50 protein-coding genes (2 of these 50 only partly in view) are annotated in these 56,552 nt (G+C 70.8%); 25 read left to right on the top strand and 25 right to left on the bottom strand.

The window, feature by feature from the left end; all coding sequences use genetic code 11:
* The 3 genes from ACFYNL_RS17355 to ACFYNL_RS17365 all read left to right on the top strand — a co-directional run.
* On the top strand, positions 1-128 hold the end of the coding sequence (locus ACFYNL_RS17355) for a 3-hydroxyacyl-CoA dehydrogenase (protein ID WP_388803545.1). The gene continues 1,399 nt to the left of window position 1, outside the view; 128 of the gene's 1,527 nt are visible here — the last part of the coding sequence; its start codon lies off the left edge, out of view; the stop codon is at positions 126-128.
* Positions 129-147: 19 nt separating this feature from the next.
* Positions 148-738, top strand: coding sequence for a TetR/AcrR family transcriptional regulator (locus ACFYNL_RS17360; protein WP_388803548.1), 591 nt, complete (start codon positions 148-150; stop codon positions 736-738).
* Between the two features lie 102 nt (positions 739-840).
* Positions 841-1,146: a hypothetical protein gene (locus ACFYNL_RS17365; RefSeq protein ID WP_388803551.1), complete on the top strand. Its 306-nt coding sequence runs from the start codon at positions 841-843 to the stop codon at positions 1,144-1,146.
* Between the two features lie 16 nt (positions 1,147-1,162).
* On the opposite strand, the gene ACFYNL_RS17370 is transcribed toward ACFYNL_RS17365, so the two are convergent.
* Entirely contained in the window at positions 1,163-1,648 is a 486-nt protein-coding gene (locus ACFYNL_RS17370) for an Lrp/AsnC family transcriptional regulator (protein ID WP_388804575.1), read from the bottom strand.
* Positions 1,649-1,838: 190 nt separating this feature from the next.
* Here ACFYNL_RS17370 and pdhA (ACFYNL_RS17375) point away from each other — a divergent pair, with 190 nt between their 5' ends.
* The 6 genes from pdhA (ACFYNL_RS17375) (at position 1,839) to ACFYNL_RS17400 (ending at position 8,896) form a co-directional block, all read left to right on the top strand.
* Positions 1,839-2,975 (top strand): pyruvate dehydrogenase (acetyl-transferring) E1 component subunit alpha, encoded by a 1,137-nt coding sequence (pdhA, locus tag ACFYNL_RS17375; RefSeq protein ID WP_388803554.1) that lies wholly within the window; start codon positions 1,839-1,841, stop codon positions 2,973-2,975.
* The gene (locus tag ACFYNL_RS17380; protein WP_388803557.1) at positions 2,972-3,976 is read left to right on the top strand and encodes an alpha-ketoacid dehydrogenase subunit beta; all 1,005 of its coding nucleotides are present in this window, start codon (positions 2,972-2,974) and stop codon (positions 3,974-3,976) included. Before pdhA (ACFYNL_RS17375) ends, ACFYNL_RS17380 begins: the two co-directional genes overlap by 4 nt.
* Positions 3,976-5,373, top strand: coding sequence for a dihydrolipoamide acetyltransferase family protein (locus tag ACFYNL_RS17385; RefSeq protein ID WP_388803561.1), 1,398 nt, complete (start codon positions 3,976-3,978; stop codon positions 5,371-5,373). Before ACFYNL_RS17380 ends, ACFYNL_RS17385 begins: the two co-directional genes overlap by 1 nt.
* A 114-nt stretch (positions 5,374-5,487) precedes the next feature.
* Positions 5,488-6,423 carry an NTP transferase domain-containing protein gene (locus ACFYNL_RS17390; RefSeq protein WP_388803564.1) on the top strand — a complete coding sequence of 312 codons (936 nt, stop codon included), beginning with the start codon at positions 5,488-5,490 and terminating at the stop codon, positions 6,421-6,423.
* The gene (locus ACFYNL_RS17395; RefSeq protein ID WP_388803567.1) at positions 6,420-7,790 is read left to right on the top strand and encodes a molybdopterin molybdotransferase MoeA; all 1,371 of its coding nucleotides are present in this window, start codon (positions 6,420-6,422) and stop codon (positions 7,788-7,790) included. Before ACFYNL_RS17390 ends, ACFYNL_RS17395 begins: the two co-directional genes overlap by 4 nt.
* Positions 7,787-8,896, top strand: a complete 1,110-nt coding sequence (locus tag ACFYNL_RS17400) for a potassium channel family protein (RefSeq protein WP_388803570.1) — start codon at positions 7,787-7,789, stop codon at positions 8,894-8,896. The genes ACFYNL_RS17395 and ACFYNL_RS17400 overlap by 4 nt, the downstream gene beginning before the upstream one ends.
* Positions 8,897-8,928: 32 nt before the next feature.
* Here the strand turns inward: ACFYNL_RS17400 and ACFYNL_RS17405 are convergent, their stop codons facing one another.
* Both ACFYNL_RS17405 and ACFYNL_RS17410 read right to left on the bottom strand, forming a co-directional pair.
* The gene (locus tag ACFYNL_RS17405; protein ID WP_388803573.1) at positions 8,929-9,777 is read right to left on the bottom strand and encodes an ABC transporter permease; all 849 of its coding nucleotides are present in this window, start codon (positions 9,775-9,777) and stop codon (positions 8,929-8,931) included.
* Positions 9,774-10,787, bottom strand: coding sequence for an ATP-binding cassette domain-containing protein (locus ACFYNL_RS17410; RefSeq protein ID WP_388803576.1), 1,014 nt, complete (start codon positions 10,785-10,787; stop codon positions 9,774-9,776). The genes ACFYNL_RS17405 and ACFYNL_RS17410 overlap by 4 nt, the downstream gene beginning before the upstream one ends.
* A 240-nt stretch (positions 10,788-11,027) precedes the next feature.
* Between ACFYNL_RS17410 and ACFYNL_RS17415 the strand changes: the two genes are divergently transcribed.
* A complete protein-coding gene (locus ACFYNL_RS17415) occupies positions 11,028-12,014 on the top strand; it encodes an NAD(P)H-quinone oxidoreductase (RefSeq protein ID WP_388803579.1) in 987 nt (328 codons plus the stop codon).
* A 28-nt stretch (positions 12,015-12,042) separates the two neighbouring features.
* Here the strand turns inward: ACFYNL_RS17415 and ACFYNL_RS17420 are convergent, their stop codons facing one another.
* On the bottom strand, positions 12,043-12,645 hold the full coding sequence (locus tag ACFYNL_RS17420) for a hypothetical protein (RefSeq protein ID WP_388803582.1): 603 nt from the start codon (positions 12,643-12,645) through the stop codon (positions 12,043-12,045).
* A gap of 656 nt (positions 12,646-13,301) precedes the next feature.
* Between ACFYNL_RS17420 and ACFYNL_RS17425 the strand changes: the two genes are divergently transcribed.
* Positions 13,302-13,844: a bacterial proteasome activator family protein gene (locus ACFYNL_RS17425; protein ID WP_388803585.1), complete on the top strand. Its 543-nt coding sequence runs from the start codon at positions 13,302-13,304 to the stop codon at positions 13,842-13,844.
* A 66-nt stretch (positions 13,845-13,910) separates the two neighbouring features.
* Here the strand turns inward: ACFYNL_RS17425 and ACFYNL_RS17430 are convergent, their stop codons facing one another.
* Positions 13,911-15,557, bottom strand: coding sequence for a protein kinase (locus tag ACFYNL_RS17430; protein ID WP_388803588.1), 1,647 nt, complete (start codon positions 15,555-15,557; stop codon positions 13,911-13,913).
* Between the two features lie 352 nt (positions 15,558-15,909).
* On the opposite strand from ACFYNL_RS17430, the gene ACFYNL_RS17435 reads away from it, so the two are divergent.
* The 4 genes from ACFYNL_RS17435 to ACFYNL_RS17450 all read left to right on the top strand — a co-directional run bounded on the left by ACFYNL_RS17435 (position 15,910) and on the right by ACFYNL_RS17450 (position 21,556).
* Entirely contained in the window at positions 15,910-17,472 is a 1,563-nt protein-coding gene (locus ACFYNL_RS17435) for a protein kinase (protein ID WP_388803591.1), read from the top strand.
* A 473-nt stretch (positions 17,473-17,945) separates the two neighbouring features.
* A complete protein-coding gene (gene pdhA / locus ACFYNL_RS17440) occupies positions 17,946-19,148 on the top strand; it encodes a pyruvate dehydrogenase (acetyl-transferring) E1 component subunit alpha (RefSeq protein ID WP_388803594.1) in 1,203 nt (400 codons plus the stop codon).
* 1 nt (position 19,149) lies between these two features.
* Positions 19,150-20,130: an alpha-ketoacid dehydrogenase subunit beta gene (locus tag ACFYNL_RS17445; RefSeq protein ID WP_388803596.1), complete on the top strand. Its 981-nt coding sequence runs from the start codon at positions 19,150-19,152 to the stop codon at positions 20,128-20,130.
* Between the two features lie 10 nt (positions 20,131-20,140).
* Positions 20,141-21,556 (top strand): dihydrolipoamide acetyltransferase family protein, encoded by a 1,416-nt coding sequence (locus ACFYNL_RS17450; protein WP_388803599.1) that lies wholly within the window; start codon positions 20,141-20,143, stop codon positions 21,554-21,556.
* A 55-nt stretch (positions 21,557-21,611) separates the two neighbouring features.
* On the opposite strand, the gene ACFYNL_RS17455 is transcribed toward ACFYNL_RS17450, so the two are convergent.
* A complete protein-coding gene (locus tag ACFYNL_RS17455; RefSeq protein ID WP_388803602.1) occupies positions 21,612-22,550 on the bottom strand; it encodes a D-alanyl-D-alanine carboxypeptidase family protein in 939 nt (312 codons plus the stop codon).
* Positions 22,551-22,722: 172 nt separating this feature from the next.
* The gene (locus ACFYNL_RS17460; RefSeq protein WP_388803605.1) at positions 22,723-23,628 is read right to left on the bottom strand and encodes a D-alanyl-D-alanine carboxypeptidase family protein; all 906 of its coding nucleotides are present in this window, start codon (positions 23,626-23,628) and stop codon (positions 22,723-22,725) included.
* A gap of 222 nt (positions 23,629-23,850) precedes the next feature.
* Between ACFYNL_RS17460 and ACFYNL_RS17465 the strand changes: the two genes are divergently transcribed.
* Positions 23,851-24,513, top strand: a complete 663-nt coding sequence (locus ACFYNL_RS17465) for a GntR family transcriptional regulator (protein WP_388803608.1) — start codon at positions 23,851-23,853, stop codon at positions 24,511-24,513.
* Positions 24,510-25,823, top strand: a complete 1,314-nt coding sequence (locus ACFYNL_RS17470; protein WP_388803611.1) for a nitrate/nitrite transporter — start codon at positions 24,510-24,512, stop codon at positions 25,821-25,823. Before ACFYNL_RS17465 ends, ACFYNL_RS17470 begins: the two co-directional genes overlap by 4 nt.
* Before the next feature lie 27 nt (positions 25,824-25,850).
* Here ACFYNL_RS17470 and ACFYNL_RS17475 read toward each other — a convergent pair whose 3' ends face one another.
* Complete coding sequence (locus ACFYNL_RS17475; protein ID WP_388803614.1) at positions 25,851-26,648, bottom strand: SAM-dependent methyltransferase; 798 nt, start codon at positions 26,646-26,648, stop codon at positions 25,851-25,853.
* 83 nt (positions 26,649-26,731) lie between these two features.
* Positions 26,732-27,556, bottom strand: coding sequence for a maleylpyruvate isomerase family mycothiol-dependent enzyme (locus ACFYNL_RS17480; protein WP_388803617.1), 825 nt, complete (start codon positions 27,554-27,556; stop codon positions 26,732-26,734).
* Positions 27,557-27,758: 202 nt separating this feature from the next.
* Between ACFYNL_RS17480 and ACFYNL_RS17485 the strand changes: the two genes are divergently transcribed.
* The gene (locus ACFYNL_RS17485) at positions 27,759-28,562 is read left to right on the top strand and encodes a carbon-nitrogen family hydrolase (RefSeq protein WP_388803620.1); all 804 of its coding nucleotides are present in this window, start codon (positions 27,759-27,761) and stop codon (positions 28,560-28,562) included.
* A 32-nt stretch (positions 28,563-28,594) separates the two neighbouring features.
* Here the strand turns inward: ACFYNL_RS17485 and ACFYNL_RS17490 are convergent, their stop codons facing one another.
* Positions 28,595-29,092: an LURP-one-related/scramblase family protein gene (locus tag ACFYNL_RS17490; RefSeq protein WP_388803623.1), complete on the bottom strand. Its 498-nt coding sequence runs from the start codon at positions 29,090-29,092 to the stop codon at positions 28,595-28,597.
* Between the two features lie 99 nt (positions 29,093-29,191).
* On the opposite strand from ACFYNL_RS17490, the gene ACFYNL_RS17495 reads away from it, so the two are divergent.
* Positions 29,192-31,030 carry an NHL domain-containing thioredoxin family protein gene (locus tag ACFYNL_RS17495; protein WP_388803626.1) on the top strand — a complete coding sequence of 613 codons (1,839 nt, stop codon included), beginning with the start codon at positions 29,192-29,194 and terminating at the stop codon, positions 31,028-31,030.
* Here ACFYNL_RS17495 and ACFYNL_RS17500 read toward each other — a convergent pair.
* The 4 genes from ACFYNL_RS17500 to ACFYNL_RS17515 form a co-directional block, all read right to left on the bottom strand.
* Entirely contained in the window at positions 31,018-31,269 is a 252-nt protein-coding gene (locus tag ACFYNL_RS17500; RefSeq protein WP_388803630.1) for a DUF6458 family protein, read from the bottom strand. The two genes, ACFYNL_RS17495 and ACFYNL_RS17500, sit on opposite strands and share 13 nt — an antisense overlap.
* A gap of 88 nt (positions 31,270-31,357) precedes the next feature.
* Entirely contained in the window at positions 31,358-32,677 is a 1,320-nt protein-coding gene (locus tag ACFYNL_RS17505; protein WP_388803633.1) for a M18 family aminopeptidase, read from the bottom strand.
* Between the two features lie 113 nt (positions 32,678-32,790).
* Positions 32,791-34,617, bottom strand: coding sequence for an acyl-CoA dehydrogenase (locus ACFYNL_RS17510; RefSeq protein WP_388803636.1), 1,827 nt, complete (start codon positions 34,615-34,617; stop codon positions 32,791-32,793).
* Between the two features lie 128 nt (positions 34,618-34,745).
* Complete coding sequence (locus ACFYNL_RS17515; RefSeq protein ID WP_388803639.1) at positions 34,746-35,591, bottom strand: intradiol ring-cleavage dioxygenase; 846 nt, start codon at positions 35,589-35,591, stop codon at positions 34,746-34,748.
* Positions 35,592-35,760: 169 nt separating this feature from the next.
* On the opposite strand from ACFYNL_RS17515, the gene ACFYNL_RS17520 reads away from it, so the two are divergent.
* Positions 35,761-36,237, top strand: a complete 477-nt coding sequence (locus tag ACFYNL_RS17520; RefSeq protein ID WP_003999609.1) for an SseB family protein — start codon at positions 35,761-35,763, stop codon at positions 36,235-36,237.
* A gap of 2 nt (positions 36,238-36,239) precedes the next feature.
* On the opposite strand, the gene ACFYNL_RS17525 is transcribed toward ACFYNL_RS17520, so the two are convergent.
* Positions 36,240-36,977, bottom strand: coding sequence for a TetR/AcrR family transcriptional regulator C-terminal domain-containing protein (locus ACFYNL_RS17525; protein ID WP_388803642.1), 738 nt, complete (start codon positions 36,975-36,977; stop codon positions 36,240-36,242).
* 135 nt (positions 36,978-37,112) lie between these two features.
* Between ACFYNL_RS17525 and ACFYNL_RS17530 the strand changes: the two genes are divergently transcribed.
* From ACFYNL_RS17530 to ACFYNL_RS17540, 3 genes are all read left to right on the top strand, one after another.
* Entirely contained in the window at positions 37,113-38,642 is a 1,530-nt protein-coding gene (locus ACFYNL_RS17530) for an MFS transporter (protein WP_388803645.1), read from the top strand.
* A gap of 189 nt (positions 38,643-38,831) precedes the next feature.
* Positions 38,832-39,812 carry a pirin family protein gene (locus ACFYNL_RS17535; protein WP_388803648.1) on the top strand — a complete coding sequence of 327 codons (981 nt, stop codon included), beginning with the start codon at positions 38,832-38,834 and terminating at the stop codon, positions 39,810-39,812.
* 159 nt (positions 39,813-39,971) lie between these two features.
* Positions 39,972-41,066, top strand: a complete 1,095-nt coding sequence (locus ACFYNL_RS17540; RefSeq protein WP_388803651.1) for an AI-2E family transporter — start codon at positions 39,972-39,974, stop codon at positions 41,064-41,066.
* Here ACFYNL_RS17540 and ACFYNL_RS17545 read toward each other — a convergent pair.
* On the bottom strand, positions 41,000-43,168 hold the full coding sequence (locus tag ACFYNL_RS17545) for a SpoIIE family protein phosphatase (protein ID WP_388803654.1): 2,169 nt from the start codon (positions 43,166-43,168) through the stop codon (positions 41,000-41,002). The two genes, ACFYNL_RS17540 and ACFYNL_RS17545, sit on opposite strands and share 67 nt — an antisense overlap.
* Positions 43,169-43,360: 192 nt before the next feature.
* Between ACFYNL_RS17545 and aspS the strand changes: the two genes are divergently transcribed.
* The gene (gene aspS / locus ACFYNL_RS17550) at positions 43,361-45,124 is read left to right on the top strand and encodes an aspartate--tRNA ligase (RefSeq protein WP_388803657.1); all 1,764 of its coding nucleotides are present in this window, start codon (positions 43,361-43,363) and stop codon (positions 45,122-45,124) included.
* A gap of 79 nt (positions 45,125-45,203) precedes the next feature.
* Here aspS and ACFYNL_RS17555 read toward each other — a convergent pair whose 3' ends face one another.
* The 6 genes from ACFYNL_RS17555 to ACFYNL_RS17580 all read right to left on the bottom strand — a co-directional run bounded on the left by ACFYNL_RS17555 (position 45,204) and on the right by ACFYNL_RS17580 (position 52,083).
* Entirely contained in the window at positions 45,204-48,392 is a 3,189-nt protein-coding gene (locus ACFYNL_RS17555; protein WP_388803660.1) for an FG-GAP-like repeat-containing protein, read from the bottom strand.
* A 109-nt stretch (positions 48,393-48,501) separates the two neighbouring features.
* Positions 48,502-49,290, bottom strand: coding sequence for a nucleotidyl transferase AbiEii/AbiGii toxin family protein (locus ACFYNL_RS17560; protein ID WP_388803663.1), 789 nt, complete (start codon positions 49,288-49,290; stop codon positions 48,502-48,504).
* A gap of 98 nt (positions 49,291-49,388) precedes the next feature.
* The gene (locus ACFYNL_RS17565; RefSeq protein ID WP_019753506.1) at positions 49,389-49,754 is read right to left on the bottom strand and encodes a PH domain-containing protein; all 366 of its coding nucleotides are present in this window, start codon (positions 49,752-49,754) and stop codon (positions 49,389-49,391) included.
* A gap of 130 nt (positions 49,755-49,884) precedes the next feature.
* Positions 49,885-50,361 (bottom strand): hypothetical protein, encoded by a 477-nt coding sequence (locus ACFYNL_RS17570; protein WP_388803667.1) that lies wholly within the window; start codon positions 50,359-50,361, stop codon positions 49,885-49,887.
* 178 nt (positions 50,362-50,539) lie between these two features.
* On the bottom strand, positions 50,540-51,151 hold the full coding sequence (locus tag ACFYNL_RS17575) for a Uma2 family endonuclease (protein WP_388803670.1): 612 nt from the start codon (positions 51,149-51,151) through the stop codon (positions 50,540-50,542).
* Positions 51,152-51,198: 47 nt separating this feature from the next.
* Positions 51,199-52,083: a helix-turn-helix domain-containing protein gene (locus ACFYNL_RS17580; RefSeq protein ID WP_388803673.1), complete on the bottom strand. Its 885-nt coding sequence runs from the start codon at positions 52,081-52,083 to the stop codon at positions 51,199-51,201.
* A 511-nt stretch (positions 52,084-52,594) separates the two neighbouring features.
* Between ACFYNL_RS17580 and ACFYNL_RS17585 the strand changes: the two genes are divergently transcribed.
* Positions 52,595-52,690 (top strand): DUF397 domain-containing protein, encoded by a 96-nt coding sequence (locus ACFYNL_RS17585; protein WP_388804578.1) that lies wholly within the window; start codon positions 52,595-52,597, stop codon positions 52,688-52,690.
* A 33-nt stretch (positions 52,691-52,723) separates the two neighbouring features.
* Here the strand turns inward: ACFYNL_RS17585 and ACFYNL_RS17590 are convergent, their stop codons facing one another.
* From ACFYNL_RS17590 to ACFYNL_RS17600, 3 genes are all read right to left on the bottom strand, one after another.
* Complete coding sequence (locus tag ACFYNL_RS17590; RefSeq protein ID WP_388803676.1) at positions 52,724-53,305, bottom strand: hypothetical protein; 582 nt, start codon at positions 53,303-53,305, stop codon at positions 52,724-52,726.
* A 205-nt stretch (positions 53,306-53,510) separates the two neighbouring features.
* Complete coding sequence (metG, locus tag ACFYNL_RS17595) at positions 53,511-55,226, bottom strand: methionine--tRNA ligase (RefSeq protein WP_388803679.1); 1,716 nt, start codon at positions 55,224-55,226, stop codon at positions 53,511-53,513.
* 169 nt (positions 55,227-55,395) lie between these two features.
* Positions 55,396-56,552 carry the 3' portion of a VWA domain-containing protein gene (locus ACFYNL_RS17600; RefSeq protein ID WP_388803682.1) on the bottom strand. 448 nt of this gene lie beyond the right edge of the window, so only the last 1,157 of its 1,605 coding nucleotides appear in the window; its start codon lies off the right edge, out of view; it ends in the stop codon at positions 55,396-55,398.

The following is a 56,552-nucleotide window of genomic DNA, read 5'->3' on the forward strand; positions in this document are numbered from 1 at the left end:
GCCGCAACTGGGCCTACGCCCTCCTCGACGACCTGCACCTGCGCGACCCCTCGGGGCGGTACGCGCCGTCCCTCGCGCTGTACCGCCACGCGTACGCCTCCGACAAGCGCGAGGGCGGCACCTCATGACCCGGGAGGGCAGCACCGTATGACCACCGCCAAGCGCGACACGTACACGCCCGAGACGCTGCTCTCCGTCGCCGTGCGGGTCTTCAACGAGCGCGGCTACGACGGCACCTCCATGGAGCACCTCTCCAAGGCCGCCGGCATCTCCAAGTCGTCGATCTACCACCACGTCACGGGCAAGGAGGAGCTGCTGCGCCGGGCCGTCAGCCGGGCGCTCGACGGGCTCTTCGGGATCCTCGACGAGGAGCACGCGCGCGAGGGGCACGCCGCCGACCGCCTGGAGTACGTCGTGCGGCGCATGGTCGAGGTGCTCATAACCGAGCTGCCCTATGTGACGCTGCTGCTGCGGGTGCGCGGCAACACCGAGACCGAACGGTGGGCGCTGGAGCGTCGCCGCGACTTCGACCACCGGGTCGCCGCACTGCTGAAGGCCGCTGCCGCCGACGGCGAGGTGCGGGCCGACGTGGAGGTGCGGCTGGCGACCCGGCTCGTCTTCGGGATGATCAACTCGATCGTGGAGTGGTACCGGCCGGACGGCCGCGGCGTGAGCGAGCGCGAGGTCGCCGACACCGTGGTGCGGCTGGTCTTCGGGGGACTGCGCCAGGAGGACTGACCGTTGCCGCGGCTCGGCCCGCTGCCGCCTGAGTACGCGCGCGTGGCCGGCTGAGTACGGGGCCCGATGCCCGCGGGCGCCCCGTCCGATGACCTGTGACGCATGAGCGAGAACGATGTGCGGCTCTTTGCCGCCGACCCGGCGTGGTGGAAGGCGCCCTTCGCGGCGACGCTGCTCGGGCTGCCGCTTCTGGCATGGGAGTACGGCGTGTACGGCGCAGACGGCTACGCGGGCGCCCTCGAAGCGCTGCTCTACGGGGGACTCGTCCTGCTCGTGGTCGCCTGGGCGCTGCCGCACCGCCGGTCGGCGCGGATGCTGCGGACCACGGCGGCCTGCGCCGGTGTCGTGTGCGCGGTCCTTCCGCTGCTGCTCCTGATGCTGATGGCCATGGCGATGGCCGCCGGCTGACGGCCGGGGCGCCCGCTCAGCCCTGCGGCTCCAGGTCCTCCTCCTCGAACACCAGCAGCGTGCGCGTGCTGAGCACCTCGGGGATCGCCTGCAGCCGGGTCAGGACCAACTCGCGCAGCGCCCTGTTGTCGGAGGTGTGCACCAGGAGCAGCACATCGAAGTCGCCCCCGACCAGCGCGATGTGCGAGGCGCCCGGGAGCTGGGTGAGCTGCTCGCGCACCGTGCGCCAGGAGTTCTGCACGATCTTCAAGGTGATGTAGGCGGACGTTCCCTGACCGGCGCGTTCATGATTGACGCGGGCCCCGAAACCGCGGATGACGCCGTCCTCGATGAGGCGGTTGATGCGGGCGTAGGCGTTGGCGCGCGAGACATGCACCCGCTCGGCGACCGACCTTATCGACGCGCGGCCGTCCGCCTGGAGCATCTGGAGGATGTCCAGATCGATGGCGTCGAGCGGACGGGGCGGCGACGCGGATGCGCCGTCGCCCGGGCTGTCGGCCATTTGTTCAGGCGCCATGTCCCCCCACCTTCCTCCCGTGGACGTACTGCGTTCATTGGAGGCTGTGGAGAACCGTTTGTCCACAGCCTGAGGGGGCCTGTAGCCAAAATGTGCCGACGACCGAACAATCGGTAGGTGAGGCGCGTCACTGCCGTCGCGCCTCCCGTAGCCGCTCCCACGAGGAGGTGCCGTCATGACGGTCATGGAGCAGCGAGGCGCGTACCGGCCATCGCCGCCGCCCGCCTGGCAGCCCCGCATGGACCCCGTGCCGCTGCTGCCGGACGCGGAGCCTTACCGCGTCCTCGGCACCGAGGCCGCCGCCAAGGCCGACCCGGACCTGCTGCGCAGGCTGTACGCCGAGCTGGTGCGCGGACGGAGGTACAACGCGCAGGCGACCGCGCTGACCAAGCAGGGCCGCCTCGCCGTCTACCCGTCCAGCACCGGCCAGGAGGCATGTGAGGTCGCCGCGGCGCTGGCCCTGGAGGAGCGCGACTGGCTCTTCCCGAGCTACCGCGACACCCTCGCAGCCGTCGCCCGGGGCGTGGACCCCGTGGAGGCGCTGACCCTGCTGCGCGGTGACTGGCACACCGGCTACGACCCCCACGAGCACCGCGTGGCCCCCCTGTGCACGCCGCTCGCCACCCAGTTGCCGCACGCCGTCGGTCTCGCCCACGCCGCCCGCATCAAGGGCGACGACGTGGTCGCGCTGGCCATGGTCGGCGACGGCGGCACCAGCGAGGGCGACTTCCACGAGGCGCTGAACTTCGCCGCCGTGTGGCAGGCCCCGGTCGTCTTCCTGGTCCAGAACAACGGCTTCGCGATCTCCGTGCCGCTCGCCAAGCAGACCGCGGCGCCGTCGCTGGCCCACAAGGCCGTGGGCTACGGGATGCCCGGCCGGCTGGTCGACGGCAACGACGCGGTCGCCGTGCACGAGGTGCTCGGCGACGCCGTACGGCACGCCCGCGCGGGCGGCGGACCGACGCTGATCGAGGCGATCACCTACCGCATCGACGCCCACACCAATGCCGACGACGCGACCCGCTACCGCGGCGACTCCGAGGTCGAGACCTGGCGCGGACACGACCCGATCGCGCTCCTCGAGCACGAACTGACCGACCGGGGCCTGCTCGACGAGGCCGGGACGCAGGCCGCGCGGGACGCCGCCGAGACGATGGCCGCGGATCTGCGCGAACGGATGAACGCGGACCCGGCGCTCGACCCGATGGACCTGTTCGCCCACGTGTACGCCGAGCCCACGCCGCAACTGCGTGAACAGCAGGCCCAGTTGCGGGCGGAGCTCGAAGCCGAGTCGGAAGGGTCGCACCGATGACCACCGTCGCCGTCAAGCCGGCCACCATGGCGCAGGCCCTCACGCGCGCGATGCGCGACGCCATGGCGGCCGACCCCACCGTCCATGTCATGGGCGAGGACGTCGGCACCCTCGGCGGAGTCTTCCGGGTCACCGACGGGCTGGCCAAGGAGTTCGGCGAGCACCGCTGCACGGACACGCCGCTGGCCGAGGCGGGCATCCTGGGCACGGCGGTGGGCATGGCCATGTGCGGGCTGCGTCCTGTGGTGGAGATGCAGTTCGACGCGTTCGCCTACCCGGCGTTCGAGCAGCTCATCTCGCACGTCGCGCGCATGCGCAACCGCACCCGCGGCAAGATGCCGCTCCCGATCACCGTGCGTGTCCCCTACGGCGGCGGCATCGGCGGTGTCGAGCACCACAGCGACTCCTCCGAGGCGTACTACATGGCGACTCCGGGGCTCCATGTCGTCACGCCCGCGACCGTCTCCGACGCCTACGGACTGCTGCGTGCCGCCATCGCCTCCGACGACCCGGTCGTCTTCCTGGAGCCCAAGCGGCTGTACTGGTCGAAGGACACCTGGAACCCGGAGGACCCGCAGAGCGTTGAACCGATCGGCCGCGCGGTGGTGCGGCGCTCGGGGACGAGCGCCACGCTCATCACGTACGGACCGTCCGTGCCCGTCTGCCTCGAAGCCGCCGAGGCGGCGCGCGAGGAGGGGTGGGATCTGGAGGTCGTCGACCTGCGCTCGCTGGTGCCGTTCGACGACGAGACGGTCAGCGCCTCGGTGCGGCGGACCGGACGGGCGGTCGTCGTGCACGAGTCGGGCGGGTTCGGCGGCCCGGGAGGGGAGATCGCGGCCAGGGTCACGGAGCGCTGCTTCCACCACCTGGAGGCACCGGTGCTGCGTGTGGCCGGGTTCGACATCCCCTACCCGCCGCCGATGCTGGAGCGTCACCACCTGCCCGGCGTGGACCGCATCCTGGACGCCGTGGGGCGTCTGCAGTGGGAGGCCGAGAGCTGATGGCACAGGTGCTGGAGTTCAAGCTCCCCGACCTCGGGGAGGGGCTCACCGAGGCGGAGATCGTCCGCTGGCTGGTGGAGGTCGGTGACGTCGTCGCCGTGGACCAGCCGGTCGTCGAGGTCGAGACGGCCAAGGCGATGGTCGAGGTTCCCTGCCCCTACGGCGGGGTGGTCACGGCCCGCTTCGGCGACGAGGGCACGGAACTGCCCGTCGGGGCGCCGCTGATCACGGTGGCGGTGGGTGCACCGGACTCCGGCGGTGCCGGCGGGCGGCAGGCCGAGGAACCGGCTGCCTCCGGCAGCAGGACCGAGGGCTCCGGGAACGTCCTGGTGGGCTACGGCACGTCCGAGGCCCCCTCGCGGCGGCGCAGGGTGCGGCCGGCGCCACCGGAGCGTCGGGAGCAGGCCGTTCGCGGGCCCTCCGCCGCGTCCGTCGGCGCGAAGCCGGCCGCGCCTCACAACGGCGGCCACGAGGGCCCGGTGCCGGTGATCTCCCCGCTCGTCCGCCGCCTCGCCCGTGAGAACGGCCTGGACCTGCGGGAGCTGCACGGTTCCGGACCGGACGGGCTGATCCTGCGGGCCGATGTGGAGTACGCGCTGCGGGCCGCCTCCGCGCAGGGACGCGTGGCGGCACCCACGGCCGCCCCGGCAACGGCATCCGCGGTGACTCCCGCGGCAGCTCCTCCCGCCCGTGCCAAGACCGGCCCGGCCGGCATCCGCACCCCCCTCAAGGGCGTCCGAGGTGCCGTCGCCGACAAGCTGTCGCGCAGCCGGCGGGAGATCCCCGACGCGACCTGCTGGGTGGACGCCGACGCGACCGAGCTGATGCGGGCGCGGACGGCCATGAACGCCGCCGGTGGGCCGAAGATCTCCCTGCTCGCTCTGCTGGCCCGCATCTGCACCGCCGCCCTGGCCCGGTTCCCCGAGCTGAACTCCACGGTCGACATGGAGGCCCGGGAGGTCGTCCAGCTCGACCATGTGCACCTCGGGTTCGCCGCGCAGACCGAGCGGGGCCTCGTCGTCCCGGTCGTGCGCGACGCACACGCGCGGGACGCGGAGTCGCTGACCGCCGAGTTCGCCCGGCTGACCGAGGCGGCACGCGCGGGCACCCTCACACCGGCGGAACTCACCGGCGGAACCTTCACGTTGAACAACTACGGCGTGTTCGGCGTCGACGGCTCCACGCCGATCATCAACCACCCCGAGGCCGCGATGCTCGGCGTCGGCCGCATCATCCCCAAGCCCTGGGTCCACGAGGGCGAGCTGGCCGTCCGGCAGGTCGTCGAGCTGTCGCTCACCTTCGACCACCGTGTCTGCGACGGCGGCACCGCGGGCGGCTTCCTGAGGTACGTGGCGGATTGCGTGGAACAGCCGGCGGTGCTGCTGCGCACCTTGTGAGCGGGCCGTCAGGGGCCGCAACCGCTCGCATCGCGCTCCCGGTGAGCGAGCCGAAACGGCCTCCTGCCGCCCCACCGCGTTCCCTGTGATCGCGGAGACACGCATACTCGGGGGGTGACCGCGTACCAACCGCCCCGCACGCCGGGCGCCGCCGAGGCCGTGCACGACGGCCCGTACGACGCCGTCGTGCTCGCCGGCGGTGCCGCGCGGCGGCTCGGCGGCGCGGACAAACCCGGGCTGCGCGTGGGCGGGCGCGCGCTGCTCGACCGGGTGCTCACCGCCTGCGCCGACGCCGGCACCACGGTCGTCGTCGCCGATCCCCGCTCCACCGCGCGACCGGTCACCTGGGCGCGCGAGGACCCACCCGGCGGCGGTCCCCTCGCCGCGCTCGACGCCGGGCTGCGGCACACCCGGGCGGAGCGGATCGTGGTCCTCTCCGCCGATCTGCCGTTCCTCGACGAGGGCACGGTACGGCGGCTGCTGGCCGCCCTGCGCACGGGCGGCGCCGACGGCGCGCTGCTCACCGACGCCGACGGCCGCGACCAGCCCCTCGTCGCCGCCTACCGAGCGCCCGCGCTGCGCCGCGAACTGGCCGCGCTCGGCCGGCGGCACGACGGCCTCACCGGCCTCCCCCTGCGCCGGCTGACCGGCGCCCTCGACCTCACCCGCGTCCCCGACCCCGTCGCGTCCTTCGACTGCGACACCTGGGACGACATCGCCACCGCCAGGGCACGCATCAGGGAGCATGGGCACGTGTTGGATGAATGGATTTCCGCAGTCAAGGACGAACTGGGTATCGACCTCGACGTCGACACCAAGGTCCTGCTGGACCTCGCTCGTGACGCCGCCCACGGCGTGGCCCGGCCGGCAGCCCCGCTGACCACCTTCCTCGTCGGCTACGCCGCGGCCCGGGCCGCGGGCGCGCAGGGAGGCCCCGAAGCCGTCGCCGAGGCCTCCCGCAAGGCCACCGCCCTCGCCCTGCGCTGGGCCGAGGAAGCGGCCGCCGCGAAGTCCGAGGCCACGTCCGACGCCCGCCCGGACGCCGGATGACCGCCCGTGGCATCCAGGCGGAGGGGGACGCCGAGGACTTCGACGTCGAGGAGGTGCTCGCCCTGGTGAAGGAACGCAACGGCCACCACACCCCCGGTGATCCAGTGCCCGCCCCGGCCTCGCCCGCCCCCGGCTCGCCGGGCCAGCACCGCCATCACCACGCGACTCCCTGGCCCCGCGCCCGTGAGATCGCCGCCCAGGCCGCCCGCGCCGGCACCCGGGCAGCCCGCCGCGCTCCCGTCCAGGTGCCCCTCGACGCAGCCCTCGGCCTCACCCTGGCCGCCCCCCTCACCGCCCTCACCGACCTGCCTTCCTTCGACACCTCGGCGATGGACGGCTGGGCCGTCGCGGGACCAGGCCCCTGGGCCGTGCGGGACGAGGGCGTGCTGGCCGGGCACGGCGAGCCGGAGGCGCTCACCGACGGCGAGGCCGTCCGTATCGCCACCGGCGCCCGCATCCCCCCGGAGACCAACGCCGTGCTGCGCTCCGAGCACGGACGCTCGGACAGCCAGGGGCGTCTGCATGCCACCCGGGAGGTCCAGCCCGGTCAGGACATCCGCCCACGCGGCCAGGAGTGCCGTCGCGGTGACCATCTGCTCGCCGTGGGCACCGTGGTGACCCCGGCCGTGCTCGGCCTCGCCGCGGCCGCCGGATACGACACCCTCACCGTCGTACCCCGCCCGCGCGTCGAAGTCCTCGTCCTCGGCGACGAGTTGCTGACCGAAGGGCTTCCGCACGACGGGCTGATCCGGGACGCGCTCGGCCCGATGCTGCCGCCCTGGCTGCGTGCCCTGGGCGCCGAGGTCACCGCCGTACGCCGGCTCGGCGACGACGCCAAGGCCCTGCACAAGGCCCTCACCGGCTCCGACGCCGACCTCGTCGTCACCACGGGCGGCACCGCGGCAGGGCCCGTCGACCACGTCCACCCCATCCTCGAACGCATCGGCGCCGAACTTCTCGTGGACGGCGTCAAGGTGCGGCCCGGCCACCCCATGCTGCTGGCGCGGATCAAGGAGGACCAGCACCTCGTCGGCCTGCCCGGCAACCCCCTGGCCGCGGTCTCCGGCCTGCTCACCCTGGCCGAGCCGCTGCTGCGCACCCTCGCCGTCCGCCCCGCCCCGGAGTCGTACACGCTGCCCCTGAAGGAGGCGGCGCACGGGCATCCGTACGACACCCGGCTCATCCCCGTGGTGCTGCGCGGTGACCATGCCGTGCCGTTGCACTACCACGGTCCTGCCATGCTGCGAGGGATGGCGGCGGCCGACGCCGTCGCCGTCGTACCGCCGGGTGGTGCGCGCGCGGGCCAGGAGACGGAACTGCTGGATCTGCCCTGGGCGAGTGCCGGTATCGAGGTGTGTTTCACGTGAAACTTCCGGGCCAGGACGCGATCGCCCGCAGGGCCGACGAACGGGTCGAGACCTATCGGGTGAGGCTCCCGAAGAAGATCGTGGAGCATCCGTTCCGTCAGGTCGCCAAGCGGGTCACGCTGGCGCTCGGGCTGCTGGTGCTGGCGGCTTTGATCGTCTACGCCGACAACGGCGGCTACAACGACAACTCCGACGGTTCCGTCGATCTCCTCGACGCCTTCTACTACGCGACCGTCAGTCTCTCCACCACCGGATACGGCGACATCACCCCGGTCAGTGACGCCGCCCGACTCACCAATATCTTCGTCATCACGCCCATGCGGGTGCTGTTCCTGATCATCCTGGTCGGCACCACACTTGAGGTCCTCACCGAACGGACTCGGGAGGAGTGGCGTCTGACCCGCTGGAGGTCCACCTTGCGCGACCACACTGTCGTCATCGGCTTCGGCACGAAGGGGCGTTCGGCCATCCAGACCGTCTGCGCGACCGGCCTGCCCAAGGACCAGGTCGTCGTGGTCGACCCGAGCTCGAAGGTGATCGACGCGGCGGTCGCCGACGGCTATGCGGGGGTCACCGGCGACGCGACGCGCAGCGAGGTGCTGAAGCGGGCCGAGGTGCACAAGGCACGGAAGATCATCATCGCGACCCAGCGGGACGACACCGCCGTCCTGGTGACGCTGACGGCCCGGCAGCTCAATCACGGCGCGAAGATCGTGGCCGCGGTGCGTGAGGAGGAGAACGCCCCGCTGCTGAAGCAGTCCGGCGCCGACGCGGTCATCACCAGCGCCAGCGCGGCCGGACGGCTGCTCGGACTGTCCGTGCTCAGCCCCGCCGCCGGCATGGTCCTGGAGGACCTGATCCAGCAGGGCAGCGGACTGGACATCGTCGAACGGCCCGTCATAAAGGCCGAGGTGGGCAAGAGCCCGCGGCAGACGGAGGACCTGGTGATCAGCGTCGTACGCGGGCACCGGGTGCTCGGATACGACGATCCGGACGTCGGGAGACTGGTGTTGACGGACCGGCTCATCACCATTGTGCGGGCGACCCCGGGCAGCCAGGTCGCACCCGACGAGAGGCGTCTGCCCCCGGGGATGAGGCCCGTCTGAGCCGCCCCGGGGGCCTGTGACGGCCTGTCCGACTACTTGCGGTTGTAGAGCCGCATCGTGATCGGCCCGAAGACCACGACGAACAGCCCTGCCCAGCCCAGCGACCAGGCGATCTCGTCGGCGGGCCAGTCGCCCGCCATGAGGCCGCGCACGGCCGAGGAGAGATGGGTGATCGGGCTGTTGTTGACGAAGGCCTGGAGCCAGCCCGGCATGGTCTTCGGGTCGACGAAGACGTTGGACAGGAAGGTGAGCGGGAAGATCACCATCATGCTGACGCCCATCACGGACTTCTCGGAGCGCAGCATCAGCCCGAACATCGTCCAGATCCACGAGAACGCGAACGAGAAGGCCACCAGCAGCGCGATCCCGGCGAGCACACCGCCGACCCCGCCGTCCGGCCGGTAGCCGAGGATGATGCCGACGGTGAGCATCACCACGGACGCGATCGTGTAGCGCAGGGCGTCGCCCAGCAGGTAGCCGACCATGGTCGACGGCCGCCAGATGGGCAGCGTCCGGAAGCGGTCGAAGACGCCCTTCTCGATGTCGGTGTTCACCGAGACACCGGTGTACATCGTGATCATCACGACCGACATCACCAGGATGCCCGGCAGCAGGAACTGGATGTACTCCTTCGGGGAGCCGGCGAGGGCGCCCCCGAACAGGTACGTGTACATCAGCACCATCATGATCGGGAACGCGGTGACGTCGAAGAGCTGCTCCGGCACGTGCTTGATCTTGAGGATCGCCCGCCAGCCGAACGTCATGGAGGCCGACCAGGCGCTGGGCCGCGGCGGCCGCTCCCCGGAGACCAGCAGCGCGGCGAGCGACTCGGCGCTGACGGGGGCGAGTTCCTGGTTCTCGGTCTGCGTCACCGTGCTCATGCCGCCACCTCGTCCTTGTCGTCCTTGGTCTCTTGGGTGTCGTGTCCGGTGAGGGCGAGGAAGACCTCGTCCAGGCTGGGCTGGCCCAGGGAGAAGTTGTCGACGGTGATGCCGCTGCGGGCCAGTTCGCCGAGCGCGCGGGCGGCCTGCTCCGCCGCGCCCTGTCCGTCGGCCGTTCCGGAGCCGACACGCGCCGTGAGTGCCACCGGGTCGGGTTCCAGCTGTACGTCCGCGTCCAGGGTCAGCCGCAGCACACGCTCGGCCTCCGGCCGCTGTGCGGCGTCCCGCAGCCGCAGATGCACCGAGCCGGCGCCGACGGACGCCTTCAACTCGCCCTTGGTCCCCTCGGCGATGACCTTGCCGTGGTCGATGACGGCGATACGGGACGCCAGTTGGTCGGCCTCGTCCAGGTACTGCGTGGTGAGCAGCACGGTGGTGCCCTGGGCGACGACCGCGCGGACGATGTCCCACACCTGGTTGCGGCTGCGCGGGTCGAGGCCGGTGGTCGGCTCGTCGAGGAAGAGCAGGTCGGGAGTGTTGAGGATGGAGGCGGCGATGTCGATACGGCGTCGCATGCCACCGGAGTAGTTCTTGACCTGCTTCGCGGCCGCGTCCGTCAGCCCGAAGGCCTCCAGGAGCTGTGCGGCACGCACGCGCGCCGAGTGCTTGCCGTGTCCGAGGAGCCGGCCCAGCAGGACCAGGTTCTCGGTGCCGGTGAGGTCCTCGTCCACGGAGGCGTACTGCCCCGTGAGGCTCACCCGGCTGCGTACCTCGTCGGCCTCGCGGACGACGTCATGGCCGAAGACGTGCGCCTCACCGCCGTCCGGTCGCAGCAGGGTGGCGAGCATCTTCACCGTGGTCGTCTTACCCGCGCCGTTGGGGCCGAGGACCCCGTAGACCGTCCCGGCCGGAACCGCGAGGTCCACGCCGTCGACGGCCCGTGTCTCACCGAATGTCTTCACCAGGCCCGCGGTCTCGATGGCGAGACCGGACGTCGTCCGCGTGCTCATGTGTCGGTTCCTTCCGAGTGGCCTTCCGTGTTCTTGGACTACGCATGGGGAGACCTTCACGGTCGCGCAAACTCATCGCTGCCGCACAGGCTTTTTCCGGGGGCCGCCGAACCGAGGGGAGGGGGCCCGCCGAAGACCGAGGGAGAGAGGGCCCGCCGAAGACCGAGGGAGAGAGGGGCTTCCGACCCGGCGACGGAGTACGCGGTCGGCAGGCGAGGGCCGAGGAGTACCGTCCGTCCCATGCATGCGATCACGATTCCCGAACCTGGTGGGCCCGAGGCACTGGTGTGGGACGAGGTCCCCGACCCCACGCCCGGCGAGGGCGAAGTGCTGGTCGAGGTGGTGGCCGGGGCCGTCAACCGTGCCGACATCCTGCAGCGACAGGGCTTCTACGACCCGCCGCCCGGTACCTCCCCGTACCCCGGGCTGGAGTGTTCCGGCCGCATCGCGGAACTCGGTCCCGGTGTCGGCGGCTGGGCCGTCGGCGACGAGGTGTGCGCGCTGCTCGCGGGCGGCGGCTATGCCGAGAAGGCCGTCGTGCCGGCCGGCCAGCTGCTGCCGGTGCCCGAGGGCGTGAGCCTGACGCAGGCCGCCGCCCTGCCCGAAGTGGTCTGCACGGTCTGGTCGAACGTCTTCATGGTCGCCCACCTCCGCCCCGGCGAGACCCTGCTGGTGCACGGCGGCTCCAGCGGCATCGGCACCATGGCGATCCAGCTGGCGAAGGCCGTCGGCGCCAAGGTCGCCGTCACGGCGGGCAGTGCCGAGAAGCTCGACCGGTGTGCCGAGCTGGGTGCGGACACCCTGATCAACTACCGGGAACAGGACTTCGTGGCCGAGGTGAAGAAGGCCACGGACGGCGCCGGGGCCGACGTCATCCTGGACAACATGGGCGCCAAGTACCTCGACCGCAACGTCAAGGCTCTCGCCGTCAACGGCAGGCTCGCGATCATCGGCATGCAGGGCGGGGTCAAGGGCGAGCTCAACATCGGTGCGCTGCTGGCCAAGCGCGGTGCCATCAGCGCGACCTCGCTGCGGGCGCGCCCGCTCACCGAGAAGGCGGCGATCGTCGCCGCCGTACGCGAGCATGTGTGGCCCCTGCTGGACGGCGGCCACGTACGTCCCGTCGTCGACCGTGAGATCCCGATGAACGACGCGGCCGAGGCGCACCGGGTGGTGGAGGAGAGCGGGCATGTCGGGAAGGTGCTCCTCGTGGCGCCGCGGGACTGAGTCCTGAGCGGCCGCCCCGGCAGGGCTGTCACCACTGGTCCCGCCGCAGCCGCAGACCGACGAAGGCGAGCCCCAGACCGAGCCCGATGAGCACCAGCCCGCTGCCGAGGGGCAGGACCTCAAGCACGGGCTCGGCGGGTCCCTCCGCGTGCGAGACGGGCTGCCCGCCGGATCGGCTCGGCGGGGCGGACGGCGCCGCGGAGGCGTCGTCGGCGGCATCAGGGTCCCCGGAATCACTCCCGTCCGCCTCCCCCTCGGCCTCCGTCGAGCCGTCGCCGTCCCCGCCCTCCTCGTCGCGTTCGTCCCGTTCGTCTCGTTCGCGGCCACCGGGCTCGTCGGCCGCCGTCTCCTCGTCCTCCAAGGGACCCCTCGGCCGTCCGGGCCGCTCCCTGCCCTCACCGGGTCGGCTCCCGGCGCGGGAGGGCTTGTCGGTCGGGGCCGGGGGTGAGGTGACGGGGCCGTGCGCGGGCGCAGCGGACGACGCGTCGGACGCCGGGGACTCCTGTCCCCTCTTGGCGTCCCTGGCCCCACCGGCCTCACGGTCCCGACCGTCGGCACCGGCCCGGCTGCTCTCACCGGCCGCACCGACGGCTTCTCCGGTTTCGACGCCGGTGTGACCGGTCTCCCCCACGGGGCCGGGCTCACCGGACCGCCCGGGACCCGCAGCCGCGCTGGAGGACGCGGAGTGGCTCACGGACCCGTCCGCGACGGCGGCGGAGGACGAGGCCGTGGAGCCGGGGGAGTCCGAGGCCGCTTCCGCGGAGGGACCCGTGGGCGATCCTGAGGGAGCGGAGGGCACCCTCGACGCGGCAGCGGAGCCGGAATGCGCGGCGGAACCGGGCGACGTCCCGAGCGCGGCCCCGCCGCGCGGGCCGTCGAGCCCCCATGACGTCCCCGTGCCGCACGTCCCCACGACCAACCCGGCCACCAACCCGACCAGCACCCCCGCCGCCCGCGAGACCCGCGGTGTCGCATGTCCCGCCCGGCGGCGGTCAGCAGCGTCCGGGGCACCGGAACCGGCGCGCGGCCGCTCCTGTCCCACTCCCAGCCATGGAGTCATGGGACAAGCCTCACAGTCACCAATGAACCCGGCATTCCAGACTCCGCCACCCGACCGAATCCCCGAAGCGCGGCCGCGGCGGTGCAACCGGCCCGGAACGGACGGGAACCGACAGGGAGGGACGGCTCCACCGGGGCGGTGAGGAAAGTCCTCCGGTGGAAACGGTGGATCTTGCCCCGGCGGGGGCACCACGATGATGAGCTGTACGGGTGCGAGAGAATGGCGGCATGGAGATGCCGAGGAACGACAGGCCGTCCGAGAACCCCCAGATCCTGGTCGTGGGCCAGGACGGGATGGCGCTCACCGGCGGCAACGCAGACGAGGACTCCCGCGAGATCCCCGTGACGGAGCAGGTGGAACAGCCGGCGAAGGTCATGCGGATCGGCAGCATGATCAAGCAGCTGCTCGAGGAGGTGCGCGTCGCGCCCCTGGACGAGGCGAGCCGGGTCCGGCTGAAGGAGATCCACGCCAGCTCGGTGAAGGAGCTGGAGGACGGCCTGGCGCCGGAACTCGTCGAGGAACTGGAGCGGCTGTCCCTGCCGTTCACGGACGAGGCGACCCCGAGCGACGCGGAACTGCGTATCGCGCAGGCCCAGTTGGTCGGCTGGCTGGAGGGCCTCTTCCACGGCATCCAGACCACGCTCTTCGCTCAGCAGATGGCCGCGCGCGCCCAGTTGGAGCAGATGCGCCGCGCCCTCCCGCCGGGCGTCGGCGGCCACGAGGACGGCGAACACCGCCAGGCCGGCCGCACGGGCGGCCCGTACCTGTAACCACCGGTTCCGGACGGATCGAGGGCCCGGCAGCCGACGCTGCCGGGCCCTTTCACCTGGTGGCCGTCACTCCGGATTGCCCGTGGAGACCTCGAACGTCATCTCCGGCGGATCGTCGGGGTCGAAGTTCGAGCGCACCTCGGGCGTGTGCTTCAGCACGGTGCCATGGCCGAAGGTGTTCTCGTTCTTGTCGATCTTCTCGTAGTCCCACCCGGCGGCCTTGAGGCAGGCTTCGACCGACGGCCAGTACTTGTAGGCGAAGTCCGGCATCTGCGCCTGGTCCGGGTCGGTGTACGACTCCGTCGGCTCGGTGCACACGGTCGTCTCGACCGTCTTCGAGCTGTCCCCTTCCCGGTACCCCGGCGCCTTCGTCACCTCTGCCGTCGCCGTCGCATCGCCGCCCTTGCCCGGGTCGTCCCCGCCCCCGCCGCCCTTCAGCGACAGCGCGACGATCAGGCCGCCCACGACGGCGAGGGACACGATGATCGACCCGATGACGACGGACCGGTTGTTCTTGCCGCCGCCCGAAGGGCCCTGCGGCTGCGGGGAGATGGTGTACGGCGGCGGGGTCGCGTGGCCCGGCTGAGGGGAGTACGAGGCGGGCGGCGGTGTCTGGTAGCCGGGCTGCTGCGGGTAGCCGTACGAGGGCGAGGGCATCGACGGCGGCGGCGTGCCGTACGGGTTCGGGGCCGGGGTCGACTGGTTCGGGGGGTACGGCGTCTGGACGGGGCCCGAGGGCGGGGGCGTCTGCCCGACCGGCGGGAACACCGAGGCGCCGACGCCCTGGCCGCTCTGCGTCTGCGCGCCCGGCACGATGCTCGGCGGGGCCGCCTGGAAGGACGCGGCCACGCGCAGGCACTCGTCGCGCATGGCCTCGGCGCTCGGGAAGCGCTCGTTCGGATTCTTCTTCAGCGCTCGGGCCACCAGCGCGTCCACGGCCGGGGGCAGCGCCCGGTTGATCGAGGACGGAGCCACCGGCTCCTCCTGCACATGCGCGTACGCGATGGCCAGCGGCGAGTCCGCGTCGAACGGCAGCCGCCCGGTGACGAGTTGGAACAGCATGATGCCGACCGAGTACAGGTCCGAGCGGGCATCCACGGCCCGGCCCAGTGCCTGCTCCGGCGAGAGGTACTGCGGGGTGCCGACCACCATGCCGGTCTGGGTCATCGAGGTCACACCGGACTGCATGGCCCGCGCGATGCCGAAGTCCATCACCTTGACGACGCCGCGCTTGTTCATCATCACGTTGCCCGGCTTGATGTCCCGGTGGACCAGGCCCATCTCGTGGCTGATCTCCAGGGCCGCGAGCACGTCCGCGGTGATCTTCAACGCCTTGTCGGCGGGCATCGCGCCGAGCTGCCTCACGTCCTCGTCGAATACCGAGCTGAGCGGCCGGCCCTCGATGTACTCCATGACGATGTACGGCGTCGTCATTCCGTCGACGGTGTCCTCGCCGGTGTCGAAGACGGAGACGATGTTGGTGTGCGTGAGCTTCGCCACGGCCTGGGCCTCGCGGCGGAACCGCTCGCGGAACGCCTGCTCGCGGCCCAGTTCGGTGTGCAGCGTCTTGACCGCGACCTGCCGGTCGAGCACGGAGTCGTACGCGAGGTGCACCGAGGCCATGCCACCCTCGCCGAGCAAGTCGCGCAGCTGGTAGCGGCCGCCCGCGAGTGCCTGCCCCGCGTACCGGCCCTGCGCGCCGTCCTGGCTCATGTTCTGCGTCCCCCGTAGCCTCTCGGGCGCCTGCGATCGCGGTGGATCGGGTGATCCGAGTGATCCAATGTGCTAATCCCCGGCCAAGTCTGCCCCACGGCACTGACAGGTCAAGCACGGTGCCCGTTCCGTGACCGTACGCGAAAGAAGCACCGCGGAAGCGTTACCGGGGCGGTACGGCCAGTACACAGAATTTGCACGAGGAGACGGGGTACCGGTTTGATGGCCGGTCCGTCTCCGTCCGGTCGGGGCGACCGTCTCGGGCAGACGGCTTGCGCGGAGGCTGTAGCGTGGCCGACGGAGACCGTAACAACACCGCGCGCACCGCGGGCAGAAACGACGGCGAGGACCGATGGCACAGCAGCAGCGCGCTCAGGGCCCGTCCGACCCCGAGGCGGCTGGCGGCGGTATGTCAGACGCGCCGGAAATGTGGGGTAATGGCGGACTTGTCGGGGACGGCCGTTATCGGCTGACCCGCAGACTCGGCCGGGGCGGCATGGCCGAGGTGTTCGCGGCCGAGGACGTGCGCCTCGGACGCACCGTGGCGGTGAAGTTGCTGCGTTCCGACCTCGCCGAGGACCCGGTGTCCAAGGCCCGCTTCACGCGCGAGGCCCAGTCGGTGGCCGGCCTCAACCACCACGCGATCGTCGCCGTGTACGACTCCGGCGAGGACCATGTGAACGGCCACTCCGTGCCGTACATCGTCATGGAGATCGTCGAGGGCCGCACCATCCGCGACCTCCTCCTCAACGCCGAGGCGCCGGGCCCCGAGCAGGCCCTGATCATCGTCTCCGGCGTCCTGGAGGCGCTCGCCTACTCGCATCAGCACGGCATCGTGCACCGCGACATCAAGCCGGCCAACGTCATCATCACCCACAACGGCGCCGTGAAGGTGATGGACTTCGGCATCGCCCGCGCCCTGCACGGCGCGCAGTCGACGATGACGCAGACCGGCATGGTCATGGGCACGCCCCAGTACCTGTCGCCCGAGCAGGCGCTCGGCAAGGCGGTCGACCACCGCTCCGACCTGTACGCGACCGGCTGTCTGCTCTACGAACTGCTCGCCCTGCGTCCGCCGTTCACCGGCGAGACCCCGCTGTCGGTGGTCTACCAGCACGTCCAGGACATCCCGACCCCGCCGTCCGAGGTCTCCGACGCCTCGCCGCCGGAGCTCGACGGTCTTGTCATGCGCTCGCTCGCCAAGGAGCCGGACGACCGGTTCCAGACGGCCGAGGAGATGCGCGGCCTCGTCCAGTACGGCCTGCAGATGCTGTACGACCAGGGCGGCCACACCGGCACCTGGAACACCGGTCCGGTGACGATGCACGAGGGCCGGCACACCCCGGCGTCGGGCTTCGCCCACACCGCCGTGATGGGGCACCCCGGGGACCCCGGCTCCGGTACGACGCAGATCCCGCAGCCGATCCTGCCGTCCGGTTACGGCGGCGGGGACGACGGCGGTTTCGAGGGGCACGGCAACAGGGGCAGCGGCCGCGGCAAGCTCTGGATCCTGGCCGTCCTCGCGGTGATCGCGATCGCGGCGGGCGTCGCGCTGGCGATGAACAAGGACAACGGCAAGGACCCCGGCAAGGGGACCACCCAGTCGCCGACCGCCACGCAGACCAAGGACGAGGACAAGGCGACCGAGGACCCGACCGACGATCCGACCCAGGATCCGACCGACGAGTTCACGGACGACGGCGGCGACACGGGCACCGATCCGGAGTACACGGAGTCGTACCCGCCCACCGACACGCCGTCGCAGCCCGAGACGCAGGCGCCGACGGAGGAGCCGACGACGCCCGAGCCGACGGAGGAGCCGACGACGCCCGAGCCGACGGAGGAGCCCACCGAGCAGCCCACCGACCCGGCGACCCTGCCGACGGACCCCACGGGCGGCGGCGCCGGCGGCTGACCCGCCGGGACCCGCGTCCCACCGAGAACACCCCCACGCGCGCGTGTGGGCCCGAACGGGCTCACACGCGCGCGTGTCGTTGGCCGGAATGCATACGGCCGTCCCAGCCGCCACGGCGGCCTCCACCCGACCCCCGGTCGTGGACCCCGCTCCGATCTCGCCCCCCGGCAACTCTTCCCGTGACCTGGGTCACCGATATAACGTGCCGTTGTTCCGGCCCCCTGCAAGGCTGTGACCAGGACTTGTTCCGGACTTTCGCGATTTACTTGGAAATCCAAGCAAAAACGCAGGTCAGGAGGGGTTTCACAGAAATGTGGAGCACTGGGTAACGTGCCTGTTGCAGGGCGCTCGCCGGGGCACCTGTCACGCCTGTCACCCAACGAGCCGCACCCACCCTGTGCGTCCGTAGGGCTTCAGGTGAGCCGCACTGGCACCCGGCGAACCCGGGTAGCCGGACCGACGGAGGAGCACACGTGACCGTGGAGAGCACTGCCGCGCGAAAGCCGCGACGCAGCGCCGGTACCAAGAGCACGGCCGGCAAGCGCACGACCGCAAGGAAATCGCCAGGCACCGACCCCGAGCTCGTTCAGCTGCTGACGCCCGAGGGCGAGCGCGTCAAGAACGCCGAGTTCGACAAGTACGTGGCCGGCATCACCCCCGAAGAGCTCCGCGGCCTCTACCGCGACATGGTGCTCACCCGCCGCTTCGACGCCGAGGCCACCTCCCTGCAGCGTCAGGGCGAGCTGGGCCTGTGGGCGTCGCTGCTCGGCCAGGAGGCCGCCCAGATCGGCTCCGGCCGGGCCACCCGGGAGGACGACTACGTCTTCCCCACCTACCGTGAGCACGGTGTCGCCTGGTGCCGCGGGGTCGACCCCACCAACCTGCTCGGCATGTTCCGCGGCGTGAACAACGGCGGCTGGGACCCGAACAGCAACAACTTCCAGCTCTACACGATCGTCATCGGCTCCCAGACGCTGCATGCCACGGGCTACGCGATGGGCATCGCCAAGGACGGCGCCGACAGCGCGGTGATCGCGTACTTCGGCGACGGCGCCTCCAGCCAGGGCGACGTCGCGGAATCGTTCACCTTCTCCGCGGTCTACAACGCCCCCGTGGTGTTCTTCTGCCAGAACAACCAGTGGGCGATCTCCGAGCCGACCGAGAAGCAGACCCGCGTGCCGCTCTACCAGCGCGCGCAGGGCTTCGGCTTCCCCGGCGTCCGCGTCGACGGCAACGACGTCCTGGCCTGCCTCGCCGTGACGAAGTGGGCGCTGGAGCGCGCCCGCGCCGGCGAGGGCCCGACGCTGGTCGAGGCGTACACGTACCGCATGGGCGCCCACACCACCTCCGACGACCCCACCCGCTACCGGGGCGACGAGGAGCGGGTGGCCTGGGAGGCGAAGGACCCGATCCTGCGCCTGCGCCGCTACCTGGAGGCTTCAAACCACGCGGACGAGGGATTCTTCGCGGAACTGGAGACCGAGAGCGAGGCGTTGGGCAAACGAGTGCGCGAGGCGGTCCGCGCCATGCCGGACCCGGACCACTTCGCGATCTTCGAGAACGTGTACGCGGACGGGCACGCGCTCGTCGACGAGGAGCGCGCCCAGTTCGCCGCCTACCAGGCGTCGTTCGCGACTGATATCGAGAGCGGCTTCGCCGCGGGGTCGGGGGTCTGACATGGCAGCGGACAAGATGGCTCTGGCCAAGGCGATCAACGAGTCGCTGCGGCGTGCCCTGGACTCCGACCCCAAGGTCCTGATCATGGGCGAGGACGTCGGCAAGCTCGGCGGCGTCTTCCGGGTGACGGACGGCCTGCAGAAGGACTTCGGCGAGAGCCGCGTCATCGACACCCCGCTGGCCGAGTCGGGCATCGTGGGCACGGCGATCGGCCTCGCCCTGCGCGGCTACCGCCCGGTGGTGGAGATCCAGTTCGACGGCTTCGTCTTCCCCGCCTACGACCAGATCGTCACCCAGCTCGCGAAGATGCACGCCCGCTCGCTGGGCAAGGTCAAGCTCCCGGTCGTCGTCCGTATCCCCTACGGCGGCGGCATCGGCGCGGTCGAGCACCACTCGGAGTCCCCCGAGGCGCTCTTCGCGCATGTGGCGGGCCTGAAGGTCGTCAGCCCGTCGAACCCGTCGGACGCGTACTGGATGATGCAGCAGGCCATCCAGAGCGACGATCCGGTGATCTTCTTCGAGCCCAAGCGGCGCTACTGGGACAAGGGCGAGGTCAACACCGAGGCCATCCCGGGCCCGCTGCACAAGGCGAAGGTCGTCCGCGAGGGCGGTGACCTCACGCTGGCCGCGTACGGCCCGATGGTGAAGCTCTGCCAGGAGGTCGCCGACGCGGCCGCCGAGGAGGGCCGGAACCTGGAGGTCCTGGACCTGCGCTCGGTCTCCCCGATCGACTTCGACTCCATCCAGGCGTCGGTGGAGAAGACCCGCCGCCTGGTCGTGGTCCACGAGGCGCCGGTGTTCTTCGGTTCGGGCGCGGAGATCGCCGCCCGGATCACGGAGCGCTGCTTCTACCACCTGGAGGCCCCGGTGCTGCGGGTGGGCGGCTACCACGCCCCGTATCCGCCGGCGCGTCTGGAGGAGGAGTACCTGCCGGGACTGGACCGGGTGCTCGACGCCGTCGACCGTGCCCTGGCGTACTGAGGAGAGGGACGTGACGACGATGACTGAAGCGTCCGTGCGTGAGTTCAAGATGCCCGACGTGGGCGAGGGACTCACCGAGGCCGAGATCCTCAAGTGGTACGTCCAGCCGGGCGACACGGTCACCGACGGTCAGGTGGTGTGCGAGGTCGAGACGGCCAAGGCGGCCGTCGAGCTGCCCATCCCGTACGACGGGGTGGTGCGTGCCCTGCACTTCCCCGAGGGCACGACGGTGGACGTCGGTACGGCGATCATCGCGGTGGACGTGGCGGGAGGGGCGGCGCCCGCCGCTCCCGCGCCGGCCGCCTCGGCGCCCGCCCCGCAGCCCGAGGCCCCGCAGGAGGAGCCCAAGCCGGAGGGCCGCCAGCCGGTGCTGGTGGGTTACGGCGTGGCCACGTCCTCGACGAAGCGCCGCCCGCGCAAGGGAGCGGAGCCCGCGCGTCAGGCGGCCCCGGCCGCCGCGCAGGCCCCGCAGCCGGAGCTGAACGGCCACGGCCGCACCGGGGTGGTCACGCCTGACCGGCCGCTGGCCAAGCCGCCGGTGCGCAAGCTGGCGAAGGACCTGGGCGTCGACCTGGCCACGGTCACCCCGACCGGTCCCGACGGCATCATCACCCGCGAGGACGTGCACGCCGCGGTGGCCCCGCAGGCCCCGGCCGCCGAGCCGGTGCCGCAGGCCGCCCCGGCCGCCCCGGTCGCCCCCGCGCCGGTGGTCGGCCACGACACGGCCCGGGAGACCCGTGTCCCCGTCAAGGGCGTCCGCAAGGCCACCGCGGCCGCGATGGTCGGCTCGGCGTTCACGGCGCCGCACGTCACGGAGTTCGTGACGGTGGACGTGACCCGCACCATGAAGCTGGTCGAGGAGCTCAAGGGCGACAAGGAGTTCGCGGGCCTGCGCGTGAACCCCCTGCTGCTGATCGCCAAGGCCCTCCTGGTCGCGATCAAGCGCAATCCGGACGTCAACGCGTCCTGGGACGAGGCCAACCAGGAGATCGTGCAGAAGCACTACGTCAACCTGGGCATCGCCGCGGCGACCCCGCGCGGCCTGATCGTCCCGAACATCAAGGACGCCCACGCCAAGACGCTCCCGCAGCTGGCCGAAGCACTCGGCGAGCTGGTGTCGACGGCCCGGGAAGGCAGGACCAGCCCGGCCGCGATGCAGGGCGGCACGGTGACCATCACCAACGTCGGCGTCTTCGGTGTCGACACCGGCACCCCGATCCTCAACCCCGGGGAGTCCGCGATCCTCGCGGTCGGCGCCATCAAGCTCCAGCCGTGGGTCCACAAGGGCAAGGTGAAGCCGCGTCAGGTGACGACCCTGGCACTCAGCTTCGACCACCGGTTGGTGGACGGAGAGCTGGGCTCCAAGGTGCTGGCCGACGTGGCCGCCATCCTCGAACAGCCCAAACGGCTCATCACCTGGGCGTGAACCGAGGACGGCCCCCGCTTGTGCGGGGGCCGTCGTCGTATCGGGTCGTATCGGGTCAGTCCCGCTGTGCCCCCTGCGGCAGCGTGCGCAGCTGCATCGTGCTCGCCGAGGTCGAGCCGAAGGCGTAGTCCATCAGCTTCGCGGCGTCCGTGAAGCGGTACTGGTCATTGAGCAGAACGCCGATGACCGTCTTGCCGTCGCGGGTTCCGGCGAAGACCAGGCAGGGACCGGCCGGGGTGTTGGTGCCCGTCTTCACGCCGATCGCGCCGCTGTAGGAGCCCAGCAGTTTGTTGGTGTTGTACCAGGTGTAGGTGCGGGTGCCGCCGGTGCTCGTCGTCGCGTAGTGCACCGTCTTCTGCTTCTTCACGATGCCCGCGAAGGTCGTGTACTTCATTGCGCTGCGGGTGAGCTTGGCGAGGTCGCGCGGGGTCGTGTAGTTCGTGTTCTGCGTCGAGTTGCCGTCGAACGAGTCGAAGTGCGTGTTGGTCAGGCCGAGCGTGTCCGCCTTGGCGTTCATCTTGCTGATGAAGGACTTGGTGCGCGCCGAGACGGTCGTACCGGTGCCGAAGGTGTCCGCGAGGGCCATCGCGGCGTCGCAGCCGGACGGCAGCAGCAGGGCGTTCAGCAGCTGGCGGATGGTGACCTTGTCGCCCGTCTTCAGGTCCGCGGTGCTCGCGCCCTTGGCGGCGACGTAGTCCCGGTAGGCCTGCTTGACGGTGATCTTGCGGTCGAGGTTCAGGTCGGGCGTGCTCAGCACGACGCGCGCCGTCATGATCTTGGTCGTGCTCGCCATGGGCCGCTTGGTGTCGGCGTACTTGCTGTACAGGGTGGAGCCTGTCGCACTGTTGAGCATGAAGGCGCCCTTGGCGCTGACCGTCGGGGCGGTCGCTGCCTGGGCGGGCGCGGACAGGGCGCCGCCCGCGACCAGCGCGCCGGTGGTGGCGACGACGGCTGCGGCTCTGCGGAGACGTACGCTCCTGATGCCGGTTATCACTATGAACGCTCCGAAGGTGCTAAATGCCTCTTTTGGCATCTGCGATGTGGAGGGGGGAGGCGCTCAGGAGACTCGCGAGGAGCGCGAAGGGTTGTACGGCGGGCGGAAGTGACCCACGGGTCGAGGGCGACCACTGGAGTGTGGCCGCCCTCGCGCGCGTGCGCCGCGAGCGTCAGCTGATCTTCGCGTAGCCGTAGTTGATGAGCTTCTTCACGTCCTCGGTGCGCTTGATCTCCGAGGGGGCCGTGAGCACGGCGCCCATCACGGACTCGCCGTTCTTGGTCGCGGCGAAGACGAGGCAGTACTGGGCCTCGGTGCCGGAGCCGGTCTTGATGCCGAGCACGCCGTTCCAGCCGATCAACGGCGCGTTGGTGTTCTTCCAGGTCGCCATCGTGCGGATGGAGCCCGTACTGGTGATCGTCTTGGCCGTGTAGGCCTTGGTCTTCACGACGGTCTTGAAGGTGGAGCTCTTCATCGCGCTGCGGGCGAGCTTCGTCAGGTCGCGCGGCGTCGAGTAGTTGGAGCCGTTGCTGATGCCGTCGAACGAGTCGAAGTGCGTGTTCGTCATGCCCAGGTTCTTGGCCGTGGTGTTCATCTTGCCGATGAAGCTCTGCACGCGGGCCTTGACGGTCGAGCCGGTTCCGAACTTGTCGGCGAGGGCCATCGCGGCGTCGCAGCCGGACGGCAGCATCATCCCGTACAGGAGCTGGCGGACGGTGACCTTGTCACCGACGATCAGCCTGGCCGTCGAGGGGTAGCCCTTGGCGACCATGTAGTCACTCACCTCCTTCCTGATGGTGACCTTGGTGTCGAGGTTCAGGTTGGACTGCGAGAGCACGACCTTGGCGGTCATGATCTTGGTCGTGGAAGCCGTCAGCCTCTTGGTGTCGGCGGCCTTGGTGAAGAGGGTCTTGCCGTTCGCGCTGTTCATCACGAAACCGCCCTTGGCGGTGATCGTGGGCGTCGTCACGGCCTGCGCGGGCGCCGCGGTGAGGGCTCCGGTCACGAGCACCGCACCGGTGGTCACGGCGACTGCTGCGGCTCTGCGAACGCGAAAGCCCTTGCTGGCAGTTATCAACTGAAATTACCCCGATTACGTCGAATGCCCCTGAGTGCGGCCGAGTTCGGTGGGGGAAGACAAGTAGGCCGCACATACGTGACACGTAACTAGCACAGAAGGTTGTGCGGCGGATGCGATGGGTCTCTGTCGGCGGGTCCGGCGGCTGACGCAGTGTCGGAGGCTTCGTCCGCATGCTGGACGAGATCCATGATGGGTACCTGTTGTATCTATGCTGTGCGCATGTCTGCCGTCGCGTCCCCGTCCCTCAAGCGGCCCCCCGCGGCCGACCGCGTCTACACCCACGTCAAACAGGGCGTCCTGGAGCGCCGTTACGAGGGCGGCACGCTGCTCACCGAGGGCGAGCTCGCCGAGGCCGTCGGAGTCTCGCGCACCCCGGTGCGGGAGGCGCTGCTGCGGCTGGAGGTCGAAGGGCTGATCAAGCTCTACCCGAAGAAGGGCGCGCTGGTCCTGCCGGTCTCCGCGCAGGAGATCAAGGACGTGGTGGAGACGCGGATGCTCGTCGAGGAACACGCGGCGCGCAAGGCCGTACCCGCTCCGCCCGGACTCATCGAGCGCCTGGAGGAACTGCTCGCCCGGCAGAAGGAGCAGGCCGCCGCCGGCGACCTCGCGGGAGCCGCCGTCACCGACCGGTGCTTCCACGCGGAGATCGTCCGCAGCGGCGGCAACGAGATCCTGTCGCGGCTGTACGACCAACTGCGCGACCGGCAGCTGCGCATGGGCGTCGCCGTGCTGCACTCGCACCCCGACCGGATCGCCAAGACCCTCTCGGAGCACGAGGAGATCCTTCAGGCCCTGCGCTCGGGGGACGCCGAGGCGGCCGTGTCGACGGTCCACCGGCACATCGGCTGGTTCTCGCACCTCGCGCGAGGTGAGGAGCGATGAAGCCCGCCGCACGGCCCGGCGGCCCTCCCTCGAAGGAGGCACCCCTGGGCGGCCGTCGTGCCATGGCCGTCTGGGGCATCGGCGTCTCGGTCTACTTCGTCGCCGTCATCTTCCGTACGTCGCTCGGCGTCGCCGGACTCGACGCCGCGGACCGCTTCGACGTCAACGCCTCGGCCCTGTCGACGTTCTCCATCCTCCAGCTCCTCGTATACGCGGGCATGCAGATACCCGTCGGCCTGCTGGTCGACCGGCTCGGCACCAAGAAGGTGCTGACCCTGGGCGTGGTGCTGTTCACGGCGGGCCAACTGGGCTTCGCCTTCTCACCGTCGTACGGCATGGCCCTCGCCTCGCGGGCACTGCTGGGCTGCGGCGACGCGATGACGTTCATCAGCGTGCTGCGGCTGGGCACGCGGTGGTTCCCCGCGCGGCGCGGTCCGCTGATCGCGCAGCTCGCGGGTCTCGCGGGCATGGCGGGCAACCTCGTCTCCACGCTCCTGTTGGCCCGGCTGCTGCACGGCGTGGGCTGGACGGCGGCGTTCGCGGGCAGCGCGGCGGCGGGCGTCGTCGTCCTCGTCCTGCTGCTGCTGTTCCTGAAGGACCACCCCGAGGGACACGAGCCGGCGCCGCTCCCGCACCTGGGCGCGGCCTACGTACGGCGTCAGATCGCCGCGTCCTGGCGGGAACCCGGCACCCGGCTGGGACTGTGGGTGCACTTCACCACGCAGTTCCCGGCGATGGTGTTCCTGCTGCTGTGGGGGCTGCCCTTCCTGGTGGAGGCGCAGGGGCTGTCGCGCGCCACGGCCGGTCAACTCCTGACCCTCGTCGTCCTGTCGAACATGGTCGTGGGCCTGGTCTACGGCCAGGTCGTCGCCCGGCACCACGAGGCGCGGCTCCCGCTGGCGCTGGGGACCGTGGCGGCGACGGCGGCGGTGTGGGCGACGACGCTGGTCTGGCCCGGCGAGCGGGCGCCGATGGCGCTGCTGATCGTGCTGTGCGCGGTGCTCGGGGCGTGCGGGCCGGCCTCGATGATCGGCTTCGACTTCGCACGGCCGGCGAATCCGCCGGAGCGGCAGGGGACGGCGTCCGGGATCACCAACATGGGTGGGTTCGTCGCCTCGATGACCACGCTGTTCGCGGTCGGGGTGCTGCTGGACGCGACCGGGGACGACTACACCGTCGCCTTCTCGGCCGTGTTCGTCCTCCAGGCGCTCGGGGTCGGGCAGATCCTGAGGCTGCGGAAGCGGGCGGCGCGCAGGGAGCGGGAACGGCTGGTCGCCAGCAGGGTGGAGACGGTGCACGTTCCCGCCTGAACCGGCGGCTGGTACGCGGGTGCGGTCCTACAGGGCGGGGACGAGGGTGAGGTACGCGAGGTTCAGCACCCCGCGGTAGCTCATCCACTGGGCACGATGCCGGTCGAGGCGCTCACGGGTCTCGGCCGCGAGCGGGTGCCCGGGGTGCTCGGCGAGCCAGACCTCGACGTCCGCCTGGTACGCCGACTCGAACTCCTCCCACTCGTCGGCGTTCGCCGTCTCGGTCCACTCGGGCCGGAAACCGGCCTCGACCGCGAGGTCGAGCAGGGTCGCGAGGTCGTAGTGGTCCGTGGCGGCGGCCTCCGGCCACATGCCGGAGAGTTCGGCGGGGGTCGGGGGGCGCTCCCAGAAGCCCTCACCGAGCAGCACGCGGCCGCCGTCGGTGACCAGACGGCGCAGGGCGCGCAGGGCCTCGACGGTGTAGTGCGGGGGCTGGGCCGTGCTCAGGGCCTGGCTCGCTCCCACGCACAGGACGAGGTCGGCGGGGCCGTGCGAGGTGCCGATGGCCGACTCCTCGACGAACTCGACCCGCCGCGCCAGCCCTCTGGCCTCGGCGTTGCGGCGGCCACGGGCGAGGTCCTCGGCCTTGATGTCGATGCCGACGCCGTTCGCGTCGGGCGCGGCCGCCAGGACACGCAGCAGCAACTCGCCCCAGCCGCAGCCGATGTCGAGGACCGTGGCGGGCTTCGTGCGGGTGAGCCGCTCGACGAGTCTGTGCGCGCGGGCCTCGGACAGCGGGCCGTGGAAGGCCAGCCGGGTGAGGCGGGGCGGTCCGTCGGTACGGGGGCCGGAGGCGGCCTCGGTTTCGGTTGTCGTCTCGGTCACGGCACGCACGCTAACCGCGCGCCGCCCGCCTGCGACAACGAATATCGGGCCGCCACCGCTCGGCCTGCGGTGCCCGGACGGTCCTACGGCGTCACCGTGAAGTTGCGCAGGATCGCCGCCGTCAGGTTGGGATCGCCCTCCGCCTTCAACCGGTCCGCCACCGCTTCCGGTGTGACACGGCCGCAGGCCAGGCGGACGTAGGTCTCCCAGTCGAGAGTGAAGGTGGCGGCGGGGCCCAGGGCGGGCGCCGTCTCCAGGGTGCCGCGACCCTGGATGTCGATGCGGATCGTCCGCAGGAACTCGATCGGGCCGTGGACATCGAAGACGATCGCCGAGCTGCGCGGTGCGTCCGCTTTGGTCGCGATGATCTCGGGCAGCTTGCCGAGCAGCACGTCACGAGCCACGTGGGCGCCCGGGGAGTCGAGGTTGCCGGGGCGGCCGAGCGCGGTGCGCAGGTCCTGTTCGTGGACCCAGACGTCGAACGCGTGGGACCGCATGGACTCCTCGAGGGTCAGCTCCGTCCCGAGCGGGCCGCGCACCTTGGTACCGGGGTCGCGGGACTCGTTCCGCAGCTGGCGGTTGCGGCGGATGATCGTGTACTCCAGCTCGGACGTCATCTCCGGCGCCGTGTGGTGGCGGCGGACGTCGACCTGCATCTCCATGTAGCGCTGGTGGTCGTTGGTGACGTGGAAGAGGTCCCGCGGAAGGGTGTGGATGGGGCGGGGGTCGCCGAGCATCTCGCAGTCCAGGCCGATGACATGGGACACGATGTCACGGACCGACCAGCCGGGGCAGGGGGTACGCCGGTTCCACTCGCCCTCCACAAGCGGCGTCACCAGCTCGGATATCGCTTCGATGGAGTGGGTCCAGGCGTCGGCGTAGGGCTGGAGGGTGGGATGCAGACTCACGGAACGGGACCCCTCGGCGGTTGGTACGTCGGTACGCGGGCAGGTTGTGGCGTCGGTGCCAGTGGGAGGCGGCTGCTGTCGGCGGGTGTCTTGAAACGCTAAGTTACGCTGCTGTGAGGCACCCCGGCAGTGCTTTCGTGTGACGATCGTAGGCCCGCTCGGAAGCCCATGTGGACCGCTCGAATGCCAGGACGGTGGTAGTGTGCGCGCCTCTCTGCTCCAGATCGACGTCAAAGAGGACGAATCGGTCGACTCCCGTCGTGTGAGGGTCGCCTCTCTGGTACGCGCGCAGGCAGGTGCGGACCTGGTCGTCCTGCCCGAACTGTGGACCACCGGGGCGTTCGCCTACGAGAAGTTCGGCTCCGAGGCCGAGCCGCTGGACGGGCCGACCTACGACGCGATGGCGAAGGCCGCGAGCGACGCGGGCGTATGGCTGCACGCGGGCTCGATCCCCGAGCGTGACCCGGAGGGACCGCTCTACAACACCTCACTCGTCTTCTCCCCCGCCGGTGACCTGGTCGCCGCCTACCGCAAGATCCACCGGTTCGGCTTCGACAAGGGCGAGGCGGTGCTGATGGGCGCGGGCGAGGAACTGGTGACGTTCCCTCTGCCCGGGCAGCCCGGCACCACCGTCGGTGTGGGCACCTGTTACGACCTCCGTTTCCCCGAACTGTTCCGCGGGCTCGTCGACGCCGGTGCCGAGACCCTGGTCGTCCCGGCGGGCTGGCCGGAACGCCGCCGGGCGCACTGGACGCTGCTGGCTCAGGCGCGGGCGGTGGAGAACCAGGCGTTCGTGCTCGCCTGTGGAACGGCCGGGACGCACGCGGGAGTTCCACAGGCCGGTCACTCGATCGTGGTGGATCCGTGGGGCGAGGTGCTCGCTGAGGCCGGGGCGGGGGAGCAGGTCCTCACGGTGGAGTTCGACCCGGGGAAGGTCGCCGTGACGCGGGACCAGTTCCCGGCACTGAAGGACCGGGTGCTGGGTCTGGCACCACCGCGTCACTGACGGGCGCCTCTCCGCTCCCCCGCGGGCGCTCCTCAGTCCCCCGCGTGCTCCTTCTCCGCCAGGTGGATCACGCACACCGCCACCGCGATCAGCAGCGCGGGGTCCGCGTCGTCCCGGACGACGTCCACCCCGTACGTCTCCCGCACCCGCAGCCACCGCCGGGAGACGACGGCCAGCAGTTCGCCGTCGTACTCGACGGCGAACTCCCGGTCGAGGATCTTGCCGCTGACATCGAGTTCCGTCCGGCCGTCCGCCAGGGACACCCGGTAGTGGTTGCGCAGCAGGGACAGCCGCTTGCGGCGGATCCGCGCCAGCGGCTCGCCGTCCCGCTCGATCACCATCGTGTCGCGCAGGGAGAGCATCTTCTGATGGATGTCGATGAGGACGCGCCCCTGCGGGTCCTTCAGCTCGAAGGTGTCCCGCAGCCGCATCGCCTTGCCGTCGACGAGGAACACCTTGTTGCCCTGGTCGTCCTCGATCCAGTAGTCGTCACCGATGCCGAGGAGCCGGTCGCGTACGAGGAATCTCATGGGACGAGCAGTTCCCCGCCGCCGTCCGCTCCCACACGCCGCCTGTAGGCCGAGGGGCTGACTCCGCCGCCTGTCGGACCCCTGTGATTGGCTGGGCTCATGGCGAAGCGGGTACGTGTCCGCGCCCCCGAGCTGGTCGGCAGGGGCGGCTGGATCAACACAGGTGACCAGGAGCTCGATCTCGCGAAGCTCCGCGGACGCATCGTGATCCTGGACTTCTGGACCTTCTGCTGCGTGAACTGCCTGCACGTCCTCGACGAGCTGCGTGAGCTGGAGGACAAGCACCGGGACACCGTGGTGGTCATCGGCGTGCACTCGCCGAAGTTCGCGCACGAGGCCGAGCACCGGGCGGTCGTCGACGCCGTGGAGCGGTACGACGTCGAGCATCCCGTGCTCGACGACCCCGACCTCGCCACCTGGAAGCAGTACGCGGTGCGCGCCTGGCCGACGCTCGTCGTGATCGACCCCGAGGGCTACGTCGTCGCGCAGCACGCCGGTGAGGGGCATGTGCACGCCATCGAGCGGCTGGTGGCGGAACTGCAGGCCGAGCACGGGGCCAAGGGCACCCTGCGGCGCGGCGACGGCCCGTACGTGGCGCCCGAACCGGAGCCCACGGCGCTGCGTTTCCCGGGCAAGGCGCTGCTGCTGCCGTCCGGCGGCTTCCTGGTCAGTGACACCACCCGGCACCAGCTGGTGGAGCTGGCGGCGGACGGGGAGACGGTGGTACGCCGGATCGGCTCCGGCACGCGCGCGTTGGCCGACGGCACGGCCCACGACGCGGCCTTCAGCGAACCGCAGGGGCTGGCCCTCCTCGACGACAGCGCGGTCGTCGTCGCCGACACGGTCAACCACGCCCTGCGCCGCCTCGACCTCGAAACCGGTGAGGTCACCACACTCGCCGGGACCGGCAGACAGTGGTGGCAGGGATCTGCCACGGCCGGTCCCGCGCGCGAGGTGGACCTGTCGTCACCCTGGGACGTGGCGGTCTTCGCCGGGCGGGTGTGGATCGCGATGGCCGGCGTCCACCAGCTGTGGGTGTACGACCCGGCGGCGGGCACCGTCGCGGTGGCCGCGGGCACGACCAACGAGGGACTGGTCGACGGGCCGGCGGCCGAGGCCTGGTTCGCCCAGCCGTCCGGCCTCGCCGCGACGCCCGAGCGGCTGTGGCTCGCCGACTCCGAGACGTCCGCGCTGCGCTGGGTCGACCTCGACGGCACCGTCCACACCGCCGTCGGCACCGGCCTCTTCGACTTCGGGCACCGCGACGGTGCCGCCGAACAGGCGCTGCTGCAGCACCCGTTGGGTGTCACCGCCCTGCCCGACGGCTCGGTCGCCGTCAGCGACACCTACAACCACGCCCTGCGTCGCTACGACCCCGCCACCGGCGAGGTGACCACCCTGGCCACGGATCTGCGCGAGCCCTCGGACGCGGTGCTCGTCGGGGACGACATCGTGGTCGTGGAGTCGGCCCGGCACCGGCTGACCCGGCTGCGGCTGCCCGAGGAGGCCGTACGCGTCGAGGCGGTGGCCCACCGCACCCGGCGCGCCGCCACCGAAGTGGCCCCCGGCACGGTCCGGCTGGACGTGATCTTCCAGGCCCCGGCGGGCCAGAAGCTCGACACCAGGTACGGCCCCTCGACCCGGCTGCTGGTCTCCGCCACCCCGCCGGAGCTGCTGCGCACGGGTGAGGGTGCGGGCACCGAACTCTCCCGCACCCTCGAACTCGGTCCCTCCGTCGTGGAGGGCGTCCTGCATGTCTCCGCGATGGCCGCGTCCTGCGACGACGACCCGGGCAACCCGTACCCGGCCTGCCATGTCCATCAGCAGGACTGGGGTGTGCCGGTCCGCCTCAGCGAGGCCGGCGCCGACCGTCTTGCGCTGGTGCTCGCCGGGATGGACGGCACGGTCGACGAGGTGACGGGCGTTCAGACGCCGTAACCGTCGCTGTAGCCGTCCCGCCGGTGGTGGTGTGCCTCGTCGCTGACCACGGGCGTCGTGGGTGGCACCACCACGCGCCTGCGCCTGGCGATGCTGCTGAACGTCGTCACGCCGATCAGCCCCACGATCATCAAGATGATCCCGACCAGGTCGAGGTTGACCCCCTCCATGTCCCAGTCGGTCGCGAACGTGAGGATGGCTCCCGCGGCGATGAGGATGATGCATCCGCCGAGGCCCATGAGTGTCGCCTCCCTGTCCGGTCCGGTCGTTCCGGTCCGGACGTCCGGGTACCCCGGCCGGCGCCACCCATGCGACCGCCGTCGCGAACTACCCTTCCAGGAACGCCACCAGCGCGTTCGCCAGCAGATGCGGGTCGTCCACGCCGCACAACTCCCGTGCGCTGTGCATGGACAGGATCGCCACACCGATGTCGACGGTCCTGATGCCGTGCCGGGCGGCGGTGATGGGCCCGATGGTGGTCCCGCAGGGCATGGAGTTGTTGGAGACGAAGGACTGGAAGGGCACGTCCGCCTTCTCGCAGGCCGCCGCCCACACCGCCCGGCCCGAACCGTCGGTCGCATAGCGGTTGTTGACGTTCACCTTCAGGATCGGCCCGCCGTTGACGCGCGGGTGGTGCGTCGGGTCGTGGCGCTCCGCGTAGTTGGGGTGGACCGCGTGGCCCGTGTCGGAGGACAGGCAGACGGTGCCCGCGAAGGCGCGCGCCTTGTCCTCGTACGATCCGCCGCGCGCGAACACCGAACGCTCCAGGACGCCGCCCAGCAGCGGCCCGTCGGCACCCGTGTCGCTCTGCGAACCGTTCTCCTCGTGGTCGAAGGCGGCCAGCACCGGGATGCAGGGCAGTTCGGCGCCGGAGCCCGCGACCGCGGCCAGCGCCGCGGCACCCGCGTGCACCGAGAGCAGGTTGTCCATGCGGGGACCGGCGACCAGCTCCTTGTCCCGGCCCAGGTACGCCGGCGGCTCCACGGAGTGCACCATCAGGTCCCAGCCGGTGACCTCGCCCGCGGCCAGCCCGGCGGTCTCCTCCAGGAAGGAGATGAGGTCGCCGTCACGTACCTCGCCCAGGCCCCAGACGGGCTGGAGGTGGCGCTGCTTGTCGAGCTTGAGCCCTTCCGACGACACCGTCCGGTCCAGGTGGATCGCGAGCTGGGGGACGCGCAGCAGCGGCCGGTCCACGTTCACCAGCCGCGACGAGCCGTCCCGCAGCGTCAGCCGGCCCGCCAGGCCCAGGTCGCGGTCGAGCCAGGAGTTCATCAGCGGTCCGCCGTAGATCTCCACGGCCACCTGCCGCCAGCCGTGCGCCCCGCTGTCGGGCAGCGGCTTCACGCGCAGGTTGGGGGAGTCCGTGTGCGCACCGACGATCCGGAACGGCGTGTGGGGCGCCGCACCCTCGGGGACGTACCAGGCCACGATCGCGCCACCGCGCAGCACGTACCTGCCGCCGCTCCCCGCGGCGGAGCCCGCTGATGTCACCGCGTCCCAGGCGTCCGTCTCCGCGACCTGTCGGAAGCCGGCCTTCTCCAGCCGCTCGGCGGTGTTCGCCACGGCGTGGTACGGCGTCGGGCTCGCCGTCAAAAAGGACATGAGGTCGTCGGTGTGGCCGCGGTCGAAGCGGGGGGGTGCGCTCATGGGTTCACCTTAACGACGGACGAGGGCCCGCTCCCGGTGAAGGGGAGCGGGCCCTCGTGAGGGCGATGTGGATTGTCCGTGAGTGGCCGGGAAGGCGTGGCCGGAACCAGTGCCTAGAAGGCGGCCTCGTCCAGCTCCATCAAGTCCAGCTCGACGTTCTCGGCGAGCTTGCGGGCGCCCGTGACACCCGGCAGGACGTTCGCCGCGAAGAACTTCGCCGCCGCGATCTTGCCCTGGTAGAACGCCTTGTCCTTGCTGGAGGCCGTCGGAAGCTTCTCGGCGGCGACCGCGGCGCCCTTGAGCAGCAGGTAGCCGACGACGACGTCACCGGAGGCCATCAGCAGGCGGGTGGTGTTCAGGCCCACCTTGTAGATGTTCTTGACGTCGGACTCGGTGGCCGCGAGGTCGGTCAGCATCAGACCGACGATGGCCTCCAGCTCCACGGCCGCCTTGGCGAGCTGCTCGCGGGCCGTGCCGAGCTCCTCGCCGCCCTCGCCGAGCGCCAGGAACTTCTTGATGTCCTCGGCGAGCGAGTTCAGCGCGGCGCCCTGGTTGCGGACGATCTTCCGGAAGAAGAAGTCCTGGCCCTGGATGGCCGTGGTGCCCTCGTAGAGGGTGTCGATCTTGGAGTCCCGGATGTACTGCTCGATCGGGTACTCCTGCAGGAAGCCGGAGCCGCCGAAGGTCTGCAGCGACTGGGCGAGCTGCTCGTAGCCCTTCTCGGAGCCGTAGCCCTTGACGATCGGCAGGAGCAGGTCGTTCAGCGCGTGCTCGGCCTTGGCGTCCTCGCCGGCCGCCTCCTTGACCGCGATCGCGTCCTGCACCGACGCCGTGTACAGCACCAGCGCGCGCATGCCCTCCGCGTACGCCTTCTGCGTCATCAGGGAGCGGCGCACGTCGGGGTGGTGGGTGATGGTGACCTTGGGCGCGGTCTTGTCCATGAAGTTCGCCAGGTCCGGACCCTGGACGCGCTCCTTGGCGTACTCCAGCGCGTTCAGGTAACCGGTGGACAGCGTGGAGATCGCCTTCGTGCCGACCATCATGCGGGCGAACTCGATGATGCGGAACATCTGGCGGATGCCGTCGTGCTTGTCGCCGATCAGCCAGCCCTTGGCGGGGTGCTGGTCGCCGAAGGTCATCTCGCAGGTGTTGGAGGCCTTCAGGCCCATCTTGTGCTCGACGTTGGTTGCGTAGACGCCGTTGCGCTCGCCCAGCTCGCCGGTCTCGAAGTCGAAGAGGTACTTCGGGACGAGGAAGAGGGACAGGCCCTTGGTGCCGGGGCCGGCGCCCTCGGGGCGGGCGAGGACGTAGTGGAGGATGTTCTCCTCCATGTCGTGCTCACCGGACGTGATGAAGCGCTTGACGCCCTCGATGTGCCAGGAGCCGTCCTCCTGCTGGATGGCCTTGGTGCGGCCGGCGCCGACGTCCGAACCGGCGTCCGGCTCGGTCAGCACCATGGTGGAGCCCCAGGTCCGCTCGACCGCGATCTGGGCGATCTTCTTCTGGACGTCGTTGCCCTCCTCGTAGAGGACACCGGCGAACGCCGGGCCGGAGGAGTACATCCACACGGCCGGGTTCGAGCCGAGGATCAGCTCCGCGTACGACCAGATCAGGGACGGCGGGGCGACGGTGCCGCCGATCCCCTCGGGCAGCCCCAGCCGCCAGTACTCGGAGTCCATGAAGGCCTTGTAGCTCTTCTTGAAGGACGCCGGGACCGGCGCGGTGTTGGTCTCCGGGTCGAAGACCGGCGGGTTGCGGTCGGCGTCCGCGAAGGACTCCGCCAGCTCGTTCTCCGCGAGCCGCGTCAGCTCCTCAAGGATGCTCTTCGCGGTCTCGACGTCCATCTCCTCGAACGGACCCGTGCCGTACAGCTTGTCGCGTCCGAGTACTTCGAAGAGGTTGAACTCGATGTCGCGGAGATTGGACTTGTAGTGCCCCATGGCGTCGGCTCCGTAGAGGGATCGGCGAGGCACTTGGATCCTCGCGCTCGTTCGCATACCAACAAGTAGCTACGATGATGCTACCCGTCAGTAATAAGACGCAACCCCGATCCGCGATCTGTGACAGGTCACACCGGAACGGTCAGTGTCGCCGTGTAGCCCCGCGTCGCGTCGCCCTTCAGCGTCGCCATCTGCTGCTCGTGGCCGTCGCTGAAGATGTTGTCCGTCTCCAGGGAGAGCTGCCCCAGGTTCCGCACGCTGTCGCCGTAGCCGTCCGTGGCGTAGACGGTGTCGCAGACGTCCTTCGGGAAGGCCAGCTGGGAGGTGTTGGTGATCGAGGTGGCGGCCGTGGCGTCGGCCAGGCTGCCGTACACCTCGAAGTGGATGTGCGGCCAGCGCCCCGGGTAGCAGCCGGGGAAGACGCTTTTGAAGGTGACCTGTCCCCGGTCGTCGGCCTCCTGCACGCCCCGCAGGTAGTTCTCGTCCGTGACGCCCTCGGAGTACAGGGAGTACCTGCCCTCCCGGTCGCAGTGCCAGAGGTAGACGGCGGCGCCCTTCTTCGGGGTGCCGCAGCCGGAGGCGGCGTCGACGACCGTGAGCGTGATGGTCAGGGGTACGCCCTCGGCGGTGCCGCCCGCGGAGCCGCCGAAGCTCCGGGTGATGTCGCCGCGGACGACGCCGCTCTCCTTCAGGACGTTCACGCCGTTCGAGCCGTCACCGGGGTAGGGGCCGGCGGTCTCGTCCGGGATGGTCGCGCACTCGGCGGAAGCGGAGGAGCTGCCGGAGGAGCCGGCCGAGGACGCGGGGGAGGACGAGGAGGACGCCGCCGTGTCCTCCTCGGAACTGCACCCCACCAGGGAGAGCAGGCTCGCCCCCGCCATCAGCCGGATCATGCGGCGGCGGGCGAGGACGGGAAGGTCGTGGGACAGACCCCTGTCGTGCTCGGGTACCTCGTCCTCGTGGTGTCGGTGCATGGCTGTCCCTTCGCTGGTGTGCTGCCGCTTTCCGGCGCTCGCCTCCGCATCGCCGACGCTATGAGCGGTACCTGTCGGAAGCCAGGCAAGTGGCTGTCGGGTCGCTGTCGGTTTCACCAGGACACCCGTCCCGGTCCGGCGCGCAGCCACTCTCGGTACGCTTGCGCTCATGTACGGATACGGCCAGCCCATGGATGGCGGTGCTGCACAGCAGCAGTACGCCCCGCCGCAGCAGCCGGGCGGTGTCGGCGGGTACGGCCAGCAGCCGCCGCTCTATCCCGAGCCGTCCCCGCCCTCGCTGGCGGACGCGGTGCGTGCCTTCACCACCGGGCAGATGTCCGCCGAGGACTTCCAGCAGGTCTTCGCGACGTCGAAGGTCTACTGCCCGCGCGGTGACAACCCCGGCTTCCTCGCCCTGCACAACACCCAGCAGCCGGTGATCCCGATGTTCACCTCGCTGAAGGAGCTGCGACGGTACGCGGGCAAGGAGTCCAAGTACTTCGTCATCACCGGCGCCGAGGTCATCGACCTGCTGCCGACCGGCTACGGCTTCGTCCTGGACATGGAGGGCGAGCACCGGATGGTGTTCGACGCGAAGGCGGTCGAGCAGATGGTCGAGTTCGCGATGCGCCGTATGTACGGCTGACGTCAACGCGTCAGACGCAGTGCCAGTCCGTCGAGGACGATCTCCAGGGCGGAGGCGAACTTGGCGTCCCGCAGCGCGGCCGGATCCGTGGTGGCCGCCCCCTCGGTCTCGGCGTAGCCCCGCGCGAGGTGCTCGTGGTCGGCGACCGCCTGCTGTGCCGCCGGCAGCAGACGCGCGATGAAGTCGGCCTCCGTCTCGCCGGAGCGGGCCACCGTGATGAGCCAGGCGGCTTCCGTGGTGCTCATGCCGATGACGTACGAGAGCACCACGTCGATCGCTCCCGTGGGATCGGGGAATCCCGCGCCGGTGAACAGGGCCGCCAGGCGCTCCGAGTACGACATGAGGTTGGGGCCGAGGTAGGCGAGGCCCGCCTGGCCGAGGACCGAGGACAGCCACGGGTGCCGTAGGGCCGTCCCGCGGAAGGAGTGCGCCGCCTCGCTGACGGCCGCGCGCCAGTCGGGGCCGCCCGCCTGCGGTACGTGGATCTCGGCGGCGACCTCGTCCACGGCGAGTTCCATCAGCTCGTCCTTGGTCGCCACGTGGCGGTAGAGGGAGGCCGCGCCGGCGTTCAGCCGGGTGGCCAGCTTGCGCATGCTCAGCGCCTCCACGCCCTCCGCGTCCAGCATGACGATCGCCTCGCGCACGATCGTGGCCCGGCTGAGCGCGGGCTGGTCGGGCTCGCGCTGAGGGCGGGCCCAGACGGAGGGGATGGGGCTGGGCTTCGTCGTCCTGTCGGCCATCGGCACTCCTTCACCCACTGTGCGTACGTCGTTCGCATCGAGCGTACAGGAATCGGGGCTTGCGAACGCTGTTCCGGTCTGCGTACAGTGTTCGCAACGAAGGAACGGTGTTCGCGAAGTCGGAGGGGAAGCGTCATGGACGTCAAGGGAATGCGTGATCCACGCCGCTGGTGGATCCTGATCGTGCTCTGCCTGAGCACGCTGGTGCTGGTCGTCGACAGCATGGCGCTGACCGTCGCGGTGCCCGTGATGACCGGGGAGCTCGGGGCGAGTGCCCAGCAGACGCAGTGGATCCTGGACTCCTACATCCTCGTCTTCGCCGGTCTTCTGCTCACTTCCGGCAGCCTCGGCGACCGGTTCGGGCGGCGGAGGGTGATGCTGATCGGGCTCCTGCTGTTCGGGGCGGCCTCCCTGGCCGCGACCTGGTGCACGAGCCCCGGTGAGGTGATCGCCGTGCGCGTCGCGATGGGTGTCGGTGGGGCGCTGATCATGCCGTCCACCCTCTCGATCCTCATCACCGTCTTCGACGAGGAGGAGCGCGGCAAGGCGATGGCCGCCTGGAGCTCGGTGTCGATGCTCGGCCTGGTCGGCAGCCCTGTGCTCGGTGGTGTCCTGATCGACCACTTCTCCTGGCAGTCGATCTTCTTCATCAACGTCCCGATCGTGGTGCTCGCGATCGTCGCCGGTCTGACGCTGATGCCGGAGTCCAAGGCGCCCTGGCAGAAGGCCGACCCGCTGGGCGCGGTGCTGTCGGCGGCCGGGATGACGGCCCTGGTCTGGTGGATCATCGAGCTCCCGCAGCACGGTGCGCTGGGCGGCCGCTCCACGGTGACGCTGGTGGTGGCGATCGCGTCCCTGGTCGGCTTCGTGATCTGGGAGAACGTCACCAAGTCGCCGATGGTCCCGCTGGTCCTGTTCAAGCACCGCAACTTCAGCGGCGGTTCGATCTCGCTGGCCCTCGTCCAGATCGGCAACGGCGGTCTGCTGCTGGTTCTCACCCAGTACCTGCAGTTCGTGCTCGGCTACTCGCCCATCAAGGCGGGGCTGGCCTTCCTGCCGCTGGCGATCACGGCCCTGCTCGGCAACGGCGTGGGCGTCAAGCTCGCCGCGAAGTACGGCAACCGGTGGGTGATCCTCGCGGGGATGCTGGTGATGGTGGCCTGCTTCGCCCTGCTGACCACGGTCTCGGCGGACTCCGGCTTCACCGTCCCCGCGGTGGCGCTCGGCCTGCTCGGTCTCGGTGCGGGCCTCGCGATGCCCGCCGCGATCGGCGCGCTGATGGGCACCATCCCCGAGGACAAGGCGGGCGTGGGTTCGGCCCTGAACGACACCGTCCAGCAGGCCGGTACCGCGCTCGGCATCGCGATCCTCGGCTCCCTGCTGTCGAGCGGCTTCGCCGACCGGATGCCCGAGGGGACGCCGGACGAGGCGAAGCACTCGATCGCCGGGGTGGTGGCGGGCGGTGACGCCGGCCTGGTCGCGGCGGCCCGCGAGGCCTTCACCGCCTCGATGTCCACCACCTTCACGGTCAGCGCGATCGGTGTCCTGGCGGCGGCGCTGCTGGCGACGCTGGTGATGCGGGACGACCGGCGGGCGCCGAAGGCGGCGGACGTCACCGCCGGGGCGGATCGCACGCCCGAGGAGCGGCCGGAACTGGTCGTCTGACCCCGCGGGCCCAGTTCCTGCTGGAAGACTGAGCCCTTCCCGACACCGGGTCCTCATGACGAAGGCCGGCGCCCCCTGCGGGTGCCGGCCTTCGGCTGTGCCTGGAGGGAATGCCCTCCGGGTTTCTGGGGTTCCTGGTGGCAGGAAGTTCAATGCTCAACTAAACTGGCCGCACAAGGAGGTACCGACATGCCTGCAGTGACCGTCGAGAACCCGCTGACGCTGGCCCGCGTCGCCGCACCCGCGGAGGCCGTGGCCCGTCCCGTGCTCGCCGTCACGACCGCGCCGAGCGGTTTCGAGGGTGAGGGATTCCCGGTGCGCCGTGCGTTCGCCGGGATCAACTACCGCTATCTGGACCCGTTCATCATGATGGACCAGATGGGCGAGGTGGACTACGCGCCGGGCGAGCCCAAGGGCACTCCCTGGCATCCGCACCGCGGCTTCGAGACCGTCACGTACATCATCGACGGGATCTTCGACCACCAGGACTCCAACGGCGGTGGCGGCACCATCACCAACGGGGACACCCAGTGGATGACCGCCGGCTCCGGGCTGCTGCACATCGAGGCGCCGCCGGAGCACCTGGTGATGTCCGGCGGGCTCTTCCACGGTCTGCAGCTGTGGGTGAACCTTCCGGCCAAGGACAAGATGATGCCTCCGCGCTACCAGGACATCCGCGGCGGCAACGTCCAGCTGCTGACCACGCCCGACGGCGGCGCGCTGCTCCGCGTCATCGCCGGCGAGCTGGACGGGCACGCAGGTCCCGGCATCACGCACACCCCGATCACGATGATCCATGCGACGGTGGCGCCGGGCGCGGAGGTCACACTGCCGTGGCGGGAGGACTTCAACGGCCTCGCGTACGTCCTCGCCGGGCGGGGCTCGGTGGGTGCCGAGCGCCGGCCGATCCAGCTCGGTCAGACGGCGGTCTTCGGCGCCGGCGGCTCGCTGACCGTCCGCGCCGACGACAAGCAGGACTCCCACACGCCGGACCTGGAGGTCGTCCTGCTCGGTGGGCAGCCCATCCGTGAGCCGATGGCGCACTACGGGCCGTTCGTGATGAACACCCGGGAAGAACTCCAGCAGGCGTTCGACGACTTCCAGAAGGGGCGGCTCGGGACGATCCCCGCGGTGCACGGCATGAGCGAGAGCGGGCCCTCCAGGGACTGACCTCGCGTCCGAACGCCCAGGCCCTCGCGTCCGAACGCCCAGGCCCGACGTCGCGGCCCTCGTGGTCGCGGCTTCGGGCCTGCGCTCTTCGTCGCCTTCGTCACCCACCCGGTCCGCCCGCACACGACAGCCCCGCCGGGCTCGTGGTCCGCTGGAGTCGTGCAGGCCCCCACCCCGCTGCTCCCCGAGCCCGTACGACGGTTCGCCGCCTGGTGTGCCGTCGTGCTGCTCGTCGCCGGGGTCGTCTACGTCGGGATCCGGCTCGCCGACGAGTTCCGTACGGCTGTCGTGCCCGTGCTGCTCGCACTGCTGGGGACGGCGTTGCTCCGGCCGCTGCACCGGCGGCTGGTGCAGGCCCGGGTGAACCGGTCCGTGGCCGCGGGGCTCACCTGCGTAGCCGTCGTGGCCCTGGTCGGCGGGGCCGTCTACATCGTCGTCGCCGCGATCGTCGACAGCGGCGAGGAGATCGTCACCTCGCTCAAGCAGGCGGGGCAGGATCTCGCCGGGCACTTCGGGGCCGCGGGTACCTCCTTGGACGATCTCGCCTCCAACTCCAGGGAACTGCTCACCAAGTTCGGGGGGACGGCCGCCTCCGGGGTCATCAGCGGCGTGAGCGTCGTCGGCGAGACCATCGCCATGGCCGTGCTCGCACTGCTGCTCGTCTTCTTCTTCCTGCGGGACTCCCATCGGGCAGTCGACGGCCTGCGGTCCGTCGTCCCGCGTCAGGCCGGGGACACCGCGGAGGCCATGGCCCGACGGGCGTTCCAGGCGGTCGAGGGGTTCATGCGCGGGACCACCCTGATCGCCCTCATCGACGCCGTCTGCATCACCGTGGGGCTGCTCGTCCTCGACGTGCCGGGCGCGGTCGGGCTCGGCGCTCTCGTCTTCATCGGGGCCTACATCCCCTACCTCGGTGCGTTCATCTCGGGAGCGGTCGCCGTGCTGGTGGCGCTCGCCGACCGGGGGTTCGTCATCGCGCTGTGGGTGCTGGGGATCGTCATCGCCGTGCAGCAGTTGGAAGGGCATGTGCTGACGCCGATGATCCAGAGCCGGACGGTGCAGATGCACCCGGCCGTGGTCATGGTGGCGATCACCGCGGGGGCCTCGGTGGCGGGGATCCTGGGCATGCTGCTCGCCGTACCGCTCACCGCCGCCGCGACCGGAGTCGTCCACGAGCTGCGGGAGCGTTACGCGGGCAAGGCGGCCCCCGGTGCGTCCCCGCCCGCGGAACCGTCCGCGCCCTTGGACTCGTAGAACTCGAACCAGGTGCTCTTGCCCTCGCCCCGGGGGTCGACTCCCCACGCCTGCGCCAGCAGCTCGATCAGCACCAGACCCCGCCCCGACGAGGCCAGTTCCCCGGGCCGCCGCTTGTGCGGCAGGTCGTCGCTGGTGTCCGTCACCTCCACACGCAACCGGCGGTCCCCCTCCTCGCCGCGCACCTCGGCGAGCAGCAGGGCGTCGGAGTCGGTGTGGACGAGGACGTTGGTGAGCGTCTCGGACAGGAGCAGGACCGCGGAGTCGACCTGGTCAGCGAACGCCCAGTCGTGCAGCAGCTCCCGCAGTTGCTGACGGGCCGCCGCGACCCGCTCCGGCTCGGCCTGCGCGACGGTGAGCATCGTGCGCCGGATCGTCGGCCGTACGACGGCCGGGGCACCGCAGCCGCACCCCTCCCCCTCCCGGCACAGCAGCAGTACCGCTATGTCGTCCTCGCGCCGGTCGGCGAGCGGGCCGGTGGTGTGGTGGGAGGAGGGACCGTGGACGGCCTGGACGAGGGCGTCGGCGAGGGTCTCCAGGTCGCCCTCGTGGTCCTCCAGGATCGCGCGGATGCGCTTCCAGCCGGTCTCCAGGTCGTGGCCACCGGTCTCGATCAGGCCGTCCGTGCAGATCAGCATCGTCTCGCCGGGTTCCAGGGTGATCCGGGTCGTCGGGTAGTCGGCGTCCGGGTCGATGCCGAGGGGGAGGCCGCCGGCCGTCGGACGGGCCAGCACCGTGCCGTCGGCCATGCGGATCGCCGGGTCCGGGTGCCCGGCACGGGCGATGTCCAGCAGGCCGTTCGCGGGGTCGACCTCGACGTAGAGGCAGGTCGCGAAGCGCAGGTCGGACGGGTCCTCGTCGACGGAACCGAAGGTCATGCCGTGCAGAAAGCGGGAGGCGCGGGAGAGGACCGCGTCGGGGCGGTGGCCCTCGGCGGCGTAGGCCCGCAGCGCTATCCGGAGCTGGCCCATCAGACCCGCCGCCCGGACGTCATGCCCCTGGACGTCGCCGATGACCAGGGCGAAGCGGCTGTTGGGCAACGGGATCATGTCGTACCAGTCGCCGCCGACCTGGAGGCCGCCGCCGGTCGGTACGTAGCGGGCGGCGATGCTCATGCCGGGTATCTCCGGGCCCAGCTTGGGCAGCATCGAGCGCTGGAGGCCGTCGGTCAGCTCGCGTGCCGACTCGGCGGCCTCGGCCCGGGACAGGGCCTGGGCGAGCATGCGGGCCACCGTCGTCAGCACCGACCGCTCGTCCGGTGTGAACGCCACCGGATAGGTGAAAGCGGCCATCCAGGCGCCCATCGTGCGGCCGGCCACGGTCAGCGGCAGGAACGCCCAGGACTGCCGGTTGAAGTGCGCGGCGAGCGGCCAGGTGACCGGGTAGCGGTCCTTGTACTGCTCGGGAGTGGAGAGGTAGACGGCTCGGCCGGTGCGCACCACCTCGGCGGCCGGGTAGTCCGTGTCCAGGGCCATGTGTGTGAAGGGGTTCTCGTCGCCGGGCTGGTGGCCGTGGTGGCCGATGATCGTCAGGCGATCGCCCGTGACGCCGAACACCGCCAGGCCGTCCGGTGAGAATCCCGGCATCGACAGGCCGGCGGCGACCCGCAGCACCTCCGCGGTGGACCGTGCCTCGGCCAGCGCCCGTCCCGCGTCCAGCAAGAACGCCTCCCGTGAGCGCCGCCAGTCGCCGGTGACCGCCGTGCGCCCGGCGGGTGTGCCCGGCGTGGGTTCGGTGACCTCCTGGAGGGAGCCGATGACCTCGTACGCCCGCTTCTCCCGGTCGAAGGCCGCGTGGAAGCGGCTGCGGGCCACCCGGACGACCCTGCCCCGCTCGTCCATGATCCGTACCCGCACCTCGCCGAGCGTGCCCTCGGCGACGGCGAGCTGGATCACTCCCGTGATCTCGTTCCAGTCGACGGGATGCAGCCGGGCGCGCGCCTGGGCCTGGCTGAGCGTGGCCTGTTCGGCGGGCAACCCGAGCAGCCGTGCCGCCTCCGCGTCGACCGTGACCAGGCCGGTGGCGGTGTTCCAGTGCCACAGCCCGGTTGCGAGGGCGGCGAGGACCTCCCCCACGGCGGGCAGGGGCTCACCAGTGCGCATTGCCCTACTTTAAGAACAGGTGATCGCACGCTGCCACCGAAGCTGTATGGGGCATCCGGTCGGGACGGGGCCGGAGGGCGCGGTGAAATGGTGGGGAGGCGATCTTGGGGTCCCCGGTAGGCTTGGGTGAGGTTTCACGGAAAGTTTCACGTGAAACACGCCCCCCGATCCGCGAAGACTGGATGAACGACGATGCATCGGTACAGGTCCCACACCTGCGGCGAGCTCCGCTCCTCTGACGTCGGCACCGACGTCCGGCTGAGTGGCTGGCTGCACAATCGGCGCGACCTGGGCGGCATCCTCTTCATCGATCTGCGCGACCACTACGGCATCACGCAGCTCGTCGCCCGTCCCGGTACGCCCGCGTACGAGGCCCTCGACAAGCTCTCCAAGGAGTCGACCGTCCGCGTGGACGGCAAGGTCGTCTCCCGCGGCACCGAGAACATCAACCCCGACCTGCCGACCGGAGAGGTCGAGGTCGAGGTCGGCGAGGTGGAGCTGCTCGGCGCGGCCGCCCCGCTGCCGTTCACGATCAACACCGAGGACGGGGTCAACGAGGAGCGGCGCCTGGAGTACCGCTTCCTGGACCTGCGCCGCGAGCGCATGCACAAGAACATCATGCTGCGTACGGCGGTCATCTCGGCGATCCGGCACAAGATGACGGCGCTGGGCTTCAACGAGATGGCGACGCCGATCCTGTCGGCGACCTCCCCCGAGGGCGCCCGCGACTTCGTCGTCCCCTCCCGCCTGCACCCGGGCAAGTTCTACGCCCTCCCCCAGGCGCCACAGCAGTTCAAGCAGCTGCTGATGATCTCGGGCTTCGACCGGTACTTCCAGATCGCGCCCTGCTTCCGTGACGAGGACGCGCGCGCCGACCGCTCGCCGGGCGAGTTCTACCAGCTCGACATCGAGATGAGCTTCGTCGAGCAGGAGGACGTCTTCCAGCCCGTCGAGAAGCTGATGACCGAGCTGTTCGAGGAGTTCGGCGGCGGCCGTCACGTCACGTCCCCCTTCCCGCGGATCCCGTTCCGCGAGGCGATGCTGAAGTACGGCAGCGACAAGCCGGACCTGCGCGCCAAGCTGGAGCTCGTCGACATCACCGACGTCTTCGAGGGCTCGGAGTTCAAGGCGTTCGCCGGCAAGCACGTGCGGGCGCTGCCGGTGCCGGACGTCTCCGCGCAGCCCCGCAAGTTCTTCGACCAGCTCGGTGACTTCGCGGTCTCGCAGGGCGCCAAGGGCCTGGCCTGGGTCCGCGTGGCCGAGGACGGCTCGCTGACCGGCCCGATCGCGAAGTTCCTCACCGAGGAGAACATCAAGGTCCTCACCGAGCGTCTCGGCCTGGAGGCCGGTCACGCCGTGTTCTTCGGCGCGGGCGAGTTCGACGAGGTCTCGAAGATCATGGGCGCGGTCCGTGTCGAGGCCGCCAAGCGTGCCGGGCACTTCGAGGAGGGCGTCTTCCGGTTCTGCTGGATCGTCGACTTCCCGATGTACGAGAAGGACGAGGAGACCGGCGCGATCGACTTCTCGCACAACCCGTTCTCCATGCCGCAGGGCGGTCTGGAGGCTCTGGAGACCCAGGACCCGCTGGACATCCTGGGCTGGCAGTACGACATCGTCTGCAACGGCGTCGAGCTGTCCTCCGGCGCGATCCGGAACCACGAGCCGGAGATCATGCTCAAGGCCTTCGAGATCGCGGGCTACGACCGCGAGACCGTCGAGGAGAAGTTCGCCGGCATGCTGCGCGCCTTCCGCTTCGGTGCCCCGCCGCACGGTGGCATCGCGCCGGGCGTGGACCGCATCGTCATGCTCCTCGCCGACGAGCCCAACATCCGCGAGACCATCGCCTTCCCGCTCAACGGCAACGCCCAGGACCTGATGATGGGCGCGCCGACGGAGCTGGAGGAGGCGCGGCTGAAGGAGCTGCACCTGTCGGTGCGCAAGCCGCAGCCGAAGTAGGCGCCAGGCCGAAACGGGCACCAACGGTGAGTGGCTCGGAACCGGGACCGGTTCCGAGCCACTTCCATGTCGTCCTTCGCTAGGACAGGAACTTGTAGCCGCTCCAGCCGCTCGCGATCTGGGCCCGCGAACCGAACGACCCCTTCCCGTCCCCGCTGTTGCGCCACACGTTGCCGCTGGTGTCGCGGGAGACGAGGTCCGGGCGGCCGTCGTCCGTGATGTCGCCGATGCCGACGACGACGTTGTAGCTACCGCCCCAGTCGCCGAACACCTTCACGCGGGCGGCGAACGTGCCGTCGCCCTTGCCGTCGTAGCGCCACAGAGTGTTCGCCGTGTCCTGGGCGAGGAGGTCGGCCCTGCCGTCGCCGGTGATGTCGCCGACGCCGATGATCTTCCGGTAGCCCTTCCAGTTGTCGTACAGCTTCACCCGCGCGGACAGCTTGCCGTCGCTGGTGCCCTTGTAGAGGTAGACCGCTCCGGTGGAGGAGTTGCGCGCGATCAGGTCCGGGCGGCCGTCGCCGCTCAGGTCACCGGGCGAGGTGAGCGCGTTGTACTGGGTCCAGCCGCTGCTCGCCAGCGTGGTGTACGAGGTGGACGGCTTGACCGCCGAACCGCAGCCCGGCTTGTACAGCCGCAGGGCGCCGCTGCTGTAGCGGACCAGGACGTCGTTGCAACGGTCGCCGCTCAGGTCGCCGAAGGGGACGGCCATGATCGTGGTGGCCCAGCCGGTGCCCGTGTACTTCGAGTTGACCTTGCCCGTGCCGGTGCCGCTGTGGAAGGTCAGGCCGCCGGAGGAGTTCAGGGTGAGCAGATCGCCGCGGCCGTCGGGGCCGTCGGGGCTGGTGTGGTCGCGGCGCACGGCGGCCCCCCGGGTGAGGAACCCCTCGCCGGTGGTGACCGTGGCGGCCGTGGAGCTGCCGAGGCCGGTCGCCTTGAGGGTCCAGGTGAACTCGCCGTTCGGGAAGTAGCCGCCGCTGGCCGTCCTGCCGTTCCAGGCCGCCTCCACCAGGCCCGTGCTCGCACCGCCGGTGATCGTGCGGGTCGCTTTGCCGTTCGCACCGCTCTGCACGGAGGTGAAGGTGAGGGACCAGGAGGTCACCGGGCGGGACAGGAACCACAGGCCGTTCCAGGGGTCCGAGCCGGGCGGGTACGCGTGGTCCTCGGCGTCCGAGTGCAGGGCCGTCGGCGCGGACGGGGCGACGCCGGTGGTGGCGACGTGCGTCTGCTCGTACGCGTCGAACCAGGCGACCAGGCCCGTGTACTCGTCGAGCGTCCAGCGGAAGCGGCGGTCCTGGGCGAGGCCCGTGTCGGGCAGCCGGGAGGCGATCACGCGGGTGGTGCCCGTGGCCGCCTCGGTCAGCACCAGCTGGTCGGCGTCGTGGTCGTGGCGGACGGTGAAACCGTCGCCGAGGAGGACATCACCGGGGAGCACCGACCGCGCCGTACCGGCCTTGGTGTCGTACACCCCGGCCGACGCGGTTCCGCACGCCCAGTACAGCCAGCGGCCCGCCGCCTGCAGCTCGCTCGGCACACAGGCGAGACCCGGGACGGTCACCGTGGCGAGGGTCTTGTTCTCGGTGAGGCTGTACGAGGTCAGCTTGCCGGTGGTCGTGGTGGCGCTCCACAGGGTGGGGCCGTTGAGGGCGGCGGCGCGGATGGAGCGCTTCAGCAGCTGCCCCTGACCGAACTCGCCGACGTACTGCGCGGGGGTGGAGCCGCCGGAGTTGTAGACGGCGTAGTCGTCGGAGACGTCGACGACGGCGCCGCCCTCCGTGGGGAACTCCATGCGCTGGCCGCCGATGGAGACCAGCACGTCGGCGTGGGACAGGCCGCTGCCGCCCTCGTCGCCGTCGTAGTACGTGTCGAGGTAGACGTCCCTGGAGCTGTCGCCGTCGTGCATGCCCCACAGTGCCGAGCAGACGGCGCCCGGGTACGGGCACTCAGGGCTGATCGTGGCGCTGTCCGTGGCGGCGGACGCGGTGAGCAGGCTGCCGCCGTCGGTGGTGAGCGTGCGCAGCGAGGTGGTGTCGGAGCCGCTGTTCGGATTGTCCTCGGCGACGCGCAGGGTGCCGCGGCTCAGCGCGAGACCGGTCTTGGCGTTCTCGTACGGCGCGACCTTGAACAGCTTCTCCAGCCGCGGGGCGCCGTCGGCGCCGAGGGAGACCCGCTGGATCCACCAGTCGCTCGCGCCGGTGCCGCCGGTGACGAGCGCGTTGCCGTCGGGGGTGGCCAGCGAGGTGCCGTAGGACCTGGTCAGCAGCGTCTTGTTGGTGCCGTCGGTCAGGGAGTAGGCGGCCACGCGGATGGGGGAGGCGAGCACGAGCCAGTCGCCGACGAGGGTCGGATGGCCGTCGAACGCCGTCCCCGCGGCCACCGGCACCGTCTCCTCGGCGGTGAGGTCGGCGCGCGGCTTCAGGTGCAGGCCGCCGGAGACGGTGTACCAGCCGATGCGGTCGTCGGTGAGGACGAGCTTCGGCTTACTGGGCAGATCCGTGAAGACCGTGGTGAACTGCGCGGTGGCGAAGTCGACATAGCCCACGGAGTACGACTCGACGCCGCCGACCTCGTCGAGGTTCGGGTGGGCGAGGAGCATGCCGGTCTCGTCGCCGGTGCGGGCGTTGTCCTTCCACCAGGACTGCTGGGACGGGTAGCCCGTCACCGGACGCTGGCGCACCTTGCCGTCGACGAGGTCGAACAGGTGCAGCCACGTCCCGTCGAGGGGCTCACCGTTGAACGAGCCCTGGAAGTCGGCCGCGACGACCGTGTCGCCGTACGTCCCGACGTAGGTGTCGGTGGACCCCGTGTCGACGGTCCGCAGCGCGCTGCCGTCCGGACGCCACAGCGACACCGGGTCGGTGTAGGTGATGTGCGGCAGCGCCACGGTGTCGGTGGCCTGCCCGTACATGCCCGAGGCGCAGTCCGCGGAGATGTCCCAGCAGCTGGTCGTGGTCGGCTTGTAGACGCCGGACGGGCCCTCGACGGTGACCGTCGTGCCGTCGTCGTAGTCGGTCCACAGCAGCCCGGCGACCCCGGCCTGGCGGTGCAGGAACCCGGTCTCGCCGGCCGAGAGCAGCCGGTCGGAGCGCGTGGTGTCGTTGCGCGGATCGTCCAGGACGATCTCGGTGGTGCCGGCCGACGTCGTGGTGGCGGCCCGGGCGCCGTTGTCCTGCGTACTGGAGAACAAGGTGATGGATCCGGCCGCCACGGCGACCGTGAGCGCGGAGACGAGGACGGCCCGACCGCCCCGTCTCGGGGCGTGTCTGCCCACGTGAACTTCCCTCCCCTACGAGGGCCCGTGCCCTCGCACAAGTGGCCGGATCTTATCAGTGGCCGGCGCCCGGAAAGGGGCCCTGTTCACGGCGGTGAAGGGGGCCCGCTCACTCCTCCGGCGGTGGCCCGAGCGCCTCCTCCTCCAGGAGGCGTTCGGCGATGTCGTCCGCCCAGGCCCGCACCCAGCGGCGCAGGGCCGGCAGCGCGGACTCGGGCAGGCCACGGGCGGTGAACTCCCTGTCGTCCAGAAGCTCCGTCGCCTCCAGACGCGACTGGAGATCCGCCGGGTCGAACTCGTCCCAGGCATGGCGGCGGCCCAGTTCCTCCAGATCGGGGAAGCTCCAGCCGGGGGCGGCCAGGTGGACGTCGACGACGTCGCGCGCCGAGCCCCGGTCGGTCAGGGCGCGGACCTTGGTGCCGATGAGGTCCTCCAGCGCGAGCGCAGGGCCGAGATCGGTGGTGACCGGTGGCCGCCAGAAGGTCTCCTTGAGGAGGTCGACCGTACGCTCCTCACCGGTGTCGGGGTCCGTCACGAGCAGGCGGGCGGCAAGCGGGTCGGTCTCCAGCACGCGTACCAGCCAGCCCCGTTCCATCAGGCCGGCGCGGATCACCGCCGCGATCCGGTCCATGGGCTGCGGGGTCTGCGTCGCCACTTCCAGCGGTTCGCTGTGCGACGCCCGGCGGCTCCTCGCCACCCGGGCCTCCCCCGGCTCCGCCAGGGGCTCCCCGCCCGGCAGTTCCAGCGGTTCGCCGGCCGGGTCCGGCGCCGGGGCCTCCCGTGACGGCCGCGGGGTCAGACCGTGGGCCCGGACCGCGCACTCGCCTGCCAGGACGAGCGGGTAGCGGGCGCCGAGGCTGAGGACGTCGGTGGGCAGATGGCGGTGGTGCGGGATCATCGTGCGCCGATTATGGCGTGCGGCCGCAGCCGCGGCGCGCAATGACCGCCCTCGGCCGCGCCGGGCGGACGACCCGGGCGCGACCGGCGGGACGCGGGCTACCTGGCCACGAACTGCGTGAGGATCGCCTGCACCTCGTAGATGTCGACACCCTTCGTGAACGTCTTCTCGATGGGCGTCGCCGAACCCGAGAGCCAGATCTTCAGCTCGGCGTCCAGGTCGAAGGTGCCCGCGGTCTCCACCGCGAAGTGCGTGATGCTGCGGTAGGGGATGGAGTGGTACTCCACCTTCTTGCCGGTGATGCCCTGCTTGTCGACCAGGATGAGACGGCGGTCGGTGAACAGGATGGTGTCCCGTATCAGCAGGTAAGCGGCGTGCACCTGCTCACCGTGGCCCAGCAGACGCGCGTAGTCCTGCTGCGCCTGCCCCTGGTCCACGGTGTGCGCGTTCCCGAACAGTGCCATGGATGAAATCCCCCCACGCATCGGCTTCGATGGCTGGTCATGTCCCGGCAGGCCACCGGATTCACATGATCTTCGCCATGTATAGCGCTTCGGAGCCGCACCGCACAGGGGGACAAGCAGGCGCACGGGATCAGGTGTCGTACGAGCCGTCCCAGGGCGCGCCGAAGCCCAGCTGGTCCGGGTAGAGCTCCGCCCAGGGCTCGCCCTCGTCCTCCCCGGTCACCATCCCGAACAGCACGTTCTCGTAAGTGAGTTGGAAGGGGCGTATCGCGATGTCGGTGTACGTGCGCCGCGGGAGGCTGCGCAGCAGCGTCGCGAGGTGGACGCGGGCGCGGGCCAGGACGGAGTCCGGGCTCCCCGGGTCGCGCTGCTGCTCGGCCCAGCTGCCGGCGCACCAGATCTCCGAGTCGCGGTGCCTGCCGTCGGCGTCGAAGGTGTGGAGGACGGCGTAGAGGCGTTTGTGCTCTTCCCAGCCGGCGTCGAGGACGAATCCCTTGGGGAAGGCGTAGGTGACCGAACCCAGGAACTGCCCGTCCGCGTAACGGCCGATCGCCTCGGTACGGCCGTGCGGTTCGTAGGCGATCGGGATGACCTCAGGGACTGCCATGGCGGAAACCATACGTTCGTGGCGGAGGGCATGGTGCCGGTGAGGCGCGATCGATGCCAAGCCAATGGACAACATCCGCGTGATGCACGCGGATCGACCACGATTCGGCCGAAAAATTCACGGCGACCTCTCGGATCTTCGCGACCACCGAAAGCCAGCCGTCGCCGGTCACGGTCGCTCAGTGCTGCTCGCTGCCCTCGACCTGGTAGCGCGGCAGATTCTGCGTCGAGATGGTCCAGTCGGCGATGGTGACGTCCTCGCCGTAGACGAAGTCCTTGCGGGTGGCATAGCGAGGGCCGTCGGGGGTGGGGTGGATGTCCGTGAGGACGGCGCCGGTGCCTGTGCGGGGGTCGAAGATCGCGTAGACGGGGACACCGATCAGGGGGTAGTCGCGCAGCTTGGTGACCCAGTCGTTGTCCGGGTTGGAGTGGGAGACGATCTCGACGGCGGCGATGAGCGTGCGAGGGTCGAAGGCCCCCTCTCCCTCCATGTCCGCCTCGGCGATCACCATGATGTCGGGGCGGCGCATGATGCCTTCCGGCTCCATCTCTACGTCAGGCTCGCCCGTGTGAGCCACGATCTCCTCGGGCATGACCTGCTCCAGGCGCTTGCGAAGACGCAGTGCGGTGAGCTCGTGCGGCCGCACAGGCGACATCGTGTCGAGGACGATTCCTTCTTTGGTGATCTCGAACTTGCCGGGGAGGGTGCCGTCCGTGGACTCCACGAAGTCGCGCATGGCCCGGTACAGATGAGAGGCGCCCTGCCGCGCGTTGTCCGGTGCGATGGTCATGGCGCTCGCTCCTCGTCGTCTGTGCCCAGGGGCAAGGATCGTCGCTCTCATGCTAGGCGGCCTCCGGGAGATCGGTCGGCTCGGCAGTCGCGGCAGCGGCCTGGAGCAGGGGTCCGGAAGGCGCGGTCGCAACCCTCGCAGGTCCGCAGGGGATGGCGGGGCTCGGGCACCGGTGAGGCCGGGGGCCGCAGCGGCGGTGGCGGCGGGAGCTGGGCGCTCAGGCGGTGGGCGAGGAGGGAAGCGGGTCGGATCAAGGGCTCGTCCGGCAGGTTCGCGGTCAGGGCATGGCGTACGGCGGTGGGGGTGAGATCGCGTTCGAGCCAGGCGGCGACGCCCGGGGCGAGGTGTTCGGCGTCGGTGGCGGAGAGGAGGAGGCGGGGGTCGTGGCGGCGGAGGCCGGCGAGGACGTCGACGGCTGTCTGGAGGAGGGCGGGCGAGGTGTATGAGGGCTGGGGTACGGCGGGGAGGCGCTTCTTGCGGGGAGGTGGTTCGTCCGGGGCGGCCGTGCGCCGGGCGGGCCGCTTGGCGGAGGGCTCGGACGGGGCCGCCCGGTGGCCTGGCCTGTTGCAGGAGACCGTGCGGGTGACGATCCGTCCCGTGGGGGCCCGTAAGCGGGTGCGGCGCAGGTAGCCGTGGGTTTCGAGTTCGCGGAGCGCTGCGGCGATACGGGTCGGTCCCTCCGGGAAGCGGGCTGCGAGGGTCTTGATGTCGATCGCCGTGCCCGGTCTCACGGATTGGATGTAGCAACCCAGCCCGATCGCCAGCAATGACAGCTCCTTGTGCTGGGTGAGGTCGTTGCCGATCACCGTGAAGTTCTCGGTGAGGCGGACGTTGTCGTGGACCACGCCGGAGTTCGGGCGCGCGTGGGGGTGGTTTTTGCCCGGGATGCGGGACTGGGCGGGCGACGGCGCGCTAGGGTTTTCGGTGTCCATCAGGAAGCTCCGAACTTCCTCGGTGGTCAGGCCCCCGCACTGGGATCGCTAGTCCCGGCGGGGGCCGTCGCATGTCTGCGGTTGGGCTTGCTGCGGTGAGCGTAAGGCAGGCAACCAGTCCCGAATCCAGCCGAGTTGGGCATATTCACTCGCCGGAGTGAGTTTGCCCGGCGGGAGGGAGGGGTGGGGCTTGGTGGGGTGCTTTCTCCCCAGTGGGTGGTGCATAGGGAGCGCAGGTCGGACCGGAGCGTGGGGCGTCAGGCCTCGGTGACTCATGTGCCGGGACGGTGAGATCGAGTTCGGCGCAGACCGTTTTGCGCGGCGGCAGGCCCCGGTTCACTCCCCAGCGGTCGGCGAGGGCGGCTACGAGGGTCAGGCCGCGGCCGGTTCGGCTGACGGGGGTGACCGGCTGGAGGTGCGGTAGTCGGTCACCGCGCGTGTCGGTGACTTCGATGCGGAGGGTGTCGCCGGCCACGACTCGTGTGTCGAGGTCGCCAACACCCTCGCCGCCATCCACGTCCGCGACTCCAAGCACACTCAGGGTCCCTGCCTGGGCTTCGCCCCGGAGACGTGGTCGGACTTCGTGACGTACGCGTCGGGTAGCTGATCCCCACCCCTGTCCCGGGCTCCTCATGCTGGATCAGGCGGAGTTCTCGGGTGGGCGGTCCGAGTCGCCGGTGCCCGCGTCGAGTTGGCGGGTGCCGTCCTGGTGGGGGAGGACGCGTTCGGCCAGCATCTCGGGAGAGGGTTCGATACCCAGGGCTCGCATCGCGGTGAGGGAGTAGAGGAGGTCCTTCTGCTCCTGTGTGGCGACCCGGTCGATGAAGCTGCTGGCACGCTCCAGCTTGTGATCCTCCTGGATCTGGTCGCTGAGCTGTACACCCATCTCCTTGGCGTCCTCCCGCGTGTGGCGGGCGTGACGCGCGAGGATACCGCCGCCCGAGGTGATGAGGATGCCCGTCAGGCTCGTCACCAGCGGCAGATAGCTGAGGTCCGGGTTACCGGCGTGCACCAGGGCCAGGATGCCGCCCGCCAGCACGATGAGCGCGCCGCCGGCCATGAAGAACACACTGAGTCGGAACGTCGCTTCGGCCTGCCGATGTCCCTGCTTGACCAGGTCGACGTACAGTTCCTGGCGCTGGGCGGCGAGGCTGTCGGCGGTGCCGGCGGCGGGCGGGGCCTCGGTCGGCGGGACGTGGACGGTGACGTTGTCACCGCTCACCGCGACTCGGATGTCGCCTCCGGCAGCGATGGACCCCCTGCCGCTCGAGGTGATCTCACCGGCACCGACTGCGGGCGTCTCGTCCGACGACCGCCACCATCTCCACCGCACAGGGGTCCCCCGATCCGCGACGGCCGGCTGATCCTTCCAGCCGGCCGATCGCTTCAGGGTAGCTGCGATGTGGGTGCCGCAACCGGGAATCGCGTTACGCCGGCTCGCCGCCGAAGCGCTCCTTGTACGTCTCCAGGTCCTCGTCCGTGAGCTTGGCGAAGAGGACCGGCGGGACCGTGAAGGGGGTGCCGGCGGGGACGGAGGTCAGGGAGCGGGCCTCGTCCGCGCTCACCCAGGTCGCCGTGTCGTCCTTGAGCGCGAACGCCTGGCGCATGGCGGCCGCCGTCGTCGGGATGAAGGGCTCCGAGACCACCGCGTAGAGGTGGATCAGGTTCATCGCCGTACGGAGGGTGAGGGCGGCGCCGTCCTTGTCGGTCTTGATCTCCAGCCAGGGGGCCTTCTCCTCCAGGTAGGAGTTGCCCGCGGACCACAGCGCGCGCAGGGCCGCGGCGGCCTTGCGGAACTGGAGGGTCTCCATGTGCTGCTCGTACTCGGCGAGCAGCTCGGCGATCTGCTCGCCCAGCCGCGTCTCCGCCTCGCCGGCCTCGGCGCCCGCCGGGACCTCCTCGCCGAAGCGCTTCTTCGAGAACGACAGGACGCGGTTGACGAAGTTGCCGAGGGTGTCGGCGAGGTCCTTGTTGACCGTGGCCGTGAAGTGCTCCCAGGTGAAGGACGAGTCGTCCGACTCGGGGGCGTTGGCGATCAGGAAGTAGCGCCAGTAGTCGGCGGGGAGGATCTCCAGGGCCTGGTCGGTGAAGACGCCGCGCTTCTGGGAGGTGGAGAACTTGCCGCCGTAGTACGTCAGCCAGTTGAAGGCCTTGACGAAGTCGACCTTCTTCCACGGCTCGCGGATGCCGAGCTCGGTGGCCGGGAACATCACGGTGTGGAAGGGGACGTTGTCCTTCGCCATGAACTGCGTGTAGCGGACGTCGGTGTCGACGTCGTACCACCACGACTTCCAGTCGCGGTTCTCCGGGTCCTGGTCGGACCACTCCTTCGTCGCGCCGAGGTACTCGATCGGGGCGTCGAACCAGACGTAGAAGACCTTGCCCTCGGCCGCCAGCTCCGGCCAGGTGTCCGCGGGGACCGGGACGCCCCAGTCCAGGTCACGGGTGATCGCGCGGTCGTGCAGGCCCTCCGTCAGCCACTTGTGGGCGATGGACGACGCCAGGTGCGGCCAGACGCCGTCGTGCCGGGCGACCCACTCCATGACCTCGCGCTGGAGCTTGGACTGGAGGAGGAAGAGGTGCTTGGTCTCGCGGACCTCCAGGTCCGTGGAGCCGGAGATCGCCGAGCGCGGCTCGATCAGGTCGGTGGGGTCGAGGACGCGGGTGCAGTTCTCGCACTGGTCGCCGCGGGCCTTGTCGTAGCCGCAGTGGGGGCAGGTGCCCTCGACGTAGCGGTCCGGGAGGAAACGGCCGTCGGCGGGCGAGTACACCTGGCGGATGGCGCGCTCTTCGATGAAGCCGTTCTCGTTCAGCTTGCGGGCGAAGTGCTGGGTGATCTCGACGTTCTGCGGGCTGGAGCTGCGGCCGAAGTAGTCGAAGGCCAGCGCGAAGCCGTCGTAGACGGCCTTCTGGGCGTCGTGCGCCTGCGCGCAGAAGTCCGCCACGGGCAGGCCCTGCTCCTTCGCGGCCAGCTCGGCCGGGGTGCCGTGCTCGTCCGTCGCGCAGATGTAGAGGACGTCGTGGCCGCGCTGGCGGAGGTACCTGGAGTACACGTCCGCCGGGAGCATGGACCCCACCATGTTGCCCAGGTGCTTGATTCCGTTGATGTACGGAAGGGCGCTGGTGATGAGGTGTCGAGCCATCGCGGGCTGCTCCCAAGTCGCTACGTGGGGTGACGGGCGCCGGGTCTCGGGGCGTCTGTCGTCGTTTTCGAACCTTGAAATCGTAGCCGACATGGGTGGGCCGCCCGCCTCCCGTTTTGAGGGGTGGGCGGACGGCCGCGGTCGGGGTGGGGGCGGGGGCCCGGTGGGGCTACGGGCGCCAGTTCGCCAGGATGCCCTCGTAGACCTGCTGGTCGGTCAGCTCCAGAGGGGTCTCACCTGCCATGAAGGGGGCGGTGTTGCCGGTCTTGAGCTTGCGGAGGTAGTCGAAGGCCTTCTGCTCGGGGTCCCCGAAGGCGACGAAGGAGAAGAACACGGAGGGGTGGTTCTTCGCGGCCTCGGTGAGCGCCTGGGTGGCGGGGGTCTTGGCGTCGGGGGCGCCGTCGGTCTGGAAGACCACCAGGGCGGGGGTGTCGGGGGCCGTCTTGTGGTGGTGGGTGACGACTTCCTCGACGGCCACGTGGTAGCTGGTACGGCCCATGCGGCCGAGGCCCGCGTGCAGCTCGTCGATCTTGTTCTCGTGCTCGGTGAGGGTGAGCTCGCCGGTGCCGTCGAGTTCGGTGGAGAAGAAGACGACGTGGACCTTGGGGGCGGCGGCCTCCGGGTCGAGGTGGGCGGCGAGGGCGAGGGTCTGGTCGCCGAGGGCCTGGGCGGAGCCGTCCTTGTAGTACGGGCGCATGGAGGCCGAGCGGTCCAGGACGAGGTAGACCTTGGCCCGGGTGCCGGTCAGGCCGTGCTTCTTGAGGGCGGCGGCGGCGGCGCGGTGGGCTGTGCGCAGGGTGCGGGGGATGGGGGGCGTGGCCTCGGCCTCGGCTTCGCCTTCGGCCAGGGTGTTCCCACCCGCACCACCCGTGCGGCTCTCGTCGTCGGCTGCGGGTGACTCCTGTGGGGCGTCCTCGCCGTCGGCGGCCGCGGGTACCTCCGCGGTCGGCTCGGGGGAGGAGGGCTGGGCGGCGGGCGCCTCGGCGGCGGGCTCCTGCGCCACCGGCTCCTCGGCCGCCGGTGCCTCGGCGGTGGGCTCGGCCACCGGCTTCTCGGTGACCGGTGCCTCGGCGGCGGGCTCGGTCTCTGCGGGCTCCTCAGCCACCGGCGTCTCGGCCACCGCCGTCTCCGCAGCCGGCTCGGTCTTCGCGGGCTCCTCCGCGACCGGCTCCTCGGCAGCGGGTTCCTCGGTGGCAGGGGCTTCAGCGGCGGGCTCCTGCGCCACCGGCTCCTCGGTGACCGGTGCCTCGGCCACCGGGGCCTGGGCGGCGGGCTCGGTCTTCGCGGGCTCCTCGGCCACCGGTGCCTCGGCCACCGGCTCCTCGG

Origin of the sequence: Streptomyces sp. NPDC007808, assembly GCF_042868655.1 — a bacterium.
Lineage (GTDB): Bacteria > Actinomycetota > Actinomycetes > Streptomycetales > Streptomycetaceae > Streptomyces.

Coding starts and splice junctions, on each gene's coding strand:
- ACFYNL_RS17530 (WP_388803645.1), top strand. CDS start 37,113: ATGGACGTCAAGGGAATGCGTGATCCACGCCGCTGGTGGATCCTGATC.
- ACFYNL_RS17575 (WP_388803670.1), bottom strand. CDS start 51,151: ATGACCATCGCACCGGACAACGCGCGGCAGGGCGCCTCTCATCTGTAC.
- ACFYNL_RS17570 (WP_388803667.1), bottom strand. CDS start 50,361: ATGGCAGTCCCTGAGGTCATCCCGATCGCCTACGAACCGCACGGCCGT.
- ACFYNL_RS17395 (WP_388803567.1), top strand. CDS start 6,420: ATGACCGCCCGTGGCATCCAGGCGGAGGGGGACGCCGAGGACTTCGAC.
- ACFYNL_RS17410 (WP_388803576.1), bottom strand. CDS start 10,787: ATGAGCACGCGGACGACGTCCGGTCTCGCCATCGAGACCGCGGGCCTG.
- ACFYNL_RS17445 (WP_388803596.1), top strand. CDS start 19,150: ATGGCAGCGGACAAGATGGCTCTGGCCAAGGCGATCAACGAGTCGCTG.
- ACFYNL_RS17470 (WP_388803611.1), top strand. CDS start 24,510: ATGAAGCCCGCCGCACGGCCCGGCGGCCCTCCCTCGAAGGAGGCACCC.
- ACFYNL_RS17500 (WP_388803630.1), bottom strand. CDS start 31,269: ATGGGCCTCGGCGGATGCATCATCCTCATCGCCGCGGGAGCCATCCTC.
- ACFYNL_RS17435 (WP_388803591.1), top strand. CDS start 15,910: ATGGCACAGCAGCAGCGCGCTCAGGGCCCGTCCGACCCCGAGGCGGCT.
- ACFYNL_RS17565 (WP_019753506.1), bottom strand. CDS start 49,754: ATGGCACTGTTCGGGAACGCGCACACCGTGGACCAGGGGCAGGCGCAG.
- ACFYNL_RS17430 (WP_388803588.1), bottom strand. CDS start 15,557: ATGAGCCAGGACGGCGCGCAGGGCCGGTACGCGGGGCAGGCACTCGCG.
- ACFYNL_RS17370 (WP_388804575.1), bottom strand. CDS start 1,648: ATGGCCGACAGCCCGGGCGACGGCGCATCCGCGTCGCCGCCCCGTCCG.
- ACFYNL_RS17495 (WP_388803626.1), top strand. CDS start 29,192: ATGGCGAAGCGGGTACGTGTCCGCGCCCCCGAGCTGGTCGGCAGGGGC.
- aspS (WP_388803657.1), top strand. CDS start 43,361: ATGCATCGGTACAGGTCCCACACCTGCGGCGAGCTCCGCTCCTCTGAC.
- ACFYNL_RS17380 (WP_388803557.1), top strand. CDS start 2,972: ATGACCACCGTCGCCGTCAAGCCGGCCACCATGGCGCAGGCCCTCACG.
- ACFYNL_RS17535 (WP_388803648.1), top strand. CDS start 38,832: ATGCCTGCAGTGACCGTCGAGAACCCGCTGACGCTGGCCCGCGTCGCC.
- ACFYNL_RS17580 (WP_388803673.1), bottom strand. CDS start 52,083: ATGGACACCGAAAACCCTAGCGCGCCGTCGCCCGCCCAGTCCCGCATC.
- ACFYNL_RS17415 (WP_388803579.1), top strand. CDS start 11,028: ATGCATGCGATCACGATTCCCGAACCTGGTGGGCCCGAGGCACTGGTG.
- ACFYNL_RS17360 (WP_388803548.1), top strand. CDS start 148: ATGACCACCGCCAAGCGCGACACGTACACGCCCGAGACGCTGCTCTCC.
- ACFYNL_RS17405 (WP_388803573.1), bottom strand. CDS start 9,777: ATGAGCACGGTGACGCAGACCGAGAACCAGGAACTCGCCCCCGTCAGC.
- metG (WP_388803679.1), bottom strand. CDS start 55,226: ATGGCTCGACACCTCATCACCAGCGCCCTTCCGTACATCAACGGAATC.
- ACFYNL_RS17515 (WP_388803639.1), bottom strand. CDS start 35,591: ATGCACCGACACCACGAGGACGAGGTACCCGAGCACGACAGGGGTCTG.
- ACFYNL_RS17385 (WP_388803561.1), top strand. CDS start 3,976: ATGGCACAGGTGCTGGAGTTCAAGCTCCCCGACCTCGGGGAGGGGCTC.
- ACFYNL_RS17490 (WP_388803623.1), bottom strand. CDS start 29,092: ATGAGATTCCTCGTACGCGACCGGCTCCTCGGCATCGGTGACGACTAC.
- ACFYNL_RS17505 (WP_388803633.1), bottom strand. CDS start 32,677: ATGAGCGCACCCCCCCGCTTCGACCGCGGCCACACCGACGACCTCATG.
- ACFYNL_RS17425 (WP_388803585.1), top strand. CDS start 13,302: ATGGAGATGCCGAGGAACGACAGGCCGTCCGAGAACCCCCAGATCCTG.
- ACFYNL_RS17560 (WP_388803663.1), bottom strand. CDS start 49,290: ATGATCCCGCACCACCGCCATCTGCCCACCGACGTCCTCAGCCTCGGC.
- ACFYNL_RS17525 (WP_388803642.1), bottom strand. CDS start 36,977: ATGGCCGACAGGACGACGAAGCCCAGCCCCATCCCCTCCGTCTGGGCC.
- pdhA (WP_388803554.1), top strand. CDS start 1,839: ATGACGGTCATGGAGCAGCGAGGCGCGTACCGGCCATCGCCGCCGCCC.
- ACFYNL_RS17545 (WP_388803654.1), bottom strand. CDS start 43,168: ATGCGCACTGGTGAGCCCCTGCCCGCCGTGGGGGAGGTCCTCGCCGCC.
- ACFYNL_RS17520 (WP_003999609.1), top strand. CDS start 35,761: ATGTACGGATACGGCCAGCCCATGGATGGCGGTGCTGCACAGCAGCAG.
- ACFYNL_RS17465 (WP_388803608.1), top strand. CDS start 23,851: ATGTCTGCCGTCGCGTCCCCGTCCCTCAAGCGGCCCCCCGCGGCCGAC.
- ACFYNL_RS17510 (WP_388803636.1), bottom strand. CDS start 34,617: ATGGGGCACTACAAGTCCAATCTCCGCGACATCGAGTTCAACCTCTTC.
- ACFYNL_RS17365 (WP_388803551.1), top strand. CDS start 841: ATGAGCGAGAACGATGTGCGGCTCTTTGCCGCCGACCCGGCGTGGTGG.